The 56,554-nt window shown below is 50.7% G+C and carries 62 protein-coding genes (2 of these 62 only partly in view); 37 read left to right on the top strand and 25 right to left on the bottom strand.

The features are described 5' to 3' along the window. A protein-coding gene (gene putA / locus V3O24_RS11535; RefSeq protein ID WP_331307334.1) for a bifunctional proline dehydrogenase/L-glutamate gamma-semialdehyde dehydrogenase PutA crosses the window boundary here: on the top strand, positions 1-2,624 show its 3' portion. It extends 469 nt beyond the left edge of the window; 2,624 of the gene's 3,093 nt are visible here — the last part of the coding sequence; the start codon falls outside the window, past its left edge; its stop codon occupies positions 2,622-2,624. 14 nt (positions 2,625-2,638) lie between these two features. Here putA and V3O24_RS11530 read toward each other — a convergent pair whose 3' ends face one another. From V3O24_RS11530 to V3O24_RS11520, 3 genes are read right to left on the bottom strand one after another with little or no spacing between them, the layout of a single operon-like run. Then, positions 2,639-3,865, bottom strand: a complete 1,227-nt coding sequence (locus tag V3O24_RS11530) for a (Fe-S)-binding protein (RefSeq protein ID WP_331307333.1) — start codon at positions 3,863-3,865, stop codon at positions 2,639-2,641. 19 nt (positions 3,866-3,884) lie between these two features. Next, complete coding sequence (locus V3O24_RS11525) at positions 3,885-4,322, bottom strand: hypothetical protein (protein WP_331307332.1); 438 nt, start codon at positions 4,320-4,322, stop codon at positions 3,885-3,887. After that, on the bottom strand, positions 4,322-5,161 hold the full coding sequence (locus V3O24_RS11520) for an SIR2 family protein (protein ID WP_104425157.1): 840 nt from the start codon (positions 5,159-5,161) through the stop codon (positions 4,322-4,324). Before V3O24_RS11520 ends, V3O24_RS11525 begins: the two co-directional genes overlap by 1 nt. 548 nt (positions 5,162-5,709) lie before the next feature. On the opposite strand from V3O24_RS11520, the gene nifH reads away from it, so the two are divergent. The 10 genes from nifH (at position 5,710) to V3O24_RS11470 (ending at position 13,721) form a co-directional block, all read left to right on the top strand. After that, positions 5,710-6,591, top strand: a complete 882-nt coding sequence (nifH, locus tag V3O24_RS11515; protein WP_104425158.1) for a nitrogenase iron protein — start codon at positions 5,710-5,712, stop codon at positions 6,589-6,591. A gap of 101 nt (positions 6,592-6,692) precedes the next feature. Then, positions 6,693-8,174, top strand: coding sequence for a nitrogenase molybdenum-iron protein alpha chain (gene nifD, locus V3O24_RS11510; RefSeq protein ID WP_104425159.1), 1,482 nt, complete (start codon positions 6,693-6,695; stop codon positions 8,172-8,174). Positions 8,175-8,433: 259 nt separating this feature from the next. After that, a complete protein-coding gene (gene nifK, locus V3O24_RS11505; RefSeq protein WP_104425160.1) occupies positions 8,434-10,005 on the top strand; it encodes a nitrogenase molybdenum-iron protein subunit beta in 1,572 nt (523 codons plus the stop codon). Between the two features lie 291 nt (positions 10,006-10,296). Beyond that, complete coding sequence (gene nifT / locus V3O24_RS11500) at positions 10,297-10,521, top strand: putative nitrogen fixation protein NifT (RefSeq protein WP_104425161.1); 225 nt, start codon at positions 10,297-10,299, stop codon at positions 10,519-10,521. Between the two features lie 2 nt (positions 10,522-10,523). Next, positions 10,524-10,724, top strand: coding sequence for a 4Fe-4S dicluster domain-containing protein (locus V3O24_RS11495; protein ID WP_104425162.1), 201 nt, complete (start codon positions 10,524-10,526; stop codon positions 10,722-10,724). 4 nt (positions 10,725-10,728) lie between these two features. After that, positions 10,729-11,424 (top strand): nitrogen fixation protein NifX, encoded by a 696-nt coding sequence (gene nifX / locus V3O24_RS11490; RefSeq protein WP_104425163.1) that lies wholly within the window; start codon positions 10,729-10,731, stop codon positions 11,422-11,424. Next, positions 11,421-11,687 (top strand): DUF6129 family protein, encoded by a 267-nt coding sequence (locus V3O24_RS11485; RefSeq protein WP_331307331.1) that lies wholly within the window; start codon positions 11,421-11,423, stop codon positions 11,685-11,687. The genes nifX (V3O24_RS11490) and V3O24_RS11485 overlap by 4 nt, the downstream gene beginning before the upstream one ends. Positions 11,688-11,701: 14 nt before the next feature. Beyond that, positions 11,702-12,469, top strand: a complete 768-nt coding sequence (locus V3O24_RS11480; RefSeq protein ID WP_331307330.1) for a 4Fe4S-binding leucine-rich repeat protein — start codon at positions 11,702-11,704, stop codon at positions 12,467-12,469. A gap of 10 nt (positions 12,470-12,479) precedes the next feature. After that, positions 12,480-13,442 (top strand): hypothetical protein, encoded by a 963-nt coding sequence (locus V3O24_RS11475; protein WP_331307329.1) that lies wholly within the window; start codon positions 12,480-12,482, stop codon positions 13,440-13,442. A 60-nt stretch (positions 13,443-13,502) separates the two neighbouring features. Next, complete coding sequence (locus V3O24_RS11470; protein ID WP_104425167.1) at positions 13,503-13,721, top strand: Nif11-like leader peptide family natural product precursor; 219 nt, start codon at positions 13,503-13,505, stop codon at positions 13,719-13,721. A 370-nt stretch (positions 13,722-14,091) separates the two neighbouring features. Here V3O24_RS11470 and V3O24_RS11465 read toward each other — a convergent pair whose 3' ends face one another. From V3O24_RS11465 to V3O24_RS11420, 10 genes are all read right to left on the bottom strand, one after another. Next, the gene (locus V3O24_RS11465) at positions 14,092-14,565 is read right to left on the bottom strand and encodes a VOC family protein (RefSeq protein WP_104425168.1); all 474 of its coding nucleotides are present in this window, start codon (positions 14,563-14,565) and stop codon (positions 14,092-14,094) included. A gap of 41 nt (positions 14,566-14,606) precedes the next feature. Continuing rightward, positions 14,607-14,990 (bottom strand): YciI family protein, encoded by a 384-nt coding sequence (locus V3O24_RS11460; protein ID WP_104425169.1) that lies wholly within the window; start codon positions 14,988-14,990, stop codon positions 14,607-14,609. Positions 14,991-15,023: 33 nt separating this feature from the next. Beyond that, positions 15,024-15,551 carry an SRPBCC family protein gene (locus tag V3O24_RS11455; RefSeq protein ID WP_331307328.1) on the bottom strand — a complete coding sequence of 176 codons (528 nt, stop codon included), beginning with the start codon at positions 15,549-15,551 and terminating at the stop codon, positions 15,024-15,026. Positions 15,552-15,570: 19 nt separating this feature from the next. Further along, a complete protein-coding gene (locus V3O24_RS11450; protein WP_104425171.1) occupies positions 15,571-15,924 on the bottom strand; it encodes a YciI family protein in 354 nt (117 codons plus the stop codon). 22 nt (positions 15,925-15,946) lie between these two features. Further along, positions 15,947-16,354 carry a VOC family protein gene (locus V3O24_RS11445; protein ID WP_331307327.1) on the bottom strand — a complete coding sequence of 136 codons (408 nt, stop codon included), beginning with the start codon at positions 16,352-16,354 and terminating at the stop codon, positions 15,947-15,949. Between the two features lie 61 nt (positions 16,355-16,415). Next, positions 16,416-16,892, bottom strand: coding sequence for a VOC family protein (locus tag V3O24_RS11440; protein ID WP_104425173.1), 477 nt, complete (start codon positions 16,890-16,892; stop codon positions 16,416-16,418). Positions 16,893-17,022: 130 nt separating this feature from the next. After that, positions 17,023-17,409 carry a YciI family protein gene (locus V3O24_RS11435; RefSeq protein ID WP_331307326.1) on the bottom strand — a complete coding sequence of 129 codons (387 nt, stop codon included), beginning with the start codon at positions 17,407-17,409 and terminating at the stop codon, positions 17,023-17,025. A 138-nt stretch (positions 17,410-17,547) separates the two neighbouring features. Then, a complete protein-coding gene (locus V3O24_RS11430) occupies positions 17,548-17,901 on the bottom strand; it encodes a TfoX/Sxy family protein (RefSeq protein ID WP_104425175.1) in 354 nt (117 codons plus the stop codon). Positions 17,902-17,991: 90 nt separating this feature from the next. Beyond that, positions 17,992-18,480 carry a nuclear transport factor 2 family protein gene (locus tag V3O24_RS11425; protein ID WP_104425176.1) on the bottom strand — a complete coding sequence of 163 codons (489 nt, stop codon included), beginning with the start codon at positions 18,478-18,480 and terminating at the stop codon, positions 17,992-17,994. A gap of 127 nt (positions 18,481-18,607) precedes the next feature. Then, positions 18,608-19,522, bottom strand: coding sequence for a haloalkane dehalogenase (locus V3O24_RS11420; RefSeq protein ID WP_104425177.1), 915 nt, complete (start codon positions 19,520-19,522; stop codon positions 18,608-18,610). 185 nt (positions 19,523-19,707) lie between these two features. Between V3O24_RS11420 and V3O24_RS11415 the strand changes: the two genes are divergently transcribed. Continuing rightward, complete coding sequence (locus tag V3O24_RS11415) at positions 19,708-21,165, top strand: PLP-dependent aminotransferase family protein (RefSeq protein WP_104425178.1); 1,458 nt, start codon at positions 19,708-19,710, stop codon at positions 21,163-21,165. A gap of 46 nt (positions 21,166-21,211) precedes the next feature. Here the strand turns inward: V3O24_RS11415 and V3O24_RS11410 are convergent, their stop codons facing one another. From V3O24_RS11410 to V3O24_RS11375, 8 genes are all read right to left on the bottom strand, one after another. Then, positions 21,212-22,489 carry an RNA polymerase sigma factor gene (locus V3O24_RS11410; RefSeq protein ID WP_331307325.1) on the bottom strand — a complete coding sequence of 426 codons (1,278 nt, stop codon included), beginning with the start codon at positions 22,487-22,489 and terminating at the stop codon, positions 21,212-21,214. Between the two features lie 122 nt (positions 22,490-22,611). After that, positions 22,612-23,262: a uracil-DNA glycosylase family protein gene (locus V3O24_RS11405; protein WP_258076711.1), complete on the bottom strand. Its 651-nt coding sequence runs from the start codon at positions 23,260-23,262 to the stop codon at positions 22,612-22,614. 3 nt (positions 23,263-23,265) lie between these two features. Beyond that, positions 23,266-24,030, bottom strand: a complete 765-nt coding sequence (locus V3O24_RS11400) for an exodeoxyribonuclease III (RefSeq protein WP_104425179.1) — start codon at positions 24,028-24,030, stop codon at positions 23,266-23,268. A gap of 127 nt (positions 24,031-24,157) precedes the next feature. Then, positions 24,158-24,361 (bottom strand): hypothetical protein, encoded by a 204-nt coding sequence (locus tag V3O24_RS11395; protein ID WP_104425180.1) that lies wholly within the window; start codon positions 24,359-24,361, stop codon positions 24,158-24,160. Next, a complete protein-coding gene (locus tag V3O24_RS11390; RefSeq protein WP_104425181.1) occupies positions 24,358-24,642 on the bottom strand; it encodes a BrnT family toxin in 285 nt (94 codons plus the stop codon). The genes V3O24_RS11395 and V3O24_RS11390 overlap by 4 nt, the downstream gene beginning before the upstream one ends. Before the next feature lie 30 nt (positions 24,643-24,672). Then, entirely contained in the window at positions 24,673-26,043 is a 1,371-nt protein-coding gene (locus V3O24_RS11385; protein WP_331307324.1) for a Fic family protein, read from the bottom strand. 56 nt (positions 26,044-26,099) lie between these two features. Then, entirely contained in the window at positions 26,100-26,360 is a 261-nt protein-coding gene (locus V3O24_RS11380; RefSeq protein ID WP_331307322.1) for a type II toxin-antitoxin system RelE/ParE family toxin, read from the bottom strand. After that, positions 26,357-26,533, bottom strand: coding sequence for a hypothetical protein (locus V3O24_RS11375; RefSeq protein ID WP_331307321.1), 177 nt, complete (start codon positions 26,531-26,533; stop codon positions 26,357-26,359). The genes V3O24_RS11380 and V3O24_RS11375 overlap by 4 nt, the downstream gene beginning before the upstream one ends. Before the next feature lie 250 nt (positions 26,534-26,783). On the opposite strand from V3O24_RS11375, the gene nifE reads away from it, so the two are divergent. From nifE to V3O24_RS11265, 22 genes are all read left to right on the top strand, one after another. Then, entirely contained in the window at positions 26,784-28,313 is a 1,530-nt protein-coding gene (nifE, locus tag V3O24_RS11370; protein ID WP_258076730.1) for a nitrogenase iron-molybdenum cofactor biosynthesis protein NifE, read from the top strand. Between the two features lie 103 nt (positions 28,314-28,416). Next, entirely contained in the window at positions 28,417-29,826 is a 1,410-nt protein-coding gene (gene nifN / locus V3O24_RS11365) for a nitrogenase iron-molybdenum cofactor biosynthesis protein NifN (protein ID WP_331307320.1), read from the top strand. Beyond that, the gene (nifX, locus tag V3O24_RS11360) at positions 29,817-30,302 is read left to right on the top strand and encodes a nitrogen fixation protein NifX (protein WP_331307319.1); all 486 of its coding nucleotides are present in this window, start codon (positions 29,817-29,819) and stop codon (positions 30,300-30,302) included. Before nifN ends, nifX (V3O24_RS11360) begins: the two co-directional genes overlap by 10 nt. A 120-nt stretch (positions 30,303-30,422) precedes the next feature. Beyond that, entirely contained in the window at positions 30,423-30,896 is a 474-nt protein-coding gene (locus V3O24_RS11355; RefSeq protein WP_104425351.1) for a NifX-associated nitrogen fixation protein, read from the top strand. 11 nt (positions 30,897-30,907) lie between these two features. Next, on the top strand, positions 30,908-31,123 hold the full coding sequence (locus V3O24_RS11350; RefSeq protein ID WP_331307318.1) for a CCE_0567 family metalloprotein: 216 nt from the start codon (positions 30,908-30,910) through the stop codon (positions 31,121-31,123). Between the two features lie 14 nt (positions 31,124-31,137). Further along, complete coding sequence (gene fdxB, locus V3O24_RS11345; protein ID WP_104425349.1) at positions 31,138-31,455, top strand: ferredoxin III, nif-specific; 318 nt, start codon at positions 31,138-31,140, stop codon at positions 31,453-31,455. A gap of 410 nt (positions 31,456-31,865) precedes the next feature. Further along, a complete protein-coding gene (locus V3O24_RS11340; RefSeq protein ID WP_104425348.1) occupies positions 31,866-32,189 on the top strand; it encodes a (2Fe-2S) ferredoxin domain-containing protein in 324 nt (107 codons plus the stop codon). Beyond that, entirely contained in the window at positions 32,189-32,686 is a 498-nt protein-coding gene (locus V3O24_RS11335) for a hypothetical protein (RefSeq protein ID WP_331307317.1), read from the top strand. Before V3O24_RS11340 ends, V3O24_RS11335 begins: the two co-directional genes overlap by 1 nt. Beyond that, positions 32,686-33,060: a hypothetical protein gene (locus tag V3O24_RS11330; RefSeq protein WP_331307316.1), complete on the top strand. Its 375-nt coding sequence runs from the start codon at positions 32,686-32,688 to the stop codon at positions 33,058-33,060. The genes V3O24_RS11335 and V3O24_RS11330 overlap by 1 nt, the downstream gene beginning before the upstream one ends. A 5-nt stretch (positions 33,061-33,065) precedes the next feature. After that, the gene (locus V3O24_RS11325) at positions 33,066-34,031 is read left to right on the top strand and encodes a DUF364 domain-containing protein (protein WP_331307314.1); all 966 of its coding nucleotides are present in this window, start codon (positions 33,066-33,068) and stop codon (positions 34,029-34,031) included. A 348-nt stretch (positions 34,032-34,379) separates the two neighbouring features. Then, positions 34,380-34,949, top strand: a complete 570-nt coding sequence (locus tag V3O24_RS11320; RefSeq protein WP_331307313.1) for a hypothetical protein — start codon at positions 34,380-34,382, stop codon at positions 34,947-34,949. 510 nt (positions 34,950-35,459) lie between these two features. After that, entirely contained in the window at positions 35,460-35,768 is a 309-nt protein-coding gene (locus tag V3O24_RS11315) for a thiosulfate sulfurtransferase GlpE (protein ID WP_104425343.1), read from the top strand. After that, positions 35,765-36,217, top strand: a complete 453-nt coding sequence (locus tag V3O24_RS11310; protein ID WP_258076729.1) for an ankyrin repeat domain-containing protein — start codon at positions 35,765-35,767, stop codon at positions 36,215-36,217. The genes V3O24_RS11315 and V3O24_RS11310 overlap by 4 nt, the downstream gene beginning before the upstream one ends. Position 36,218: 1 nt before the next feature. Further along, on the top strand, positions 36,219-36,932 hold the full coding sequence (locus V3O24_RS11305; protein ID WP_104425342.1) for a dinitrogenase iron-molybdenum cofactor biosynthesis protein: 714 nt from the start codon (positions 36,219-36,221) through the stop codon (positions 36,930-36,932). 213 nt (positions 36,933-37,145) lie between these two features. Then, positions 37,146-37,571, top strand: a complete 426-nt coding sequence (locus V3O24_RS11300) for a transcriptional regulator (protein WP_104425341.1) — start codon at positions 37,146-37,148, stop codon at positions 37,569-37,571. Between the two features lie 1,158 nt (positions 37,572-38,729). Next, positions 38,730-39,545 (top strand): bifunctional DNA-formamidopyrimidine glycosylase/DNA-(apurinic or apyrimidinic site) lyase, encoded by an 816-nt coding sequence (gene mutM / locus V3O24_RS11295; protein WP_331307312.1) that lies wholly within the window; start codon positions 38,730-38,732, stop codon positions 39,543-39,545. Positions 39,546-39,885: 340 nt separating this feature from the next. Beyond that, a complete protein-coding gene (locus tag V3O24_RS11290; RefSeq protein WP_258076728.1) occupies positions 39,886-40,539 on the top strand; it encodes a GspH/FimT family pseudopilin in 654 nt (217 codons plus the stop codon). An 11-nt stretch (positions 40,540-40,550) separates the two neighbouring features. After that, complete coding sequence (gene pilV / locus V3O24_RS11285) at positions 40,551-40,997, top strand: type IV pilus modification protein PilV (protein WP_104425338.1); 447 nt, start codon at positions 40,551-40,553, stop codon at positions 40,995-40,997. Beyond that, on the top strand, positions 40,994-42,019 hold the full coding sequence (locus V3O24_RS11280; RefSeq protein ID WP_348529991.1) for a PilW family protein: 1,026 nt from the start codon (positions 40,994-40,996) through the stop codon (positions 42,017-42,019). The genes pilV and V3O24_RS11280 overlap by 4 nt, the downstream gene beginning before the upstream one ends. A gap of 39 nt (positions 42,020-42,058) precedes the next feature. Continuing rightward, positions 42,059-42,673 (top strand): PilX N-terminal domain-containing pilus assembly protein, encoded by a 615-nt coding sequence (locus V3O24_RS11275; protein WP_331307310.1) that lies wholly within the window; start codon positions 42,059-42,061, stop codon positions 42,671-42,673. A gap of 63 nt (positions 42,674-42,736) precedes the next feature. Continuing rightward, positions 42,737-47,752 carry a PilC/PilY family type IV pilus protein gene (locus tag V3O24_RS11270; RefSeq protein WP_331307309.1) on the top strand — a complete coding sequence of 1,672 codons (5,016 nt, stop codon included), beginning with the start codon at positions 42,737-42,739 and terminating at the stop codon, positions 47,750-47,752. Between the two features lie 75 nt (positions 47,753-47,827). Next, positions 47,828-48,268, top strand: coding sequence for a type IV pilin protein (locus tag V3O24_RS11265; RefSeq protein ID WP_331307308.1), 441 nt, complete (start codon positions 47,828-47,830; stop codon positions 48,266-48,268). A gap of 15 nt (positions 48,269-48,283) precedes the next feature. On the opposite strand, the gene V3O24_RS11260 is transcribed toward V3O24_RS11265, so the two are convergent. Continuing rightward, on the bottom strand, positions 48,284-51,418 hold the full coding sequence (locus tag V3O24_RS11260; protein WP_331307307.1) for a transglycosylase domain-containing protein: 3,135 nt from the start codon (positions 51,416-51,418) through the stop codon (positions 48,284-48,286). 246 nt (positions 51,419-51,664) lie between these two features. Between V3O24_RS11260 and V3O24_RS11255 the strand changes: the two genes are divergently transcribed. From V3O24_RS11255 to V3O24_RS11245, 3 genes are all read left to right on the top strand, one after another. Next, entirely contained in the window at positions 51,665-52,393 is a 729-nt protein-coding gene (locus tag V3O24_RS11255; RefSeq protein WP_331307306.1) for a hypothetical protein, read from the top strand. A 244-nt stretch (positions 52,394-52,637) separates the two neighbouring features. After that, positions 52,638-54,122, top strand: a complete 1,485-nt coding sequence (locus tag V3O24_RS11250; protein ID WP_331307305.1) for a polysaccharide biosynthesis C-terminal domain-containing protein — start codon at positions 52,638-52,640, stop codon at positions 54,120-54,122. A 394-nt stretch (positions 54,123-54,516) separates the two neighbouring features. Next, a complete protein-coding gene (locus tag V3O24_RS11245) occupies positions 54,517-54,828 on the top strand; it encodes a hypothetical protein (RefSeq protein WP_331307304.1) in 312 nt (103 codons plus the stop codon). Between the two features lie 31 nt (positions 54,829-54,859). Here V3O24_RS11245 and V3O24_RS11240 read toward each other — a convergent pair whose 3' ends face one another. From V3O24_RS11240 to gshA, 3 genes are all read right to left on the bottom strand, one after another. Then, positions 54,860-55,288, bottom strand: coding sequence for a hemerythrin domain-containing protein (locus tag V3O24_RS11240; protein WP_104424247.1), 429 nt, complete (start codon positions 55,286-55,288; stop codon positions 54,860-54,862). 91 nt (positions 55,289-55,379) lie between these two features. Next, a complete protein-coding gene (locus V3O24_RS11235; protein ID WP_331307343.1) occupies positions 55,380-56,102 on the bottom strand; it encodes a phosphoadenylyl-sulfate reductase in 723 nt (240 codons plus the stop codon). Between the two features lie 10 nt (positions 56,103-56,112). Beyond that, positions 56,113-56,554, bottom strand: the final stretch of a protein-coding gene (gshA, locus tag V3O24_RS11230) for a glutamate--cysteine ligase (protein WP_331307303.1). The gene runs 1,145 nt beyond the window's last position; the window shows 442 of its 1,587 coding nt (coding positions 1,146-1,587); its start codon lies off the right edge, out of view — the gene reads right to left on this strand; the stop codon is at positions 56,113-56,115.

Raw genomic sequence — 56,554 nt, 5'->3', positions numbered from 1 at the left:
CAATAAAGCAGGCCATGCAGCATCTGGCGATGCAGTTCGTGTTTGCGGAATCCGTACAGAATGCCATTCGCCGCAGCGGACAGGACCCCGTGTTTCGCTACTCTTTCGATAGGCTCGGGGAAGCGGCGTTGACGCAGGCCGATGCCGAACATTATCTCAAGGCGTATCGCTCGGCTATTAATGCGCTGGCTGGACATGCAATCTCTGCCGATATTCACGCCAATCCGGGCATATCGATTAAATTATCGGCGCTATGCCCCCGTTACGAACCCTTGCAGCATATCCGTGCGGTCAAGGAATTGAGCGACAGACTGCTGGCGCTGGCGCAGACAGCCCGCGAGGCCAATATTGCGATCACGGTCGATGCGGAAGAGTCCGAACGCCTGGACATGTCGCTCGATATTTTTGCCGCGGTTTTTAACCATCCCGATTTAAACGCTTGGCCGGGACTGGGTTTGGCCGTGCAGGCCTATCAAAAAAGAGCGCTGCCGGTGCTCCTCTGGCTGGCCGGATTAGCCGAATACCGACATAAGAAGATCCCGTTGCGCCTGGTCAAAGGCGCTTACTGGGACAGCGAAATAAAACGGGCTCAGGAAAACGGCCTGAGCGATTATCCGGTATTCACCCATAAGTCGGCGACCGACTTGTCTTATCTGGCCTGCGCGCAGTTTATCCTGTCCAGACCGGACGTATTTTATCCCCAGTTCGCCAGCCATAACGCGCATACCGTCGCAGCTGTCCATCAATTCGGCCTGCAACATCCGGGTTATGAATTCCAGCGTTTGCACGGCATGGGCGAGCCGCTGTACCGGGAAATTATCGAAGTTCAAAACTGGCAGATTCCGTGCCGCGTTTATGCGCCGGTCGGCGATTACCGTCAGCTACTGCCTTATCTGGTCAGGCGCTTGCTGGAAAACGGCGCCAATACGTCGTTCATCAATCAGATCAGTCATCCCGATATAAGCGTCGCCGACCTGGTTAGCGATCCGGTAGCGGCGGCAACATCGTCTACGCAATCGTCAATCGCATTGCCCCGCAATTTGTTCGGCGAACAACGGCTTAATTCTTCCGGCTTGAATTTGGCCGACCCCGAGCAGCTGGAATCGTTGCGGCAAGATCTGGATGCATTGGCGGCCAAACACTGGACCGCAATGCCGCTAATAAACGGCAGGCCGTGTTCCGGTAAGGAGCGCCTGATCGTCAATCCCTACGATAACCGATTAATTGTCGGATCTGTGATTTTCGCGGAACCGGAAGTTATTGAAGAGGCGCTAAGCGGCGCGTCCGAGGCATTTCCCGACTGGCGGCTTTGCCCTGTTGCAAAACGCGCCGGGTATTTGAAGCAGGCCGCCGATCTTCTGGAAATACATCGTCTGGAACTGGTATCTTTGTGCAGTCGGGAAGGCGGGCGCACGATTAAAGACGCGTTGGCGGAAGTCAGGGAGGCCGTCGATTTTTGCCGCTATTACGCCCAGTCCGCGTTGGACTTGTTCGGCGAACCGGTCAGGCTGCCCGGCCCTACCGGCGAGGAAAACCTGCTCTATCATTACGGCCGCGGCGTCTATGTCTGCATCAGCCCGTGGAATTTCCCGATCGCGATTTTTATCGGCCAGATAGCCGCGGCGCTTGCCGCCGGTAATACCGTTATCGCCAAACCTGCCAGCCAAACCGCATTGACCGCGATGCGCTGCATCCGGTTATTGCATCAGGCCGGCATCCCCGAACCGGCGTTGCAGTTTTTGCCGGTGAGCGGCAGCGTATTTGGACAGCACCTGCTTCCCGATCCCCGAGTTGCCGGTGTTGTGTTCACCGGCTCCACCGCGACGGCGCAGTCCATTAACCTGCAATTGGCCCGGCACCATCAGACTATTGTGCCGCTGATTGCCGAAACCGGCGGACAGAATGTGATGATTGCAGACAGCTCGGCGTTGCTTGAACAACTGGTGCAGGATGCCGTGATCTCGGCTTTCAACAGCGCCGGACAGCGTTGTTCCGCGTTGCGGGTTTTATTCGTGCAGGAGGACATTGCCGGTCAAACCATCGCGATGTTGGTCGGCGCGATGCAGGAATTAACCATCGGCAATCCCGGCGCCTATCAAGCCGACATCGGCCCGATCATCGACAATGCCGCACTATCGCCATTGTCCGCGCATCTGGAAGCCATGCGCGCACAGCTGCTTTATCAGCTGCCGCTGCCGGACGGTTTGAAACAAGGCAGTTTTTTCCCGCCCAGCCTGGTAGAACTACAGTCGTTATCGCAATTGAACCGGGAAGTATTCGGGCCAATATTGCACCTGATCCGCTACCGCGAATCGGAACTCGACCAAGTCATCAGCGCTGTCAATGCGACCGGCTACGGATTGACGCTGGGCATCCACAGCCGAATAGACGCCTTCGTCAATACCATCCGGCAGAACGTAAAAGTCGGCAATATCTATGTCAACCGGAATATGATCGGCGCGGTGGTCGGCGTACAGCCTTTCGGCGGTATGGGGCTTTCCGGCACCGGCCCGAAAGCCGGCGGCCCCGATTATTTGCGTCGTTTCGTTATCGAGCAGACCGTCACAACCAATACCGCTGCGATAGGCGGCAATGCCGGTTTGCTCGCCCAGAATTTACGCTGATTTGTTAAGCATCACTACGTGACCGGCAACTGCCGGGCCAACAGCTGTAAAGGATGCTCTACCCTGCCCTGATTGGCGCCAAGAAAAACCGCGCAACCAAAATTACCGCTGACGACAACATCCGCCGAGGCAGCGGTGATGGCTTGCTGTTTTAAAGCCCGCAGCTGTCCGGCATTGCCCGGATGAGTCAGCATGTAGCTGCCGCCCGCCCCGCAGCAGATGGGGTTATCGGGCAACGGGGCTATGCTGAGGCCGGGGATTTTTTGCAGCAGCGCATAAACGGCTTGCTGGTTTTTAAGGACGTTGCGCTGGCTGCATGGCTCGTGTACTGCGACTTTCAGCGTAGATGCGCTCAGTTGCAGATCGTCCGGCCAGTGTTTCAGCAAAAAATCGCTGATGTCGCACAGGCGCTGCCGGAACAGCTGTCCCGCTTCATCATCAGTTTGATACTCGCTTAACATCGCCCCGCAACCGGTAGCCGTGTGCAGCACGGCGTCGACGTCCAGCGCGTTGAAAACACGGATATTGTTGTCCATCAACCCGGCGGCGGACTGGCCGTTGTGCTGGTGTATCGCCCCGCAGCAGCCTTGCTTCGGCGGCACCAGCACCTCGTAGCCTATCGCGTTAAGCAGCTTGATCGCCGCCTGCAAGGTCTCGCGGTCGAAATGTTCGGCGATACAACCGGTGAACAGTGCGACCCTGCCGCGTTTCGCGCCGCCGGCAGGATAAGAAACAGCCAATGCCTGCAATGCCGGTTTAACCATCAAGGCTTCGGCATCCGCCAAATGCAGTTTCTTCAGCAAGCCGGTGCTTCGCAACGGTTTTTGCAGGCCCGATTTCAGGTATACCGCAAGCAACGGCATTAGCCGCGTCCGCCAACGCTTGCGTTCAATCAAGCCGAACGCCAGTTTCGCCAACCATCCCGGATTAATCTTTAACCCGGCCTGGGCCTGATCGAATAACTGTCCATAAGCCATCCTGCTTGGGCAAACGGTTTCGCAGGCCCGGCATTGTACGCAGTTATCCAGATGCATGCGCTCCTCGGCGCTGATCGGCAGGTTTTCAACCAGAATCTTGCTGATCGTGCGGATGCGTCGGCGTGGGGTTTCTTGATCGATCTGGAACAATCGAAAAGTCGGGCAACTGCTAATGCAGATGCCGCAACGCATGCACTCCCCGGCATCCGGTATATACGGCCCCGATGCTATTGGTTCGCAGGACTCATCAAAGCCCATGTCCATGAAGTCAAACACCTAAAACCTACATTACCTTGGTATAGGCGCGGCGCAACAGCTCCATTTCCGCAGGCGGCCTGCCGCGCAGTTCCGGCAAGGTTCTCATCCGGCAGTCCCGGCTTTGCATCAGTTTGTGCGGAGGGTCGAGCAGCATGAAGCGCGCCATGTGGACGGTGATAATGCCGCCGGGAGCGTCGATTTGTTCGCTGAATTCCGGTTCGACGCGCAGCAGGTCGTTGTCCAGTTGCAGCAGCCGGTTGATCGCGTTGACCAGCACGGCCGGATGCGTGCTGACTTTGCCAGGCTTAAACTCTTCAGGCTCCAGTGCGCTGGACAACGCAGGCAGCGACTCAGGAAAGCAGACGCTGCCGTTGCCGTGCTGGGCGAACAGAATCAAGGCGCTGATGTCGCCTTTGTAGTAAAGCAGCAGACGGTGATTGGCGAATGTGTCGGACTGGTTCATTAGACAAGCACGGTAGCCAGTAGTTCTTCAACATCCACATCCAGGATTTCCAGACCTATTTTTTTACAATAGCGTATTTCTTTATCGGTCGGGTTCTTGTTTAAGACCCATCCTTTTTTCTCTGCCGCACCATAAACGATGTCGCTCATCACCATGCGTTCCGAGTCCCTGTTCAGCGGCACGCCTATAAACAGGTATTGTTTGCCCTTGCGGTACTCTTTAAGGAAATCGGGGATCGCAAAGCCTCCCATTAACTCGGTGATGTAATCGACATAATCGGCATCGGAAGCGATATAGTTGGCTTCCGGCCTAGGCGTACCCATCGGTTTAAATAAAATGGGAAATCTATGATCGACCTGTTCCTGGGGTATTTCGAAATAATCGCTGCCGTCGAAGTGATAGATTTTAAAGCGGAACTGGCTGGCGCTGATTCTTGCGACCCCGACAATCAGCGTATGCTCTTCATCGGAATAGGTATCCTGCAATTGGGTATCCCTGTTTATGTCGATGACATACGCAGGCCGCCATTCCGCCAGCCAATCATGTACGGCTGCACGCGTATATTCGGTCTCGCCATAAAGCTTGGTCAGAAACTGGCCCAGAAAATTCCTGCCTCTTTTTAGCTCCTGATTCATCGCCGCCCTGGGAAACTCATACATCAGTTTGGGCGCCATCGGATTGCCGTTATTCATAGCCAAAATCAGGCTGTTGCTGTCGGCAGGCATCGGTGCTCCGGTTTGCTTATTGGTTGCATCGAAAAGCGCGCCCGGCCCCAAGTAAGGTACGACTTTGTTATCGTACAACCCATCCAGTATTTCAGAAAAATCAGTAGAAGACATTGCAAACTCCATTATTAAGTACATGTATCCTTGTACTTAAGCAATATTTAATCCAGTTTTTAACGGTTTCTTACAAACAATATAAGTAATTGATTTAAATAAACTTAAAAGACATATTCATTAAAGAAGCACTGCTGGTATTTTGTAGTGTTTGTAACAACCCTCTATCAATTAACCCCCCTCTACAAGCACAAAATCTTCATTACACTTGCCTATCTATAGAATAGCCGCTGCAACTTTAAACGACATCGGCCCGCGCTCTGTCACTGCCGAGTCCAACGCAGGAACCTCCTAAACTGCAATGATAAAACTTCGTGTCCTTCGTGCCTTCGTGGTAAACGAATATTTTCGAACAACGTCGAATAACCGCACTGTTACTAAGCCTACAGAACATAACAAAATGTTTGAAACACAACGCTGACCACGCTAACAAACAATAAAAATAACCAATATAATTCAATAGGATAAGCTATATTTTGGCTTATGGCACACCCCTTGCTTAATCCCTAATGTCATCAACAACAACGTCCTAATAAGAGGAGAAGATCATGGCATTACGTCAATGTGCAATATACGGTAAAGGTGGAATTGGTAAGTCCACTACAACTCAAAACCTGGTTTCTGCGTTGGCAGAATTAGGCAACAAAGTGATGATCGTCGGTTGCGATCCAAAAGCCGACTCTACCCGTTTAATCCTTCATGCAAAAGCCCAAACCACCATTATGAGCTTGGCTGCCGAAGCTGGCAGCGTTGAAGATTTGGAACTCGAAGATGTATTGAAAGTCGGATACGGCGGCATCAAATGCGTCGAATCAGGCGGTCCAGAGCCCGGCGTCGGTTGCGCGGGTCGCGGTGTAATTACAGCGATTAACTTCCTTGAAGAAGAAGGTGCTTATGACGATGAACTTGACTTCGTTTTTTATGATGTACTTGGGGATGTTGTGTGTGGTGGTTTTGCCATGCCAATCCGTGAAAACAAGGCGCAAGAAATTTACATCGTCTGCTCGGGCGAAATGATGGCGATGTATGCCGCCAATAACATTGCCAAGGGTATTGTGAAATACGCCAACTCAGGCAGTGTGCGTTTGGCCGGTTTGATTTGTAACTCACGCGAAACTGCGCGTGAAGATGAATTGATCTCGGCACTGGCTGCAAAAATCGGCACCACAATGATTCACTTTGTACCGCGCGACAACGTTGTACAACGCGCTGAAATTCGTCGTATGACCGTTATCGAATACGAACCACAAGCCAAACAAGCCGACGAATACCGTCAATTGGCTATGAAAATTCGCGATAACAAGAACTTCATCATCCCTACGCCCATCACGATGGATGAGCTGGAAGAATTGATGATGGAATTCGGCATTATCGACCAGGAAGACGAATCGATTATCGGTGTAACTGCGGCCGCTGAAGCAACCGCTTAATAAATGACCAACGTAGAGACGCGATAAATCGCGTCTCTACGGATTCCCATCCTAAAACCTGTCTGTTGGGGGATTACCCACGGCACAAGTAGGAGATACTCATGGCTGCTCTAACAAAAGAAGAGACCGAAGCGCTTATTCAAGAAGTGCTGGAAGTCTATCCCGAACAAGCAAGGAAAGATCGTGCCAAGCATTTGGCGGTTAACGATCAGTCTTTGGAAAAATCGAATAAATGTATTACTTCAAACCGTAAATCCCAGCCCGGCGTAATGACCATTCGCGGTTGCGCTTACGCGGGCTCCAAGGGCGTGGTTTGGGGTCCGATTAAAGATATGATTCATATCTCGCACGGCCCGGTCGGTTGCGGACAGTACTCGCGCGCCGGTCGCCGCAACTATTATGTCGGCACTACCGGCATCAATACCTTCGGCACGATGAACTTTACTTCCGACTTTCAGGAGAAAGACATTGTTTTCGGCGGCGATAAAAAGCTGGCCAAAATCATGACTGAAATCGAAGAATTGTTTCCATTAAACAAAGGCATCAGTATTCAATCGGAATGCCCGATCGGTTTGATTGGGGACGATATTGAAGCGGTCGCCAAAAAAGCCAACAAGGAAATCAACAAACCTGTGGTGCCGGTTCGTTGCGAAGGTTTTCGCGGCGTTTCCCAATCGCTGGGCCATCACATTGCTAACGATGCGATTCGCGACTGGGTATTGGAAAACCGTGACGGCGACGAAAGCTTTGCCACAACACCTTATGATGTCGCGGTGATCGGCGATTACAACATCGGCGGCGATGCCTGGGCTTCGCGTACTTTGCTCGAAGAAATGGGCTTGCGTGTCGTTGCTCAATGGTCCGGCGACGGTACCATTGCGGAAATGGAAAAAACGCCCAAGGTGAAACTGAATTTGATCCATTGCTACCGCTCGATGAACTACATTGCGCGGCACATGGAAGAAAAATACAAAATCCCCTGGATCGAGTACAACTTCTTCGGCCCCACCAAAATTGCCGAATCGTTACGCAAGATTGCCGCGTTATTCGATGAAACAATTCAAGCGGGCGCTGAAAAAGTTATCGCCAAATATCAGGCTGAGTACGATGCGGTTATCGCCAAATACAAACCGCGTCTGCAAGGCAAGCGCGTGATGTTGTATGTCGGCGGCTTGCGTCCGCGTCATGTGATCGGCGCGTATGAGGATTTGGGCATGGAAGTGGTCGGTACCGGTTATGAATTCGGTCACAACGACGACTACGACCGCACGATCAAAGAAATGGGCAATGCGACGTTGATTTATGACGACGTGACCGGCTATGAATTTGAAGAGTTCGTCAAGAAAGTCCAGCCTGACCTGATCGGTTCCGGCATCAAGGAAAAGTACATTTTCCAAAAAATGGGCATTCCGTTCCGGCAAATGCATTCCTGGGATTATTCCGGCCCTTATCACGGTTATGACGGCTTTGCCATCTTCGCCCGCGATATGGACATGACACTGAATAATCCTTGCTGGAAACAGGTGAAAGCACCTTGGAAAACAGCTGAGAGTTCAGACGTAGCAGTCGCTGCAAGCGCTTAATTTTGTGTAGGGGACAAAAAAGCTCTCTCCAGAAGGAGAGGGTTGGGTGACGACTGCAAGGATGCAGGAGGCAGAGCAACGCAGGAACACTTGCCAAGGGGAAATTAAATAAGGAAAAAACTATTTATATCCCCTCATCCCAACCTTCTCCCTGAGGGAGAAGGGGCTTTTACTCTTAGTAATTATGTAAATGCCCACCCAAATACAATATTTTTCCTTCAACCGTCGTCCACAGATTAGTGGCGCGTAGGAGATTATCATGAGTCAAGAAGTCGAAAACATACAACCGAGCTATCCTTTATTCCGCAACGATGAATACAAGGAAAGCCTGGCAAACAAACGTGAAGCTTATGAGGAGCGTCACCCCCAGGAAAAAATTGACGAAGTATTTCAGTGGACCACCACTAAGGAATACCAGGAACTCAATTTTAACCGTGAAGCGTTAACCGTAAACCCGGCTAAAGCCTGCCAACCCTTAGGCGCCGTGCTTTGTGCGCTGGGTTTCGAAAAAACCATGCCTTATGTACATGGCTCGCAAGGCTGCGTCGCTTATTTCCGTACCTATTTCAACCGTCATTTCAAAGAACCTGTTGCCTGCGTTTCAGACTCGATGACCGAAGATGCGGCGGTATTTGGTGGTCAGAAAAACATGATGGCGGGCCTTGAAAACGCCAAAGCCTTGTATAAGCCTGACATCATTGCCGTATCGACAACCTGTATGGCCGAGGTTATCGGTGACGACTTAAACGCCTTCATCAATAACGCCAAAAAAGCCGGACATATCGAACAGGAGTTTCCAACGCCTTTCGCCCATACGCCAAGCTTTGTCGGTAGCCACACCACCGGCTGGGACAATATGTTCGAAGGCATGTTGCGTTATTTCACCCTGAATCACATGGCCGACAAGAAAGTCGGTTCAAACGGCAAGATCAACCTGGTTCCGGGCTTTGAAACCTATCTGGGCAACTTCCGCGTCATGCACCGCATGATGAAGGAAATGGGTGTTGATTACACATTACTGAGCGATCCTTCCGAAGTTTTGGATACGCCTGCCGACGGCACTTTCCGCATGTATGCAGGCGGCACTACCCAGGCTGAAGTTAAAGACGCGCCCAATGCGATAGATACTCTGTTGCTGCAACCCTGGCAGTTGGAGAAAACCAAAAAGTTTGTCGATACGATCTGGCATCAACCCGCTACAGCCATCAATATCCCGATGGGCCTGGAATGGACCGATGCATTCCTGATGAAAATCTCCGAACTGACCGGCAAACCGATCCCTGCTTCGTTGGAACTGGAACGCGGCCGTTTGGTTGATATGATGACCGACTCGCACGCATGGCTGCACGGCAAGAAGTTCTCCTTATACGGCGATGCGGATTTCGTGATGGGCATGACCAAGTTCCTGCTCGAAGTAGGTGCAGAACCGACTGACGTGTTGTGCAACCATGCCAACAAGCGTTGGAAAAAAGCCATGGACAAAATGCTCAAAGATTCGCCTTACGGACAAAAAACCGAAGTTCATATCGGCAGGGATTTGTGGCATTTCCGTTCATTGGTCTTCACCAACAAACCGGACTTCATGATCGGCAACTCTTACGGCAAGTTCATCCAGCGCGATACTTTCTATAAGGGCGAAGAGTTTGAAGTGCCGTTGATACGCATCGGTTTCCCGATCTTTGACAGGCATCACCTGCACAGAATGACGACTATGGGTTATGAAGGCGCTATTTATATGCTGACAACCCTGGTTAATGCGGTGCTGGAGCAACTGGATAAAGAAACCAAAGGTATGGGTACAACTGACTATAACTACGATTTAATTCGTTAAGTTAGAAAAGACCTCACCACGAAGGCACGAAGGACACGAAGGTTTTACTTTTAGTTCTTCGTGAACTTCGTGTTTTCGTGGTGGTGCATCAATGTATATAAATTTCCCACGTAGCGCGTGGTAACGAGAAAGAAATATTTCGAGCAGGGCAACCGCTGGAAACGCACAAAGACCTACTTTGGTTCCTTCGTGTCCTTCGTGCCTTCGTGGTGAATCAATATCCTTAAATTGATGTGTATGAGGGCGACCATAATCGCCCGCCCCCTTAAATGCGTGTAACCGGAGAACTCAATGCCTAGTGTCATGTTGAAAAAAAATGCAGAAGACAAATTGGTCTTCTACGTTCCCAAGAAAGATTTGGAAGAAGTGGCCGAATCCATTGAATTCGACAGCCCCGATAAATGGGGTGGCGAAGTCCTGCTCAGCGACGGTTCAAGATATTATTTCGAACCGATGGACGAACAGCCGGATTTCCCCATTACCTTGCGCGCAAAACGTTTAGATTCAGGAGAATAATCATGGCCTTATATATTGTTGAAGCGGATTGTATTTCATGCGGCGACTGCGAACCCGTGTGTCCGACCAACTCGATCACCGAGGGTAAAATTGTCTTTAAAATCGATGCAAAAACCTGCACCGAGTGCGAAGGTGATTTTGACGTACCGCAGTGCGTCAAGGTTTGCCCGGTCGATAATTGCATTTTGCCTTTAGAGGCGTAAACAGATGAACAGCCAGGCTATCTCACGAGAACTGGCTTTACGTATCGGGCTGGCGGCTCGCGCTCTGCCCGATACCGACGCCAAACGCCTGCTTTCAGTGTTGACTGATTGCATCGGCCTTCCCCTCACCGAACAAAAGATTGCCGGCATTGATCTTAATGCTCTCAAGAGCGCAAAAGCGGGAGAGTTTGCCGATGTCGACGAGCCTTTATTGACCCATGCCTTAAGCATTCTTAAATCCGGTCTTAATGCTCCCGAACGACAAGCCTATACCGACGGCGATATGCCCGGCTCCGTTCGTATCGCCTGTGCCAGTAATGACGGCATTAACGTTGACGGCCATTTCGGTTCTTGCAGTCAATTCCTGATCTATCAGGTTTCAGCCGATGAAGCCCGGTTAATCGACATCCGCAACCCTGATATACCGGATGGTTTGGAAGTGGATGATAAAAACGCCTTCAGGGCTGAACTGATTCAGGATTGCCAAGTACTTTATATTGCCTCGGTAGGAGGCCCTGCGGCGGCAAAGATCGTCAAACTGGGTATCCATCCGATGAAGCTGCCCGGCATTGAAACCATTGCCGACATCATCAAGCAACTGCAAACCGTTATTGCCGGCACACCGCCGCCCTGGCTGGCTAAAGTCATGGGTGTTGAAGCCAGTGACCGGTTTCATTTTGAAAGGGAAGCGACAGGATGATTACTACCGAGCAAGTCAACGCGATCGCGGCGAAAATCGAAACAATGGGTGTCGATGAAGCCACGGTTTCGGCGCTAAGACAGCAATATCAGCCGATCCATTTCACCTACTGCATGGATGACGATTTGCCCAATAATACGCCGGTCATCGAGCATAAAGACTTCAATCTTTACTTAATCGACGGCCGGGAACACTGTCTGTGCCTGACCAATGATTATGAGGTTGCAACGGGCATTGTCGTTGCAGAAATCATCCCTGACTGAACGGAATTGATTGCATGTCCGATCATGAAAACCCTGTCAGCGTTCCTATTGCCGATTGCAGCCTGTGTCCATTTCGCGGCAAAACCCTGCTGATGGGCCGCTGCATGCCCGGCGATACCTGCGTATTCGTAGAAAGCGGGCGGCAGATCGACCGCTTTTTTCGCGTTAACCCAGGCTTTGCCGAGCACTATCTGCACGACAGGTTTTGGGAAAGACGCGCCATTGCGGCCCGCTACGCGCCGCAAAAGGCGCTGACTGAGATGATCGATGATGAAGATGAAGTGGTCAGGCGCGCAGTCGCTTATCGCATCCCTCAGTCCCAGCTGCACCTGTTAATCGACGACGCCGACAGGGAGGTGCGCATGACCGTAGCGGACCGCCTTGCACCCGAAGACCTGGAAAAGATGGCCGGCGATAAAGACTATATCGTCAGGCTGACGATAGCCAAAAGGCTGCCGGAAGGACGCCTGTTCCGGTTTATTCGCGACGAGGACCTGCAAGTGCGCAAGATTGTTGCCGAGCGTTTGCCCGAAGTCAGCTTAGGTCTGATGGCCCATGACAATGCGCCGGAAGTCAGACGCATTGTTGCCGAACGCATGAACCCGGATGACGCCGTTATCATGCTGAACGATTCCGACTGGGTCGTGCGTTATACCGCGGCCCAGCGCGTTGCGCCCGACGCATTAGTCAGTCTGCTTGACGATCCCGAGCCGGATGTCAGGGCGGCGGCTCAGGATCGATTAACCAGCATTGCCCATGCGACACATGGGAACGAGAAATAGGAAACAGCGTATGACTGATCAACCTTTTCAACTCGACGGGCAACAGCTTGCCAAAATCTGTAAGCACACCCTGCCCGACCCGGACGATGAATTATTATTATCAAAGCTCCAATCACTGAATCCCGGCTATCCGATCCGATTAGCCAAAACAGGCGAAGAATGGTACCGGCTGGGCGGCATTGTCGATATGGACGGCAACCGTATCGCCAATAATTTAGTCGAATGGACCGAGCGGACCTATATCGAATGCGGCAAGAACCTGCAAACCCTGATTGAGCATGCACGGGAACACAAGCTGATCGCCACGCGGCAAACCGGCAACACCCTGCATTTTGTCGTTCAAACCGGCAGTAAAGCGGAACAGTTCGTCCAGATCGACATCGATAAAACCCATGAGTCCTCGGACCGGTTGCTGGTCGGCGAACACAATCCGCCGGAAGATTTAGAAGAATTTATTGATCCACTGGAGCCGGAATGCGTAGAAACATTCTGCATTGGAACGTCGCGTTATTCTTATCGACGTAAAACTGACGTGCCGGTTTTCATGGACGAAATCAATAAATACCACATCACAGAGCATCCGGTGCAACGATTCATGGATAACTGGAACCGGAGCAGCGCCCAGCAAAAAGCCGCGCTTTCCAACGACTGGATTGTCCGGCCGTTCAGGCATACCGGGCGCTTCGGCGAACAAATAATCAACGTTGAACTGATCAACACCCAACAAAAAAACCTGCCGCAACTGGAAGACATTAGCGGCAAAAAAGGCACCCCGCTGCATAACCTGCTGACCCGTTTCGATCGTCAGGCCGGTTATCCGTTTGCCTGGTTCTTTTATATGGTTAAAGGCAAGCTGGTTTCCCCGCACAGCGGCGTAGCGGTTTTTAAGGATGTCAGCGGGGATTTTTCTTACTTGCCCGAACGCGATGTCGCAGTCCTTAAAGACTGGATTGATACGCCTTACAGCGTATAGCGAACACTGGATTTTTCATCAACTGCATTGCAGTCATTTTCAACAAAAGGAGTAAACACAATGTCAATTGCACAAATTAAAGCTTTCTCTGAACAGGCTAAATCCGATCCTGAATTAAAGGAAAAGCTGTTAGCGGTACAAAAAATCAGAGAACTGATTGCATTAGGCAAAGAATACAATTTCGAGCTGGATGAAGTGGAACTCTATCCACCCAACGAACCGCAATTCGTCGAAGAGCAACTTTCTGAAAAAATGGCTAAGGCTTTATTGAGGGTTTGAGTCTTTGTAGGTTGGCGGTGAGGTACGAACCCCAACATTTGCTATTCCGAATTGTTGAGCTTCCTTTCGTCAGCACCAACGCGCTGGAGTGCAGGCTTCGCCTGCAAGCGCAAGCAAAGCTTGCACTCCCGCTGCTTGCGTATAAAGATACGTAGAGCGTGGAAACGAACAATCGTTCAGTTGGAGCGAAGAAAACCAGCCGGCGGTACAAATTCAATCCCGTATGCCGCGCCGAGTACCGGAGCTCTCGGCGGGAATAGCCCGTAAGGAGTGCGGCAGGGATGCCGCACGTTGCCGAAGGTGCAGGAGCCTCTTTCTTCAACCCCCCCGTCGAAAGCTAGGAACGCAGAGTAGCGTATGCCTTCCTGTTTTATCGTTGCTCATAAGCCTGCTTTAGCTTTTCGATGTCGATTTTCTTCATTTGCAGCATGGCCTGCATTACCCTTCCCGATTTGATTGGATCAGGGTCGCTCAATAATTCAATGAGGACGTTGGGAACAATCTGCCAGGACACGCCAAATTTGTCGTCCAGCCAAGCGCATTGGTTTTCTTTCCCGCCTTCGGAAAGCTTCTCCCAATATTCGTCCACCTCTGCTTGCGTTTCGCAGTGTACGACAAACGAAATGGCGGGCGAGAACCTGTACACCGGGCCACCATTAAGCGCCGTGAATACTTGCCCATCAAGTTCGAAACTCGCCGTCATCACCGAGCCCTTCGGTCCCGGCCCGGCATCGCCATAACGATTGACGCTCAAGACCTTCGAGTTCTTAAAAATAGAAACATAAAAATTCATCGCCTCTTCGGCTTGGTTATCGAACCACAGGAACGGGGTGATTTTTTGCATAAGGGTTTACTCCTGAATTTAATTTAAATAAGCAACTAGAACTAGATCTTCGGTTCACTCATCTCGAAGTAGTGGATAGGGCGGATTTCAATGCCCCAGCCAAACTGCTCACCCCCACTCACTTGCGTGGTCGGATGCAGGGAAGCCACCCGGATCGCTTCCTCCATGTCCTGTGCTTCTATGAGGAATGCGCTGCCTATCATCTCCCTGGTTTCAATAAAAGGGCCGTCGGTGATCCTCACTTTCCCGTCCACGCGCCGCAAACATTTGGTCTCCAAGGTGAGACCGGCATCAACGATCACTTGGCCGCTCCTGTAGAGTTCCTCCAGGTGGGGCTGACATTCGCGCATGACAGCATCGGTTTCGGCCTTGGGACGGGCATCCATTTTCTCTGGATCGAAGTAACCCAAACATAAGTATTTCACAGCTTCCTCACGGTTTGTTCCGGCTCGGAACCGTCACTGCTTTTCGGCAACAGCCTTCAACCCGGCCAGGCTTTCCTCGAACTTCCCGCCGATCATCTTGTCCATGCTGCACACAAGTCCCATCAATTTCGAGAGGTAGGGGCTAGGGCCGAAAATCGCCTGCGTGACCCGTGTCGATCCGCCGTCGGCTTGCAGCGTGAACTCCAAAGTGTTCTGGGCTGCGAAAGGTTTGATGAAATCCATCTTGATCATAATCCTGGACGGCGCTGACTCGATAATCGCCATGCGCCCCTGACCGATCTCCTTGTTGCCCTCCCATTCATACACTGCGCCCGGGCCGCTGGCCGCGCCGCTGTATGCTCTCTTCATATCGGGGTCTACTTTTTCCCAGGCCGACCAGGTCTGCATGATGTGCAGATCGTTGATCAGCGGAAAAATCGTTTCCGGCGACGCCTCGACGCTGATCGAGCGCTGGACACGGAAAGTATCGGGTTTGGTCGCTGCATAAATCAGCACTGCAACAAGTAACACGGCCAATACGATGAATAGGGTCTTGATCATTGGTTTCTCCTGTAAAGTATTAAATCGGCAAGCCGGCAATCTCGATCACCGGCCGGACTTCGACGGTACCTTTGCGCGCCATCGGAATCCGCTCGGCTATGGCTATCGCCTCGTCAAGATCCTTGGCGTCGACAAGAAAGTAGCCGCCCAGTTGTTCGCGGGTTTCCGCGAACGGGCCGTCGGTCACAAAGCGTTTACCCTCGCGCACCCGGACGCTGGTCGCCATTGCGGCGGGTTGCAACGGGCTGGCGGCCAGAAACTGGCCGTTAGCTTTGAGCTGATGCGCAAGCTGGGTGGACTCGACGTAACATTCTTCACGCTCGGCCTCGTCCAGCACATGTTCCTCATGGTAAATCAATAACATATATTTCATGGGTATCTCTGAGATTGCATTGTTAATCCTGGCATGTTGCGCCCGGCTCCATGTAGACCAATTCCCAGATATGACCATCCAGGTCCTGAAACCCATGCCCATACATGAAGCCATGGTCTTGCGGCTCGTTATAAGTGGTTCCACCGGCGGCGACGGCCTTGCGCACCATTTCATCGACTTCTTTACGGCTCTCGGAAGACAGGCACACCAGCACTTCCGTGCTTTTCGTGGCATCGCAAATTGCTTTGGGCGTGAAAGTCTTGAACTTGTCCTCGGTCAACAGCATGACGAAAATGTCATCGCTGACAATCATGCAAGCGGCAGTCTCGTCGGTAAATTGCGGATTGAATACATAGCCGAGTTTGATAAAAAACGCCACAGACTGGTTGAGGTTTTTTACCGGCAGATTTACGAAAATTTGAGCAGCCATATTGGCTCCTGTTAAAAATTGATTGAAAGATGAAATATCGGCAAGTGGGACGCCAGTAGCCTCAAACCCGATGCGCTGCAAAGAAAGCCTCCATTCTGCCTTGCAGTTCATTCGGCTCGACATCTTCGACATGCGTGGCAATCAGCCAGTGATGGCCGAATGGATCGGTCACCGCACCCATGCGATCGCCCCAGAATTGGTTGGCGGGTTGCATGGTTTCCGTAGCACCCGCCTTGATCGCAGCGTCAAAGACAGCGTCGGTATCGGTGACATAAAGATGCAGTTTGACCGGCGTTCCGCCCAGTGTTTTAGGCGAAACATCGGTGCACTGCGGATTTTCGTCCGAGAGCATGAAGATTGAATCGCCGATTTTGAATTCGGCGTGGGCTATTTTTCCGCCGGGGGCATTAAGACGGAACAGCTCGGTAGCGCCGAAGGCTTTTTGGTAGAAGTCAAGCGCATCGGCCGCACCCTGGACGACCAGGTAGGCGGTTAACGTGTGGCAACCGTCGGGTATGGGTTTGATTTTCGTGGTCATGATTATTCTCCTGTTTTAGGGTTGAGTGATTAAAAAATATTGCCCCGCACCGTTAGTCGAATGGCAGATGCCGTAATCGACATTCCCGCCAATTTTTTTTACCAAGACTCTCGCTGCCAATATTTTCGCGCTAACACGAGGCATCGGCAAATCCGAGCGCCTGCAGCGTTTGTTCATCCTCCGCAACCGGCCTCACTTCGACGCAGCCGTGCTTAGCCCCAGGGATTCGCGAAGCCACTTGTATTGCCTCGTTCAGGTCCCGGGCCTCGATCAGGTAGTAGCCGCCGAACTGTTCCTTGGTTTCCGCGAAAGGGCCGTCGGTCATCGAGACCTTGCCGTTTCGCACCCGCAGCGTAATCGCGGCACTGGAGGGCAGCAGCCGGTTACAGCCGAGGTAGTGGCCGCTATCCCTGATGGCGTGGGTAAATTCCGAGTATTCTTCGAAGTGCTTCTTTGCAACGGCTTCTGTCATCTGCTCCATTACGGTTTCGGCACAAATCAGGCATAGGTATTTCATGGTCAACTCCTCCAGTTAGTAAAAAACTGTTCGCATCGGATAGTCGTTCGGGAATGGGCGATTTCGACATGCCCGGCACCGGGCGAGCTAAAATTCTATCCGGAAGGTGCCGAAAGCGGTTCTCTGGAATGAATTACCTCATACATATTTACCCGGTTTTTTCTTCTTCGCGCTTTGTGTACGACATGCAGCTTCATATGAACGACGCGCCCAAATTGCGGCCTGTTCGCGGTCTTCCATGATCTCAGCTGGCGCCAGGTAGTAGGACATCTTCATGACCTTATCACCCTTCTTGTACTCAAACTTGCCAAACCCATTCTTCTCAAAGTGGTTGGCGTTCTCAGCATCCGCCTTCAGGTAGAGCGTGTCGCCGGACACAAGGCCGAACATCAATCCATTGTGATAGATACCATACCCGCCGAACATCTTTCGGGCGGTGATAGGCCCGAAGAAATCGAAAACTTCATGGAGATATTCAACAAACTCAGTCATATGTGGCAGGGCCTCCGGGTATAAATGCTGACAAGTTCAGCGGAATTACCAATCCGAGGAATAGTGTTCATCGATATTCAATTCTAGCGCTCAAAAATATGCGGCCTGCCGGTTTGTGCAGATCCAGTAATTGATGGGTTCGGCGCGCCTATGGCGACGCCAACATGTTCTCCCATCGGCTATTTTTGCGGTTTCAGCAAATTGGTAAGTATCCGTATAGTGTTGGAATTTCGCCACTTTGCCTGCTGCGATGGTCCAAATATGGGCGAACTGAGCCAGAAAGGGTTTTCCAGTCGATTTGCGGCTGCCGATGTACGCTCCTAGTGCGACGACTTTATCGCCGGCATCGAGCAGTTCGTCCAGTCTCATTTCGAGGCCGGGGAACTCATTGCCGATAAGCATGAATACCCCTTCGCGCACCTCGTCCAGACCGTGGTAAGGGCTACCCTTTGCCGCTGGCGAGTTTTCTGCAGCCTGCCATTCAATTTCAGGAGCAAACGAAGCGAACACCGTTTGAACGTCTCCCATTGCGAATGCAGCATAAATCTTCCCGACCATAATTATGTTTTCTTGCGACATTTTAACTCCTTTGTTGAAATGCTGGCTGCATCCGCCTGCGATGGATGAGTCGGCGGACACTGTTTGTACAAGTTGCCCCTTATCAAGTGTTCTTGGTTTGGAGTGGTCAGTCTTTAGACATTTAACGCTACAGTTTAGTTGGGTGGCAAATATTTTCACTGCTAGCAAGCCCAAGCACGAACTTTTGTAGCGCCGTACCGATTTCGACTGGCGAATCTTCCTGAATATAATGAATCCCCTTGACGGAAACTTCCTGCTGGTTCGGCCAGGTACGGCAAAACTCAAGAGCGCGGTCGGTCAGCAATGCGCCCGGTTCGGCGGAGACAAGCAATTTTGGGATCGAACTCTTGGACAGCCACTGACCATAGCTCTCGACGATTTCGGCGACATCAGCAGGCGCTCCGTCAATCGGCAATTCTCGCGGCCAGATCAGCGTCGGCAGCCGCGCCGCAGGCGATTTGAACGGCGCGCGATAGGCTTCCATTTCCTGGTCGGATAGCGTTCGAAGAATACTCTTCGGCAGCACGGTTTCCACGAAAAAGTTGTCAGCCAGCACCATTTTATCGCCCTTTTCGGAACGAAATGCGCGAAACAGGGTGTCGCGGCCAGGGGGAAAATCCTCCCATTTTCTGGGTTGAACCAGAGCCTCCATGTAAGCGATGGCTCGAATTTGCCCCGGATGACGGTATGCCCAGTAAAAGCCCAAAGCCGAGCCCCAGTCGTGCAGTACCAATACGACATTTTCCGTCAGACCCAAAGCCGCAAACCAGGCATCGAGATAGCGCGCATGATCCGTGAACCGATAGGCCTCATTGGGCGACGCGCCAGATTGGCCCATCCCCACTAAATCCGGCGCAAGGCAGCGGCCGTGCCTGGCGAGAAACGGAATGATATTACGCCAGAGATAAGAGGATGTGGGATTACCGTGCAGGAAAACGATAGGCTCGCCGACGCCGACATCGACGTAGCTGATCTCGGTATCGAGTACCGGTATGCGTTTGCGTGGATGATTGTCTGTACTGGAAAATTGCGATTCGGACATTTCAAAGCTCCTTTGTGTGTTTTCTGAATAAATCGTTTAATTCGGGTTGCCATTTACCGCAACAGTCAGCGCTGACCCGCAATCCTATTCCACATCCGTCCTAACCTCATCCCAAATGCCCCAGCATATGCTGGAAGAATACGGAAGATAGTGATACATTAAAAGATCCACAATTCTTAAAAACCATGGAACCACTTTTCGATTTGGCAATCACCCTGCCGCCGCAAGGAACTGGCGATCTGCTTCGTAGCCTGCATCGTCAACTGAGAGAAGCCATCCTCGACGGCCGCTTGCAGGCGGAGTTACGCCTACCCTCGACGCGCACGTTGGCGGCGACGTTGGGAATATCGCGCAATACCGTATTGGCAGCCTACGACCTATTATTGAGCGAGGGTTACCTGCTGGTTCGCCCGGGCTCTGGAACCTATGTGGCAAACATTTCCTCGCTGCAATCACGGTTAAGGTCGCCCGTTAATGACGCATTGCCCGATACGCGTCTGAACGAATTCTGGCGCGATCCGCGGCCGCTTTTTTCTACGAGCAGGCTTGATTCGTGCCGTTACGATTTGAGGGAGGGGCTTCCCGACAAGACAGCATTCCCGTTCCATGTCTGGCGGCGATTATCGGCCAGAGCCTTGCGGTCGCTGTCGAAAGCGCCCGCCTCTTATGCAGAGCCGGAAGGACGGGAAGCGTTACGTGCGGCGATCACCAAGCATATTTCCTACTCCCGGGCGGTTTCCTGTCTGGCGGAGAATGTGGTGGTGACGGCCGGAGCGCAACAGGCCGTCGACTTACTGGCCCGGATACTGGTAACACCGGGCCAAACGCTATTCGCCGTCGAGGAGCCCGGCTATCCGCCGGTACGGGCAGCGTTTGCCGCGGCCCGCGCCAGAATTGTTTCCATCCCGGTTGATAGCGAGGGGATGATGGTCGAACGCTTGCCGGACGATACCCGGGTGATCTACGTCACGCCTTCGCACCAGAGTCCGCTTGGCGTTACGCTATCGGCGAGGCGCCGGGCCGCCTTGCTGGACTTTGCCCAGAGCCGTGGCGCTGTGGTGATTGAGGATGACTATGATGGCGAATTCCGCTTCAACGGTCGGCCTCTCGATGCCTTGCAAACCCTGGATCGTAACGAATCGGTGTTTTATGTCGGTACTTTTTCCAAAAGCCTGTTTCCCGCTTTGCGTCTCGGCTTTGTGGTCGCGCCGCCTTGGGCGCGCCGCGCGCTGATTGCGGCCAAAACTTACACCGACTGGCATTGCGCGGTGCTCACGCAAGATACCCTGACAGCTTTTATCGAGGAAGGACATCTGGCCCGCCACGTCCGCAAGATGCACAAAATCTATGCCGAGCGCCGCACGATCCTGCTACAGGCCTTGTCCCGACATTGCGGCGACAGATTACGTCCGATAGGCGCCGATGTTGGCCTACACCTTGCTGCGGAACTGGCACTCCCGCTGCAGGCAAACGATCTGGTTGCACGCGCGGCCGTTGATGGTGTCCGGTTACATTCTCTGGATCGTTATGCTAACGAGAATCCAGCACCAAACGGCTTAATGCTGGGGTATGGCATGATCCGGGCAGCCCAGATTGATGCGGCCATTTGCCAGTTGGCTCAAACGATGAATGGTATCGGATGAGGGGTAGAATTTCCGCGATTCACCGCCCATAACGGCAATCCCTATCTCAATCCCGCAGTTCGCGCAGTCTGCGCTCGAGAAAGCGCCGCTCCGGCTCCTGGCGAGCCAAGACGAGAGCCTGTTCGTAAGCGGCCCGGGCTTCCGTCGTTTTCCCCAGACGCCGGCACAGATCCGCCCGCACCGCGTGCGCCAAGTGGTAATCCGCGAGATTGCCGCGCCCGAGAATCGCGTCGACGAGATCAAGCCCGGCGGCTGGCCCGTCCCGCATCGCCACCGCCACGGCTCGGTTCAGTTCGATCACCGGCGACGAATCGGCTCGCATCAGTATCTCGTAGAGGGCGGCGATTTGCGCCCAGTCCGTGACGGCGGCATCCATCGCATTGGCATGCACAGCCGCGATTGCGGCTTGCAAGGTGTAGAGGCCGAACCGCTGCGACAACAACGCCCGTTCCACCAGCGCCGACCCTTCCGCGATCTGTTCCCTGTTCCACAGTGCGCGATCCTGGTCATCCAGCAGGATCAGCTCACCGCTCGGAGAACTGCGTGCAGCGCGGCGGGATTCCTGGAGCAGCATCAGCGCCAGCAAACCCTGCGCTTCGGGCTCCGGCAGCAGTTCGACCAGCAGCCTTCCCAAGCGGATAGCCTCTTCCGACAGGTCGTGCCGGGTCAACAACGGACCGGATGAGGCGGAGTATCCTTCGTTGAACACCAGATAAATTACCCGCAGTACCGCTTCCAGCCGGTCCGGCAACTCGGCGTGCCCAGGTACCTGATAGGGAATGCGCGCGTCGCGTATCTTCGCCTTGGCTCGCACGATACGCTGGGCCAGCGTCGCAGCGGGCGTGAGGAATGCACGCGCAATCTCTTCCGTCGCGAGGCCGCACACCTCGCGCAACGTCAGCGCCACCTGCGCGTCAGGCGGCAGGGCCGGGTGGCAGCAGGTGAAAATCAGCCGCAGGCTGTCATCCTCGAGGCATTCATCATCCCAGGCTTCTGCATCTTCGCTTGAAGGATCGGCCAGTGCATCTGCGTCTTCCAGAACATCAAACCGGGCGCGTCGGCGGATGCCGTCGACTGCCTTGAAGCGGCCGGTCGATACCAGCCAGGCCTTGGGATTGGCCGGCACGCCGTCACGAGGCCATTGCTCCAGCGCAATCCTGAAAGCCTCGTGCAGCGCTTCCTCGGCGATATCAAAATCGCCAAGCAGGCGGATCAGCGTGGCAAAGATGTGGCGCGAGTCGAAGCTGTAGAGAGCATTCAGCGTCTCGCGCACGGCATTCTCGCTCAGTGGAGACGATTTCGGTTGCTGCTGATTGGTCTTCACGTCCGTTCTCCAAGATAAGCGGGTAAGGTCATATTCAATTCATGATAGCGCATGCCGGCCGCAAGTCGAGCGATAGCCCGTTCCCGCCAATATCCGGTTGCGGGCGGCGAAGACGCCGGCTTCTACGGACGGCTGCTCGACAATCCGGCGGCGTTTGCGGAGATTTGGCAAATGTGTTGCCAGGACGGATGCTGTTGCAGGATAGTCAATGCCGATTCAAGCAGAGCGAGGCCCGCTTCGGTCCGGTGCCAAGTCGACGCACCGGACGGATGCGGCAACGGGATCGCTTCTGTACGGTGGCCGTGGAAAGTGACGGGATGAAGCTTACCGATCACATCGTTTAGCTTTTTGACCGGCATCAATTGGCTGATCGCCAGTTTGCCGACCGGCAGGATCAGCTCGGGCTTAAGCAAATCGACTTCCGCTTGCAGCCAGCCCGCGCAGTTACCGATCTCGGCCGGACTCGGCACACGATCTCCGCCCTTGGGGTTCTTGCCCGGAAAGCAGCGGCACACGGCGGCCATGTAGACGCGCTGCCGGAAAGTCTCCTCATCAAGCCCGATGCGCTCAAACCATTTGAACATCGTTTTACCGGCCGTCCAGGCAAACGGTTTACCGAAACCGCCTTCTTTGTCGCCGGGAGCTTGGCCGATCAGTAAAATCTTCGATAGTACAGGGCTCCCGCTGACGACCGGGCCGATCATCTCGGGGCATTTTTTGCAATCCGACAATGCGGCGCGGTGGGCGCGCATCAGTTGTTCGCGTATAGGCATCGCTTAAAGATCAATCTCGATGCCGACCGGGCAATGATCCGATCCGTGAATCTCAGGAAGAATAAATGCCTGCTTAACTTTGCCGACCAGTGCTTCACTGGTCAACACATAATCGATCCGCCAGCCGACGTTTCTTGCCCTGGCGCCGGCGCGGAAACTCCACCAACTGTACGCGACGGTGTCGGGATGGAAATGCCGGAAAGTATCGACCAGTCCGGCGTCGAGAAACCGGCTGAAACCGTCGATTTCGACCTGGGTGTAACCGGCCGATTTATTGTAATTCGGCTTAGGGCGCGCAATATCGATTTCCCGGTGCGCGACATTAAAATCGCCGCAAGCGATTAGCGGCTTCTTGCTTTGCAGCTGTTGACAATAGGCCAGGAATTCGAGGTCCCAAGTTTGCCGGTAATCCAGCCGGGCCAAGGCATCGCCCGAATTCGGCACATACACATTCAACAGAAAAAAATTCTCGAATTCGGCGACGATCACGCGGCCTTCCCGGTCATGTTCGACAATGCCTATGTCGCTGATAACTTGCAGCGGCTCTTTCCGGGATAAGATCGTCACGCCGGAATAACCCTTGCGTTCGGCGCAGTTGGAATAAATCCGGTAGCCGTCGATACCCTCAAGCGCCTTGTCGATCTGGTCGGCCTGGGCCTTGGTTTCCTGCAATAGAATGCAGTCGGCATCGAGCAGCGCCAGCGTTTCGGCAAAGCCCTTGCTTTGCACAGCGCGAACGCCGTTGACATTCCAGGAAATGATTTTCATGCGGTGGTTCCTTCAGATGGGTTAGAAGTTGAGGCTTTAATAGTGAATCTGGGAGTTGTGACTTAGAAAGTTTAAGTCACTGAGCTGGATAACAAGTGCAATTCCATTACACCATTCCCGACTATTTTTACGAAGCCACTCGTTTGGCGATTTCAATGTCTTTACGCAATAAATCATTGACTAATAATTGTAAACTTCCCTGTGTAGTCAGGCATTTTTCATTAAGGTACTGAACAACATCCTTATCTAAATAAATAGGTAATTGAATGTCCTCAACAGGCACATAAAATTTACCTTGCTCGGCATTAGAAAAATCATATTCGTCTTTCATTTTGTAAGCCTCTTCATATAAGTAGCTGTCTCGGTAGACGTTGCTTTTCTGGCGGAAATTATTCTAATAACGTCATCATATCGAAAGGTATGAACAACTAACAGCATTTGTTCATTCAAACTTTTGCCCAATAACAGCCAACGGTCTTCCGTTTCCGAATGTTCATCGTCCGGTATGCTTAAAGCAAAAGGATCGGCAAACACATAAGCGGCATCGGCAAAATCAATGCCGTGCTTACGAATATTCAGCTGGTTTTTGTTTTCATCCCATGTGAATTTCATTGCTGACCTGAGTTTGATTTAAAAGTCATGCTATTTATTGAGGGCATTTTGGTAAATTTTCTCAACATCGGCCAATGCTTGACCGAGATCGGGCGGCGCAACAAAAACAAATAAATTTCCGTACTTACGTTTGCTGAGGATCTTGAATTGATCTGACAGCTTTAATAAATCCGTTCGTGCCGTTTGATAAGTGATTTTATGTGCTGCCTGATGTTCTTTTATATTGTAAATGGCATTGGGGTGATCCAGCGCATGGCGCAGGATAGCTAACTGACGATGATTTAATTGCCCTTGCAAAACTGAACCATCCAGCCGTTTTTCAATGGAGTGCAGTTCCTCCGCCTTTTTTGCAAGATGTTCATGCAACGCATTGATCGCCTTCTTGATCACTTCCAACTGATGAATAATGAAATAGGTCAGGTCGTTGTCATCGGTTTCGGTATACAAATAAGCCCTACCGTATTGCGCTGGGGCTTGTTTAATGATTCGGGAAATGGAAATAAACTCCATCAGCCAATATTGCTGATTCGCCATCGACCAATAGAATAGCGCCCGCGCCGTCCGGCCGTTGCCGTCGACAAACGGATGATCGTAACCGATCATAAAGTGCAGGATAATCGCCCTGATTACCGGGTGGATAAATTCTTTACCGTCCAAATCATTAGCAAATTGGCATAGGCGTTCGACTCTTTCCGGCAGTTCCAATGCTTCCGGCGGAGTATGCAACGAAACTGATCCAGAGACATCGACCACATGAATATCGTCGCCTGCATCCCGGTATTGTCCTGCTTTGTTAGCATCGTCCAGCGTTGCTTCCGTAAGAATTCGATGCAAATGCAAAATCATCGCCGGCGTCAATTTCTCTTCTTTATACTCTCGAATAAATTGCATGGCCTGATAGTTATTAAAGATCATCTGTTCACTGTGATCTTTTGGCTTTCTACCCTGCCTGAGCATTTCTTTCGCCACATTTCGGGTTGTTGATGCGCCTTCCAGCTGACTGGAATTGATGGCTTCCTCAATCAGAGAACCGACCAGATAAGTGTCTCGGGTATGTGGGTTAACCGGTCTATCCATTCCGATATGACCGGATGCATTTTGGTCGATCCAGTGTAAATCCCTATGAATACTATCGATCATGCAAAACTGGAATTGTTCTCCTGATTTGCTGGTGAAAGGCAATTTTTTATAGAGACTTTTTCGGGCAAATTTTAATGCCAGCCAATAGTATTCCGAGGTCCAGCCTTCGGGTGGCTTTAAATGCCGTAATTTGTCCCAGTGCAAATAACGGCCTTCCGTATCGGTTGTCCCAAAACTTGAGTTAAAAAAACCGATGAATTTATCGTCGCAGGCTTGTTCAAGAAGTGTTTCGTAACAAGGCGGGGAAAGCGGCAATTTCATAATGGACGCCATAATTACTAATTAATGAAAAATTAGTATAGCATCTCTTCCACATCTTATTGATAGATGTCTTTACGGTGGCCTATTTTGATAACCTGAATTATCAGACACTGGTCGGTTATTGAATACACTACGCGGTAATCGTTTATTCGAATTCGATATGAGTATGCTGATCCGGTCAGCTTTTTACATCCATCCGGTCTTGGGTTGTCGGCTAGCGCCTTTATGCGTTCCGCCACTTTCTCGGCTATCGGCCGCGGCAGTTGCGCCAATTCTTTTTTGGCGGTCTGTTTAAACTCAATGCGGTAACGTGTCATAGATTAAGTTCTTTTAAAACGTCCTCAAGCGGAATAGTGCCTTCATCTTTACGCTCCGCAATGGTTGCCAAGTCTTCAAGGTCCTCTAACAGCTCCAGATAGTCTGCCATTGGCAGAATCACCGACAACTTTTGTCCGTTTGCATCTGTTATGTATTGTGGTTGTGCGCTCATAGTCTTGGCTCCTGTTTTCAGTTGCCCCAGATTATACCGCTTTGGACGTAGATGAACATTAGCCTTGTTTCCACAACATTGGCCTATACACATCAGCATTGCTCCAATGAACCCGCGTGTAATATCCATGCCCCCATTTTGTAAGCTTTCCTACAAACACAAATCAAATAACTATAATAATTTCAATACCATACAAAATGGCACAACGCTTGCTTTAGCTTAATCAAACAAAGCTATTGTGGTCAAACCGATGAAATCAACTAAAGACATTGCCGCGCTGCTGGACGAACCTGCCTGTGAGCATAACAAGAAGGAAAAGTCCGGTTGCGCTAAGCCCAAACCCGGCGCTTCGGCGGGCGGTTGCGCTTTTGACGGGGCGCAGATTGCGCTGCTGCCTATTGCCGATGTCGCGCATATCGTCCACGGACCTATCGCTTGTGCGGGCAGTTCCTGGGACAACCGGGGTACGCGCTCTTCCGGGGCGGATTTGTACCGCATCGGCATGACGACCGACCTGACCGAGCAGGACATTGTGATGGGGCGCTCGGAAAAACGGCTGTTCCATGCGATCAAGCAAGCGATAGATACTTACTCACCGCCCGCGGTGTTTATTTACAACACCTGCGTCCCGGCCTTGGTCGGCGATGATATTAATGCGGTATGCAAGTCCGCCGAGGAGCGCTGGGGCGTTCCGGTCGTGCCGATCGATTCAGCCGGGTTTTACGGCACCAAGAATCTGGGCAACCGCATTGCCGGCGATGCAATGGTTAATCATGTGATCGGCACTCGCGATCCCGATCCCTTGCCGTTAACCGTCCAGCGCGCGGAAATAAAAATTCATGACGTAAACCTGATCGGCGAATACAACATTGCCGGTGAATTCTGGCATGTGTTGCCGCTGTTCGATGAACTGGGCTTGCGCATACTGTGCACTTTGTCCGGCGATGCGCGCTTCCGCGAAGTGCAAACCATGCACAAGGCCGAAGTCAATATGATGGTTTGCTCCAAAGCGATGGTCAATGTCGCCCGCAAATTACAGCAAAAGTACGGTACGCCTTGGTTTGAAGGCAGCTATTACGGCATAACCGACACCAGCCAATCGTTACGGGATTTCGCAAGAGTGCTTAACGACCCTGATTTAACGGAACGCACCGAGGCTCTGATTCTGCGTGAGGAAACCCGGATCAGAACGGAACTGGAGCCGTGGAAAGTGCGCCTGAAAGGCAAACGGGTGTTGTTGTTTACCGGCGGCGTAAAAAGCTGGTCGGTGATTTCCGCGTTGCAGGATTTGGGCATGGTGGTAGTTGCGACCGGCACCAAGAAATCCACCGAAGAGGACAAGGCCAGAATCCGCGAGCTGATGGGCGAAGACACGGTGATGATCGACGACGGCAGCCCCAGGGCGTTGCTGAAAATCGTCCATGATTACAAAGCCGACATCCTGATCGCCGGCGGCCGCAACATGTACACCGCGTTAAAAGCCAAGGTTCCGTTTCTGGATATTAACCAGGAACGCGAATTCGGTTATGAAGGCTACCAAGGCATGCTGGAACTGGTCCGCCAGCTGGCGTTGACGATTGAAAGCCCGGTATGGGAGGCGGTTAGAGCGCCTGCGCCGTGGAAAGTCAAAACCTCCTCTTTGGTAAATAGGGAAAATGAGATAGTGAATACTGCTGACTTAAGCAGTGCAAAGCCCTCTCCAGAGGGAGAGGGTTGGGTGACGACTGCAAGGATGCAGGAGGTAGAGCAACGCAGGGAGCAGTTGCCGAGGGGAATTTAAATGATAAAAAAAGCTTTTTTTATCCCCCTCATCCCAGCCTTCTCCCTGAGGGAGAAGGAGCCCCTTGAATCAACAGTATTGAATGTGATGGAAGAGGTGAACAATGGCTGACATCCTGAAAAGAAACAAGGCGCTATCGGTCAATCCGCTGAAAGCCAGCCAGCCGATAGGCGGCTCTTTGGCGACGCTGGGCTTTAACCGCGCGATGCCGATGCTGCACGGCTCGCAAGGCTGCACCGCATTCGCCAAGGTGTTTTTCGTGCGCCACTTCCGCGAACCGATTCCATTGCAAAGCACGGCGATGGATCAAGGCAGCTCGGTGATGGGCGCGGACGAAAATGTTGTTGAAGGCATTAAAACTATAGCCGAAAAATCCCGCCCTGCGCTGATTACCATTTTGACGACCGGTCTCGCGGAAACGCAAGGCGCCGATGTACACCGGAATGTCAGGGAGTTCAGGGAAGCCAACCCGGAATTTGCCGATGTTGCGGTCGTCGCGGTCAATACCCCCGATTTTACCGGCAGCGTCGAGACCGGTTTTGCAGCGACCCTTACCGAAATCATTCGTGCGTTGGTGCCGGATGCCAAAGAAGCCGGAACTTATCCGGGTAAACGCAAGCGTCAGGTCAATGTATTGGTCAATTACATGCTGACCCCCGGCGACCTCGAAGCGCTTCGGGATATTTTCGAACAGTTCCAGCTCAGGCCTGTTTTCGTACCCGATATTTCCGATTCGCTGGACGGCTGTTTGACGGATGAGGATTTCAGTCCGGTGACTATCGGTGGCACCTTGGTATCAGAAATGGCGACGCTCGGCGATGCATTGGCGACGGTTGTTATCGGCCCGTCTTTAGCCAAGGCGGCGGAGCTATTGGAACAAAAAACCGGCGTGCCGACCTATGCTCTCGACCATCTTTACGGCTTAAAAGCCAATGATGCGCTGATGTCCGCATTGGCTGAAATCAGCGGCAACGATGTGCCCGAGCACATCGAGCGGCAGCGCTCGCAATTACAGGATGCAATGCTGGACACGCATTTCATGCTCGGCCAATTGCGTATCGCGATTGCCGCCGATGCGGATTTATTGAATGCGTTTGTCGATCAGGTTCAGGAAATGGGCGCGGAGGTCGTTGCCGCCGTCACCTCCTGCAACGTGCCGTTGTTGTCGCGCATTCCTGTCGCCAGCATCAAAATCGGCGACCTTGAAGATATGGAACTGATCGGCAAGGCCAACAAGGTGCAACTGGTGATCGGCAATTCCCATGCAGTGGATACCGCAGAGCGGTTGGGTACGCCGATTTTAAGGGCCGGATTCCCGCTGTACGACATTATCGGCGGCTACCAGAAAACCTGGATCGGTTATCGCGGCTCGCGGCAAACGCTGTTCGATTTGGCTAACCTGGTCATCAATTATTCGCATGAAGAAATTCCGGTCTACCGCTCGGTGTACGCCCAAAAACCCGCCGGCGAATTAACCGGGCTTAATTCAAGTAAAGCGCTGTCATGTCATTAACAAGACGCATGCATATAGTGCAAGGCACTGATGAGAGGAAGTTTATGGAAACCGCATTAAAAATAGCGTTTGCGACCACCGATATGGAAACGGTCAACCAACATTTCGGCTCGGCCAAGTCCTTCGCGATTTATGCGGTGGATATGGACGACGCGCAATTGCTGGAAGCCGCCCAGTTTGGCGAACTCCAGCAGGACGGCAACGAAGACAAACTGTCGGTCAAGATTGAATTGCTGAACGGCTGCGCGGCGGTCTATTGCCAAGCCGTCGGCGGCTCGGCCATTAACCAGCTGATCGCCAAAAACATACAGCCGGTCAAAGTGCATGAAGGCGGCAAGATTAAAGACCTGATCGTTGACCTGCAAAATGAGATGAAGGCCGGGCCGTCCAATTGGCTGGCGAAAGCGATTAATCAACATAAGAGTCCCGATCCTGAGCGCTTTAATCAAATGGAAGATGAAGGCTGGGATGAGTGATATTCGCTCGTTCCCAAGCTCGTGCTTGGGAACGCAGTCCGCGAAGCTCGAGCTTCCAAAACCGGATTCCCAAGCAGGAGCTTGGGAACCAGAAAAATTACCACTTAACGGAGAAAAAACATGGCCGCAGCCGCATTAGTCGTACAAGAAGACGACCCTAACCTGAGTTCCGACATCGTCAAAGACATGATCAAGCAATTACGCGCGATTGATACTTACGATACCTATGAAGGTTGGTCGGAAGCCAAAATCATCGACCCTGTCGTGTTGACCAAAGAACGCAAGAAAGACATTCCTGTCATCGGCGATCCCGATGAAATCACCATTGCCCGCCTAAAAGCCTATTACAACTCGCTGGCGACGCTGATCGAGAAAAAATCCGGCCTGATGGCCGCTCCGATGGTTCATATCAGCCACGAAGGTTTCGGCCGCGCGTTAATCATGGTCGGCAAACTGATCGTGGTCGATAAAATCCTGCGCGACACCCACCGTTTCGGCTTCTCAAGCCTGGAAGACCTGCGTGAAAAAAGCGACCAAATAATCGAAAAAGCATTGGGCTTGATCGAAAAATACAATGCGGCCGCAACTGATTGAGGAATGCCTACATGACTGAAGAAGAATTAAGAAAACTGGAAAAAGAAGTCAAAAAAACCAAACGCTTGGCTAATGAACAAGCCATGGTATTGCATGACCTGATTGAAGACAGCCTGCCTGAAGGATACGGTGAATTGTTGGGTATCGCACAAGCCACTTATGTTGCCTGCAAAGCCTGGGATGAAGCCAACCAGAAACTGACTGCCGCGCAATCTGAAGCGGCCTGAGCAGGAGAATAGCCATGTCTGAATTTGTAACCGGCGTTACCTTTGGCGGCGCGGAATGGACGCCCGCTTATGTAACCGACATCAACCAAAAGACCTGCATAGGCTGCGGACGTTGCTTTAAAGTCTGCCCGCGCGATGTGTTCGATCTGGTGGAAAAAGCCGAAGCCCTTGATCCCGACGACTTCGATGACGATTACGGCGATTTTGAAGATGATGACGACAATAGCATGGTCATGAGCCTAAAAAACAGGCTCGATTGCATCGGCTGCGAAGCGTGCTCCAAAGTATGCCCGAAAAGCTGTTTTACCCACGAACATAAACAAGCGGCGTAACAAAAAAGACACGAAGAATAATTATTCACCACGAAGACACGAAGGACACGAAGATTTTTCTCGTTTCCACGCGCTGGCGTGGGAACGCCGTGCAGGACATACTGCGTCCCGTATACGCAAGTCTCTGATGGCTCACGGCGTAGCGCGCCTTGACTGCATTCCCACCTAGGATGTAGGCCGGAATAAGACCACCCGGCGTCAGCAAGGGTGGGCGTTTCCGGCAATCGGAGCGCCGGAAACGCCAGTCCTGCGCTTAACGCGCGGACAGGCTTATTCCGGCCTACGTCGAGATGTGTATAACGGCGAGCGCTCCGCGTGGAAACAACAGAAGATACGAAATCTTATTTTCTTCGTGACCTTCGTGTCTTCGTGGTGAATTTTTCTACAATTTACAATTAAGGAACAAAACCATGCCTAGACCCGAAAAACACGTATTCGTATGCACCCAAAACCGTCCGCAGGGACATCCGCGCGGTTCCTGCGCCAGCAGCGGTTGCGCGGACATCATGGATGCGTTCATGAATGAAATACAAGCCCGCAACCTGTTTGAAAAAATCGCCCTGACCAACACCGGCTGCATGGGGCCTTGCATGATGGGACCCAGCGTCCTGGTTTATCCTGATGCAGTGATGTACGGCAGGCTGAAAAAGGACGACGTCAAGACCATCATCGAGCAGCATCTGCTCGGCGGCGAGCCGGTGGCTGAGCTGATGGTTCCCGCCGAGATCTGGTAATGGCTTCGCTTGCGTTTGTAGAAGAGCGGGTAATGTTCAGCCCGAATATGCCCGCCGAAGTCAATCACCTGCTGCAAGCGGCCGTCGCTGCAAGCTCGACCGACCAAAGCGGCGCTGAGGCCTTATTTTTACAAGCGCATGCGCTGGATAGCCGCTGTTTGCAAACCTATTTTGCGCTGTATAAGTTTTATTTCTTCCAAAAACGCCTTGTCGACGCCGAACGGGTTGTTATCGCGGGCCTGGAGGAATCGGCAAGACAAGGCGGCTTTCCCAGCGATTATCGCCGTTTGGCCCGGAACCGGCAGAAATGGAACTTGTATGCCAGCGAGAGTTCCCTATTTTATTTGTACACCTTGAAAGCGTTAGCGTTTATCAAACTGCGGCTTGGCTTCACCATCGACGCACAACTCATTTTGTCGCACCTGCAACAACTGGACCCGGAAGATCTTTCCGGCGCGTCAGTGATTATGGATTTAGCGGCGGGAGTTACCGAATAATGGATTTATCCGAGCATATCGCAATAAACCGTCAACTGGCTGAATGCATCTGTCAGCGGCTGATTGACGAAATCGACGAACTGGGTTTTAGCTCAGCGGAAATCCAGCATTATCCGCGTTACGATGACGCCGTTTTCGTACTGGTCAAGGACCCTTATACCGGCGGGCATAACTTGACCGCTTACTGGTACGATGACGCTAAAAAACAACGTATCGGCAGGCTCCAGTTTAATAGCGACGGCACTTTTTACGCTGAATACGATGTAGTCAAACCGCATCCTAGCAAGCCCAAACGTTTCGTCGAGGGCGTTACCGCCTGGGGCAAAGCCGAACAGATTAAATCCGAGCCCAAGTTATTGGAAATGGCTGAGTAGCCGACATGGAAAATCCGGCGCGAATTTATGAACTGTTACTGGATTATGCCGGCAGCGATACGGCAGTCACAGACTTAAACATCGGCCTAGTCTGGACGGTTTGCAAAGCACAGCACACAGGCCTGGCGATGAGTCCCGGCATACCGACCCGCACCCTGCCGTGGCCCGGCACCTTAGCCGGTAAGACATTATCGGAATTAGCCGGATGGATTACCGATTGGGAGCCTTACAAGGCGACGGTTGCGATGGCCGCGATTAATTGCAGCCTGAACCGCTATGAACCGCCTTCGGGAATCACCCTGCTGCCTGCTCCAGACAACGCCAATCTGGCGGTTTTCGAGCATTTCCTGCCCAGGCTGCAAGGCAAGAAAGTCGTCGTAGTCGGACGTTATCCGGGCATCGAGCGCTATGCCGAGCAAATCGATCTCAGCATCATCGAACGGCAGCCTACTTCTTCCGACTATCCCGATCCGGCCTGCGAATTTTTATTGCCGGGCGCCGATTGGGTGTTTTTAACGGCCAGTTCCATCACCAATAAAACCTTCCCGCGCCTGGCCGATCTTGCTGGGCACGCCACCACCGTATTGATGGGACCGACCGTCCCGTGGCTGCCCGAACTACACGACTTCGCTATCGATTATCTGGCGGGCGTTGAAGTTATCGATCCTATAAAACTCTACCAAACGGCGGCGGAAGGCGGCGGCGTGCGTATTTTTGACGAAGCCGTGCGTTACCGGATCGTCGATCTGACGCCCGGCAACAGCATGACGTGGTTAAAGAACCAAATAGCGCAGGACTATAGCGACAGGCAGCAACTGAACCTGGCTATGGAGCAATGGTACGGCGCCGGTAACAAAGGCCGCTTTCCTGAATTTAACCGGCTCAATCAGGTAACGACCAAGCTTTCGCGTATGGACAGCAGTTACAAGCGGCTATGGGATGCCGGCAACTCGCTCTCCGAATCGAGTTAATGCAAGCCGAAAATATTTTTTACCACGAAGACACGAAGAACATGAAGGTTCTACAATCGCAACCGAATTTTCCGGTTTCCCCACGCTGCGTGAGAACGAAGTAAATCCGGCGATTCGGAACCAGCTCACCCGCGCTCCCCTTACTGAAATGTAGGGTTTACGACAATTACTCACAAAATCAATCAGCGTTGTTGAGTTAAACATCTATATCCACGACAAGAAAACCGCAAAAACATTCCTATCTTACTGTTTTAAAAGAAACATATAACAACACTCCAACATGGCATAAACCCTGCTTTATTGAGGTTAATACTTATCTTTACACCTTACCTTTCTGGAGAAAAAACAATGCTATTAGAAACCTACCATGCTAAAGGGTTATTAACCGTCACGTTGGTCAACGGTCAAACCGGCACTGCGGGCGTTTATGCTTATCGCGGCGACCTGGTCATAAAAGAAGGCGCTCTGCGCGAAGGCTCGGCAACCGACCGCAAACCGCCCGAAGCCTTGCTGATCCATTCCGCCCTGATCGTTGAAAACGACACAATCAAATTCATCAACGGCCTGCTGCCTACGCTCGATTTGCTGCCCGTTTTTGTTGAAAAATACAAAGCCGATATTGCGGCAGACTGCACCGCTTTAATCTATGTGGAAAATATCGGTAAAGGCATGCAGGTTGAACTGGAAGGCGTGGCTTATAAATTGCTTCCTTTCAAAGAAGGATTGGTTTGGAATGAGCTGCTTGAAGAACTGTATATCGAAAAAAGTGAGCTGAAGAATCAATCCGCCGAGGATAAAGTCGCCATCGCTTATGCGGCCGCCAAATCGTACAACCCGAAAACGCCGGTCGTTTCATTTGCCGAAGCGGAAGAAAACACTATAGAAGTGATTAAAGAAGCTGCGGTCGGTGCAATCTAAGGTTTTGGCGGCACCCCAAAATGGCGCCGCCGACTTTTTTGCCGCATTTACCATTTGCCGAGGAATATCCGCAGAAAATGCACTAAGTTAGGACACTCAAAACATGCCGATGCAGATTTTTGGTGCAAACTCCACATAGCCGGACGTCAAAAAACAATAAGCATCTGTAACATAAGGATATTAATTGTTGGCACTATTTATGCTGAATATTTTATATGTAGATCATTTCATTATCGCTCCTCCTGGGTTTAATACCTTTGGCGCCCTATTTTCTCGACTAGGGCGCTTTTTTTTGCCTGATAAATTCGTGCCAATACCGGAAAACAAGGGTTAATCACGATTGTGGCAAATGATTTGCTTATTAATACAGTGTATCGCCCAGACTGCGTCAGAGAGGGCTTGCTAAATGACCGATAAGCATACACGAAGCAACAATAGCTGTTTTATTGTCAGCTTTACTACAACCTTTACGTCCTTTTGAGGAATGACCTTTCCGTCATTAACACCGCCATGAAATACAAAACAATCTCCGTTGCCGATTCTAAAAACCTGATTAAAGAATCCAAACCGATGATCCTGGACTGTAGAGATTTGAAAGATTATAGAGCCGGGCATTTGGAAGACGCGCTACACGTTCATGAAGGCCTGAAAGACTCATTAATTAAGCGCGGCGATAAGCAGCGCAGCTTGTTGATCTATTGTTATTACGGCCACGCCAGCGAGCATCTTGCCCAATTTTTCAGCGATTTCGGCTTCATCGATGTTTACAGCCTGGAAGGCGGTTATTCCGGTTGGAAAGACCAACATCGGGAAGCATGATGAAACCTGAAATACGGGATTGGTTACAAAACCACTATTTTTCTGTAGCCCAACCGGCGTTAAAGAACAGCGACGGCATTTACCCGTTGATTTTGGCAAGCCAGAAAGGCCGCAGCGATGTAGTCAATTTTCTGATCGAACAGAATGCAGCGCTGGATGTAACCGATCAATACGGCAATAACGCATTGTGGGCCGCTTGTTATGCCGAAAGCAGCGCCTGTATCGATGCATTGATTCATGCAGGCATCGATATTAACCATCAAAACTCCGCCTCCGGCGCCACCGCCTTGCTTTTTGCCGCATCCAGCGGCAGAGAAAAAGTTGTTGCGCAACTATTGGCGGCTGGCGCCGATCCAAATCTTAAATCGCATGATGATTTCACTGCGCTGGACTTAGCCTCCACCAGAAAAATACTCAAACTTATCCAAGCTCTTAAACCAGGAGATTAAAATGGAAGCATTGCCCCGTGAACTGGCCTTACGCATTGCCTTAGCATCGCGCATCCTGCCCGGTATCGATATACCGAGGCTGCTGGAAATATTGCATGACCGAGTCGGCTCCCCGCTGGACGATGAAAAGCTAAAATCCATCACCGTCACCAATCTTAAAACCGGCTTAGGCAGCCTGGATGGAGAGGAAGACGGCGAGGACATCGGCATCGGTCTTGCCAACATCAAGCTGGCGGTGCGTTATCTGTGGGGAGACGAGGCCGAAGATGAAGACTTGCCGGAAATAATGCCTTACAAAGAAGGCGACATGCCCGATTCCATCCGCGTCGCGATCGGTTCGAACAGCGGCGCATTGATTAACGGACATTTCGGTTCCTGTATCCGTTTCCTGGTTTACCAATTATCGCAGCATGATTACCGGCTGGTTGATATACGCTCAACCATAGAAGCCGACAGCGCTGAGGATAGAAACCTGTTTCGCGCCAACCTGATTAAAGACTGTCATGTGATGTTCGTGCAATCGATCGGAGGTCCGGCTGCCGCCAAAGTGATACGCGCCGATATTTACCCGATCAAGGTTCCCGACGTCACCGAAGCGGTGGACCAGTTAAAGGAATTCCAGAAAGTATTCGATGCGCCGCCGCCGTGGTTCGCCAAAGCCCTAGGGCGTTCGGCCGAAGAGCGAGTCAGGTTTACTCATGATGAGGTCTGTTAAGACACACCGGTACAATAAAATCCAGAAAATCAGTGAGCATTCGAAATCCCGTTCGCCCTGTCGAATGGGGTGAGCGGGAACAGGCTCCACACGTACCAACTGATTTTTTTAGAATAAAGCAAGTTGTAGGGGCAAATAGCCCCCACCCGCTTTACTCCCATCCCTCCAAATCCATCATGGAGGGCCGATATGTAATTCGCTTAGGCCCTTAAAATGATAGATTGGACTGTAGATCGGGAGGCGCAACTTGCCTATTCCTATGAACGTTTCGCGCAAGCCAAGGTCTTTGTGTTTCGCAAATGGTGCGAGCAGGCCGCCGAACGAGGCGTACTCGCACCCACCGATCTGTCCGGCTCGTGCAAATATGGCAGCTTGTTCATGAACCGGGTTTTCGGCGGGGCTATCTGCGGCCACTATGAACATCAATACAATATCATCGACGGACGGATAGTCGATCTCAGTCACGACGCCATCGATGTCGGCAGAATCACAAATCCCTACCTTCATGAGCCCGATTTCTTCAGCATCCCGGAAAAGCAGGCCTCGCTGAATGGCTGCCTGCCGCGCGTCGAACGCTGGGTCGCCCAATTTATGGAAGAGATCAAAGGGTTTGAAGTTCCGGCTTCAGCCGGAAGTTAACGCACTTAGCCTTCATCTTAGGATGAGGTTAAAAATAACGTCCCGAAATCACTGCCTTCTATCGTCAAGCTGTTCGTGCTGACCCTTCGACTACGCTCAGGACTAAAGGCCTTGTCGAAACATGATCGGATTGACGACAGACCGAAACTTTTGTTAGCCGCTCGGGCATCAGAGAGTTGCCGAGGCTTCGTAAAACTCACGGTCTTGGTCATTGGCGTAAAGGCTTTGCTACAGACGCTCGGCTCGTGAAGCCGAAACTCACGGGTATGAGGCTACAGGCATCGGGAAACGCGAATTTAAAATTAAACGTTATACTGACATACGACCATGAATAAACACGAATTTGCTATATGCGTTGATAACCACGGTTATGAAGTCTCGCTGGAATGGACCCTGAAATCAATATTGAGAATGACGCACTTAAGATTGATAGTAAAAATTCGCGGCATTCAGCCAGGAAACCGGAATAATTCGAATGATTTCACAGCCCGTTGCATGTCTCCATATTGCTAAAGCGGCAGCCATAAAAAAAGGCCTTCGATAAAGCGAAGGCCTTTTTTATTATGCGTTCGACCGGCTCACTGTAAGAGCGAGCTGCAAAGCACATTAATATCCGTAATTCTCATCGTTCGAACCCGTATCAAAATCATACTCATGTTCAATATCCGTGATTTGTGATTTTCTACGCTTCAAAAAAATTCGACTACCCTCGGATGATTCCAGAATCATTTCAACAGAGCCGCCCAAGACAAAATTATACGAGAGTATTTTAAAATCATTCGGCATACCCTGTACCTTCACATGATTACCTATAATCAATACGTTGCTCATACTGTTCTTCTTTTACCCACACGGGACGCTAGTAATAAAATGAATGTCGAAAAAATCAACTTAGTCTCTACCGGCAAAAACGTAAAACTAAGTACAGATTAATTATAAGCTATTTTTAATCGCCGACACGATAAAATAACGAATATTCTTGCTACAAAATAATTAGTTATGTGATCGACTTAAACTATTTTATAAAAACCGGACCTCAGCGCCGCACCCATTCATGATCTTCATCCACATGACATGGGATGGAACCGCCTGAAATCCACAACCGCATCCATGTTAAAATTCACAAACCCAAATACATCCCCTCTCAAAAACTAACCCATGCCTGAATTACCCGAAGTTGAAACCACCTGCCGAGGCATAGCCCCGCATATTGAAGGACAAATCATTAAGCAGGTCATCGTCCGCCAGCCCAAACTACGCTGGCCGGTGCCTGAGACGCTCAATCAAGACTTAACGGGGCTCTGTATTCAATCGGTTTCCAGGAGAGCGAAGTATCTGTTGTTTTCCACCGCTTCCGGCACGGTGCTTCTGCATTTAGGCATGTCCGGCAATTTACGGATTATGTCTTTAGATCAAGCAGCAGGCAAACACGACCATGTCGATTTTGTTTTTACTGACGGAACGGTGCTTCGTCTTAATGATCCTCGCCGGTTTGGCGCGGTGTTATGGACAACAAAACCCGCAGCAGAACATCAATTACTCAAAGATTTAGGCCCGGAACCGCTGCTATCCGATTTTAACGGCGAACTGCTTTACTCGTTGTCCAAAAACCGAAAGACAGCGGTAAAGTCATTCATCATGGATAGCCACATCGTTGTCGGAGTGGGGAACATTTATGCCAATGAGGCCTTGTTTATGGCTGGCATACTGCCTACGCGCCAAGCCGGCAAAGTGTCTTTGACGCGCTATCAAAAGCTGGCGGAGTGCATTCGAGTCGTTTTACAGCAAGCCATTTTACAAGGCGGTACAACGCTGAGGGATTTTGTCAATGAAACCGGAAAACCCGGTTATTTTCAACAGCGGCTTAGGGTTTACGGTCGCGCCGGACTACCGTGTGTCAGCTGCAATCAGCCGCTAACAGAAATCAGGATAGCCAATCGATCAACGGTGTTTTGTCCTAATTGCCAGAGATAAGCATCTTAAACCGGACGATCTAGGCGTGCTGTGTGCTGTTTTTGCACCATCTAAAGCCTCTGCTTTGCTACTCTATACCCCGCATAATTTTCGTGATTCTTGGACATTAGGCTGATCAATACAATTTACAGTAATGTGTGACGATTAACAGACCTATAAAAAATGGATAGTACAATCAAATTGCTTACAACTAAATCAATCAGGTGGATACGATGAAATCAAAAAGAAAAACATTGTCTCTAGCGTTCAGCACCTTGCTGACAACAGGAGTGGTAAGTTATCCGGTGCCTGATTATACTAATCTTCAACTCAATTCTAACAGTAAACCACTATCTTATTAATGACCCTGAGCAAAGATAAACAGCCAACGGGATACTGCAAAATTATGCGCAACCAGTCAGAATACAACACAGGATTTACGCTGCTTGAGCTGATGATTACCATCGCCATCGTGGGGATACTGGTAGGAGTTGCCATCCCCAGCTTTACCTCCATCATCACCAGCAACCGATTGACGGCCTATGCCAATGAATTGGTGACGACATTAAATTTGGCCCGTAATGAGGCGGTAAAACGAGGCATCTCGGTAACAGTACGAAAAGTTGACGACAATTCGTTTACCAACAAAGGTGCCGGGGCAAACTGGGAAGACGGGTGGGACATTTTTACAGATGCCGACAGCGATGGCAATTTCGAAACGGGAGATGTTCTTATCAGAACCTACGATCCTTTAAAGTTCTCCTATACTTTACGGGGCAATAATTTTTCAAACTTCATTCGCTTTGCCTCATCCGGACAAAGTAATACTAACGGCAGTTTTGTCATTTGCGATAACAGCGACGGCAATAATGTTCCAGAAGCAAATACATCCAAACTTATCATTGTTAATTCAGTCGGACGAGGACGTATGGGTTTAGATAGCAATAATGACGGAATCCCCAACACTGATACTACGGCCACTGCGGCATCCAATATTACGTCTTGTATTCCTTAATGTGCTGAAACGTGAAAACAAACACCGGATTTACTCTAATTGAAGTTCTGATAGCCATGCTGGTGCTGGCGGTCGGCTTGCTCGGCTTGGCTGGCTTGCAGGCCACAAGCCTTAAAAATAGCCAGAGCGCCTACAATCGCAGCCAAGCCACACAATTGGCCTACGACCTCTCGGACAGAATGCGGGCCAATATCATTGGAAAGGCTAACTACACTACCGTTCTCCCGAGCTCGGCCACAGCAAAACCAAATTGCCTGACTACAACCGGGTGCAGCCCGGCTGACATGGCGGAAAACGATCTCTTTGAATGGAACAGCGCTGTGCGTAACAGCTTACCCAGCGGTATTGGCACCATAGCGGTTACAAGCAATACGTTTACCATTACGATCACTTGGGATGAAGACAGGGATGGCGATGACAGCAATAATCACAACTTTCAAACTCGCTTTCAATTATGAGAAATAGCCCCTATCAAACCGGAATAACCTTGATAGAAATCATGATTGCCTTATTGATTGGCGCGTTTTTAGTAGGTGGTGTGTTACAGATTTTTATCGGTAGTAAGCAAACCTACAGAATGCAGGAAGGTTTATCCCGATTGCAGGAAAATGGCCGATTTGCGCTGGATTTTTTAACCAATGATATTCGCATGGCTGGCTTCATGGGATGCACCAGTCAAGCCACGCTTACTAATACGCTGAATACGCCAACGAGTTTTTTATATAATTTCGGTAAGGCTATTGAGGGATTTGAATCAACCGACGCATCGGCATGGACACCTACGATAGACGCCGCGATCACTTCCCCACTCGGTGGCTCCGACGTCATCACCATTCGCCGAGCGGATGATCAAAGTTTTACAGTGACCACGCATGCGACCAGTACCGCCGACCTTACATTAGACGCAACCGCTACTACCGCAAATTTGAGAACCGCAGGTTTTTTAACGTCCGCAGGCGCAAACAATTGCACTATTGCTGTAGTCTCCGATTGCTCAGCAACCGCAGTATTCCAGGTCAGCGCAATAACCGGAAGTATTCTTTCTCATAACACCGGCAGCGGCTGCACACCCGATAATTTGACGAATGATTTGGGTAAAACCTATGTTAACGGTCAAGTCTACCCAATCAACACCGTTAGTTATTATATAAGAACGGGCTCCGGCGGCCAGCCCTCGCTTTATCGGCGCATTGGCTCAAATGCAGCAGAGGAATTAGTGGAAGGCATAGAACAGATGCAGATTTTATACGGAGAGGATACCGATCCAACGCCAGATGGGGCGCCCAATTATTATGTTTCGGCAAACAATGTGATTGATATGACCAAGATAGTCAGTATTCGTATCAGCCTGTTGGCAGTAACTCTTGACGACAACCTCGCCGCAGAACCTTTAACGTATACCTATAATGGCGCGACAACTACAGCAACGGATAACAAAATCAGACGGGTTTTTAATACAACCATTGCCGTGCGCAACTAGCTGTCATAAAAAACAGAGGCCTTCATGAATAACAAGCCAATGACCGCAACCAAGCTCCCCAGCAGCCATTCGATTTTGCACGGCACGGCAACGGCTCCTACTTTGGATTCCCCACTTACTGCATCCACTTACGCGCCCAAGGGTGTGCAACCGAAAGCCTCTTCTCAATCCGGCGTTGTACTGATAATCAGTTTAATTATGCTGCTGCTATTGACTCTGATAGGCACCACCGGCATGCAATCAACCTCGTTGGAAGAAAAAATGGCCGGTAACATCCGTGACAAAAATTTAGCTTTTCAGGCTGCTGAATCCGCGCTTAAAGCAGCGGAATCCAGTCTAATTTCGCCAGCCGTATTACCAACATTTACCGATGCAGGTACTGGTGGTTTTTATAAGGACACTTCCACCATTCCAACCGACTCCGCAATTTTGGCTGACAGTTTTTGGACAACCAATCCAGTTGCTAGGTCTTCGGTCAGTACATTAGGCAACGGTATCACCACCCCGGTTTATATCATTCAACAATTACCGGCCGCCTGTTTTGGCACCTGTCCTCCCGATCCGACTACAACACCTTATAAAATTACCGTTAGAGCAACCGGCGGAACCACCAACGCAGTGGTTATTTTGCAATCAATCTATTCGCCCTCTTAGATCAGGTCACACAGGCTTTAAGGCCTATCAATCCTACCGAAACCTTCTCATCGGAGATTTGAAATGAACACCGTTAAACATCACCGTTACCTTATCTCCAAAAGCTTGCTGTCCCGGTTAATGCTGAGTTTAATGATTGGACTTTCGGCCAATATCAGCCATGCAACTATTTCGCAAACACCGCTATTTCTAACCCTGAGCGTAACGCCTATCGTTATGTTGAATGTCTCCAAAGATCATCAATTGTATTTTAAGGCCTTTGATGATTTTTCCGACTTGGATAAAGATGGCACCCCTGAAACAACTTACAAACACGGCATTGATTATTATGGCTACTTCGACAGCTACAAATGTTATAGCTATAACACCACTAACAACCGGTTCGAACCCAGTTCGACAACATCCACTAAATACTGTACAGGTCTGTGGAGCGGCAATTTTTTAAATTGGGCCAGTATGACCCGTATAGACACCATCCGTAAGATTCTTTATGGTGGCTTGCGTTCTACCGACATCGGTTCCACTACTACCACTACCAGCACCACAACACCTGCTGTTTCTACATCCACTGTCTCAGGAACTACCACAACAAGCCACCCTGCCCCTACTAAAAGTGGCGCCAGTCCCTATACCTATACCACTACTGCCACAAAGACTCTTACTTCCAGCACGGGCTGTCCATCAACCCCTGCGACAGTGACCTCCACCTTACCCAGCTCCAGCTCTGGCAAGGCCGTATACACTTACACTTTCGACTACAGCACATCCTCCTCAACCTCAAGTACGAATTCGACAACATCAACCGCTGGGTCAACCACATCAACTGTCAACACAGCTACAACTAGCAACATTACAAACACCTCTACAACTACTTTTACTAATGTTGGCAGCAGCAATCGCCTGCGCACCACATCAATTTCTTATGCTCCAACAGGTAGCTGCACCACCACGGATGGCGTTTCCAGTCAAAACTTTATTATAACCATGTTCGTCACAAGCAGCGAAGCTACGGTCGCCGATATGACCGTAACAACTGTAACTTCCACCACCCCATCCACAACCACAACCATATCCACAACCACGACCACCGCTACAACCTCACCCAGTACCCCTCTTACCGTGTTAGAGCGTAGTTATTTACCCAACGATGCCCACAGTTTCGCTAAATTCTACAATGGCTCCGACTTAACCCAACTTACGCCTTTCACATCCACAGACGTTGCAAGTGGCCTTACTCTTTGCAATACGACAGTATCAAGTACGGTCTTGTCCCAAAGTGTTACAGATGCCCCGCTCATTCGAGTCGCTAAAGGCAACTATTCCCTTTGGGCCGCTAACGAACGCTGGCAATGCCTCTGGTCAGAAGAGCAGTCTGCCTCAAACAGCAATTCATCTACTGATTCAGGCATTAGTGCGGCAAGCAGCAACCCGGACAAAGCCACTAAAGGCCTGGGTTCTAAAGATTATATTGCCAAGGTAGAAGTCTGCGAGAGCAGCCTTATCGGAACAGAAAATTGCAAAACATATCCCGACGGCGCAATAAAGCCGATCGGTTTACTCCAAACCTACGGCGATGACGACAAATTACGCTTTGGCATGGTGACAGGTTCTTTCGGCAAAAATAAATCCGGCGGCGTATTGCGTAAAAACGTGTCTTCCATTGGCGACGAAATAGATGTCACTACCAGTGGAACCTTCAAATCGGCTCCATCAACAGGCGGAATCATTGATACCCTAAACAAATTGAGAATTCATGGATACCGTCACGATGACGGCACCTATTTCGGCACTACAGGCAGTAATAACTGTACTTGGGGCCTAAACACTTTTACCGATGGCAATTGCAGCAATTGGGGTAACCCCCAATCTGAGATATTTCTGGAGTCCCTGCGTTATCTGACTAATCACAGCGCCTTAAATGCATACCTCCCGGCCAGTCCTAATACTGACTCATCCTATATTCCAGGCTTGACAGTCGCCACTCCAATTAACCCTATTAGTGATACCCAATGGTGTGCAAAGCTGAATGTCATCCAGTTTAATGCCAGCACCAGCTCATATGACGGCGACCAGCTCAGCAATGTTGCCGATATTACCGCCACCGCCATGAAGGACTTAACTGACCCGGTAGGTGTAGGTGAAAACATTCCAGGCAACAGCTACTTTGTTGGCGAAAATGGCACTATCAACAACCAATTATGTACAGAAAAAATCGTAGACAACCTCAGTAATGTGAGAGGCACCTGCCCTGATGCGCCTCGCCTTTCCGGTTCGTACCATATTGCCGGGCTAGCTCAATTTGCCCATAACAACGACATTCAACTCACCTTGGAAGGTGACCAACTAGTGACGACCTATGGAGTTGCGTTATCTCCTGCAATTCCCAAGATTATAGTTCCGGTACCCGATAGCGCCACCAAAACAGTAACCATATTGCCCGCCTGTCAAAATTCAACTGTGGGTGGTAACTGTGCCATTGTTGACTTCAAAATTGTTCATCAAGACTGTTCCCTGCTTTCACCCGCCCCTTCCGCATCGAACTGCGGCAAGGTTTATGTTAATTGGGAGGACAGCGAACAAGGCGGAGACTTTGACCAGGATCAATGGGGCGTTATAACCTACAGTGTGAATTCAACTCAGATTAAAATTACAACTGACGTTATTGCACAATCGACCCCTTATAAAATGGGATTTGGTTATGTTCTAAGCGGCACAACCAAAGACGGCTTTCACGCACACTCCGGCATTAATAGCTACACATATACTGACCCGCAAGGAACAGCCGCCTGCTCCAATTGTGCAACTGCAAATGCGGCTAGTAGTGAGACCTATACAATTGGCACCAGTTCTGCTCTTAGCTTACAACAACCTCTTTATTACGCCGCCAAATGGGGAGGTTTTACCGACAGCAACAGCAACAGCAAGCCCGATCTACAGGACGAATGGGACAGTAATGGGGATGGAATCCCGGATCGCTACTTTTATGCCACTGATCCACGCGAATTGGCCACTTCTTTAAGTGCTGCTTTCGCTAATGTAGTTGCCACCAGTTCATCTTCTTCCGCTGTGGCAGCCAATTCCACTCGCTTAGATACGGGTACTCTAGTCTACCAAGCTAAATTTAACTCTGGAGAATGGAGCGGCCAATTGGTGGCGTATAGTGTCAATACTAGTACCGGGGCGTTAACAACCGTGTGGGAAGCCTCTACATTGCTTCCAGCCTACGGCAGCCGCAATATCTATACTTATGACCCCTCAGCGGCGGCAGGACTGCACGGCGTTCCTTTTGAGTGGGCTAATCTAACGGCTACGCCGGTAGGCGCATCACAGCAGGATTACCTGAATGAGTTGGCAGGAATTAGCGACGGCAATGCGGAGTTGCGTGTTAACTGGTTACGGGGTGACGATGCCAAGGAGCAAAAAAATGCTGGAGGTATTTTTAGGAATAGAACCAACTTCCTGGGCGACATCATTAATTCCGACCCCGTGTATGTGGGTATTCAAGATTATGGCTACAGTACATTGCCCGGTGCAGAGGGTGCTAGTTATAGCACTTTTCGGTCTTCCAGTGCATATACGACCAGGCGACCTATGCTTTATGTGGGAGCTAATGACGGGATGTTCCATGGTTTTGATGCCAAAAGCACGGGAACAGGCGGACAGGAAATATTCGCTTACATTCCCAATGCATTATTTCCTGAATTGAGCAAATTGACTTCTCCAAACTATGCCCACCAATATTATGTAGACGGTATGTCTGGCGTCAGCGACGTGTATTATGATTCGGCATGGCACACTTTATTGGCTGGCACCACGGGAGCGGGTGCCCGTGCGGTGTTTGCACTGGATGTAACCAATCCTGATGGCTTTAGTTCCAGCAGCGCATTATGGGAGTTCACCAACGCCAATGATGCCGATTTGGGCTATACCTTGGCGCAGCCCTCAGTGGTCAGAATGCAAGATGGTCATTGGGCTGTGATTGTTGCTAATGGCTATAGCAGTGATAACGGTCACGCCGTGTTGTTTGTCCTAGATGCTAAAACCGGTGCAGTGTTACAAAAAATCGATACCGGCGTTGGAACCATGACTAACCAAAATGGTCTTTCATCACCGCTTGCCGTTGATACTAACGATGACCATAGCGTCGATACTGTTTATGCCGGAGATTTATACGGCAATTTATGGAAGTTTGATGTTTCCGGTAGCGCCGGTAGCTGGCCTGTTCCCGGCAGTCCATTTTTTGTCGCTTGCACAACATCCGGAACAACCTGCAGTACAGCTAATCGTCAACCCATCACCGGTAAGCCTAACGTGGGTCTAGTAGGAGAGTTAGGTTCCGATCAAAATGGTGTGGGACGAATGATTTATTTCGGTACCGGCAAGTATTTTGAAACAGGCGACAACATTATTGGTGATACGCCTCAAGTGCAAACCTTTTACGGATTATGGGACAAAGGCTCGGCAATAATTGACCGGAGCTTGTTGCAAGAGCAAACTATCGATTTTGATAGCATAGCAACAACAGTAGGAGGCGTACCAAGCACCAAGCCAATTCGTGTTGTATCAAAAAACCCCGTATGTTATGCAGCCACTAGTACCGGTTGCACGGCAAGCAGCTCACTAAAGACCGGTTGGGCATTAAATTTACTTAAGCCTGTAAATATTGCCCTTGGTGAGTTGGTTGACAGCTACCCTCTCGTTCGCCGAGGCTTAGTGGTGTTTTCTACCAAGATTCCCAACTCTGATCCATGCGCTTCCGGTGGTAAATCACGTTTAATGGAAGTCGGGGCGCTCAGTGGTGGAGAATTTAGTGGGCCGCCTTTTGATGTTAACGGAGATGGTCAGGTTAATAATGATGATTTTGTGCTGATCAATGGTGTTAAATACGCAGTATCGGGCATTGATCTGGGGATCGGCATTACTAAAACACCGGCGGTAGTTGAGGGTTCTTCCGTTGATTTCAAATACCTCAGCGGATCATCCGGACAGATGGGTATTGTTAATGATGCAGGAAGCAGCGGCGCTACTAGCGGTGGCGGTGGCGGTGGAATTCGGCGGTCTTGGCGGCAATTGAAGTAATTACATAAGGTGGATAATACTATTTTACCCACCTCTTTTCTGGATAACGTACCTAAATAACACTGAAAAAATATTATGAAACAAACACAACAAGGCTTTACCCTGATTGAGCTGATGGTTACCGTGGCAATCATTGGTATTTTAGCCAGCATCGCCTACCCCAGCTATCAAGACAGTGTGATGAAATCACGGCGAGCGGATGCAAAAGGTATTCTGTTGGGCTTGGCTAATGCCATGGAACGGCGCTTCACAGAAACAAACAGCTATGTCGGTGCTGCGGGCACAACGGCCACACCGGCGGACACGGGAACGCCCCGAATTTACACTATCCCGGCTGAGACCGCCCGGTATTACACGGTAACCATTAGCGCGGCGACTGCCAGCAGTTACAGCTTAAGCGCCGCACCTGCTGGAGTCCAGTCATCTGATAAATGCGGCACATTAACGTTGACTGACACCGGTGTCAAAGGCGTTACCGGAGCTGCAACCGGCATCACAGCAGCCGATTGTTGGTAAACGTTAAGCCACAAACTAAGGCGAAGGGGATACCATAGCCGGGGCTTGATCCTTGCCTGTTGTAGCCGTAACCAACAGTCCGGCAGCTGCCTCGCCATCCGGGGTTTTATTCAACATAGGCGCCAGCGTAGGTTCCAGGAATCTGATGATTTGTACCGGCAAGGAACTGGTAAAGTGGTAACGCTCGGCATCAGGCCCCGCGACATAGGCGGTAATGACGCCGAAAAAACGGTCGCCAAGAAAGAATGTAAAAGTGGCGGCGCGGCTGATAAATATCGAGTCAATCAAGCGCCCGCCTGCACCCCATATCTCCCGGCGATGGTCTCCGGTCCCGGTTTTTCCGCCCACCGACAACGGCTTACCGTCGGCGCTTTTGTAAACGCCACGAAGCCGCCCCGCCGTCCCAGCCTCGACCACACCGATAAGCGCGCCGCGTGCCACTTTGGCTATCTCGGGTACAAGCACCTGCTGGCCTTCCTCTGGCAGCTTGTCCAGCACCGTCTCGTAAGGCGTTGCCTGCGCGTAATGGAGGCTGTCAAAGCGGACCGTCGGCAATCTTACGCCGTCATTGCGTAAAATGCCCATCAGTTCGGCCAATGCCGCAGGGCGGTCGCCCGACGCGCCGATGGAGGTCGCGTAAGACGGCGTTAATGACCCGAACGGATAACCCAAACGGTCCCACGCGGTATGAATCTGCTTGAAAGCCTCATCTTCCAGCAAGCTCATGATACGCCGCTGCTGGGCGCTTATTCTGCCGCTTTTAAACAGCCACCGGTAGACATCCTGCCGCTGTTCGGTGCTGGCGGCTATAACTTCGGCACGTGTGGCATCGGGATGTTGCACCAGATAGCTAACCAGCCACAATTCGAGAGGATGAATTTTGGTGATATAGCCTTGATCCTGTAAATCGAAATTCGCCGGCGAATATTTCTGATGCAGCAGTTCAATATCCTTTGCATCCAGATGGGTAGCCGTCAAATGGGCGTTCAAATAGCTGCGCAGCGCTTTGGTGTCGGCATTGGGATAAACGGCTTGGTAAAGCATGGCCAGACGCGACGGCTTGGCATACACCCTCTGTGTCAACATCTCCATGATTTCGTCGGTCGGCTTGCCGTGGTATTTGTCGTAAAAACGCCTCAAATAAACCAGGCCTTCCTTATCCGCAAAACGTTCGAGGTATTCCTGGCGGCGTGGGTCATCAGGAATTTCCAGCCACCGCGCTATGCCTTCCGGTTTATAAAGATGGTGATAGACCAACTCGCGCATTAAGCGGACGAACACCAGATTGACCGAATCGCGCAATGCATCCCGCACCGACATAATTTTTTGATTCTCATCCGGGGTGAAATTATTGAAATGATGGACGCCGCCCCCGGTGTAAAAATCTTCGTAGGGGCTGGCGGAATAACGCTTATCCAGAGCCTGATTCAACAAGTCCTCCAGCGTTATTTTCGGATTCACCCGCAACTGCCCGATAACCCAGGCCGATATGTAATCGCGCGGATGCAGTTCAACCCGGCCCAGCTCCTTCGTCGGCAGGTCTTTATATTGCTGATAGACCTCGGTAACGAGTTCCAGATAATGCACCATCGTCCGCAATTTGGCGGTTGAGCCCAGGTCAAGCCGTATGCCTTCGTTAATATCGAGCGGCTGGTCATAATTATCGGTCTGAATGCGCAGCAGATTGCCTTTTTCGCCGCGCTCAAACAACATCAGGCTGTAGACTATCGGCGCAAGATCGATATCTTCATTCAGCATCCTAAAGCCCAAAATACCGGCGGCGCGGGCTTTATCGGGTTCGTTCAGCTGGCGCAACGCCTGAGTGACGGCCTGTTGGGTACTGTAATCAAGCGTGGTTTTAACGGTTAAATCCAGGCGATCCAGCTCATAGTTGGACTTTACTCCCAGCGTCCTTGCCAGACGGGTACGCAACACATTCTGGGTCTTTTGTTCGGCCATGAATTTGGCCGGCAGCTGATCGGACTTCAAAAGACGAACCGTAGATTCCTGCAAGGCCGCATCCCGTAACGATGCCGAAATAACGCCCTGTTCCGCCAACACGCGCAAATAACTGTCGGTCAGGTTTTGCAGCACGCCATAACCGGAACCCAGCAGATAGGATGGACGTCTTTGCGACAATAGGATGCTAAGCACCTGCCGGTAGGCTTGCGCCTGTTGCCGGGTAACCCGTTCGCTTGAATTGATCGCTTTCGGTCGCATCGGTTCCCTACCGATTGCGACACTTCCGCCATCCATGGCAGTCGGACTAAGCAGTTGGTTTACCGTGTTAAAATCGGCCCCGAACCAAGCCGACAAGCCGTCGCCCAGTCCGTGTACCTCGCCCAGTTTCGCTGTCGCGGCAAGCGGCATCGAGTTTAAATAGGCCAGCGCAATTTGCCGCCTTGTTTCACGCGTATCCGGCCCCTGCAGATAGGCGCGCAGCGATGCGCTGCTCATTTGGCGGAGTTTTTCCACCATCGACTCGGTATAGCCGTCCGGCGAATGGCGGTATTTTTCCAACTGCGTAGCCAGGGTGCTGCCGCCCGGCACATTAATATCCGCGCCCAGCTTCCGCGCCATCATTTGCACGGCGGCAAAGCCTAGACGATCCCACTCCACTGCCGGATTAACCGTCGGGTGGCTTTCGTTAAGCAACTCCCGGTTTTCGATAAACAGCAAGGTATTCAGCACCAGCGGCGGGATGGCGTTAAAATCGGGGTAACCGTGGCTGGGATAGATCGCGCTGAATATCGTTTGCCCGGCCTGGTCGACAATACGAAGCCCGGCCCGGGTTTTCTCCTGATAAATCGGAAACAGGCCGTAATCATCGACCAGCCGGCTCATCATCGGCGAAATGGATGCCTGCGTGGTAACGCCATAGCCCAGCTTTTCCAGGCGTGCGATTTCGTCCGACAACAGCGTATAGCCCAAGCGCTGATCATAAGGGCCGTGATCGGGATAACGTATCGCCGAACTATGCCCCGGCTTGAGTTCCGAGCTTAATTGCTTGCTGATTGCCGAGAGGTAGCGGGCCTGATATTTGGAGGTCTGCACCTCTTTTTTTACCAGCGTGTAAACAGTTATTCCGATTACCGCGCATCCGGCCAAAATATAAAGCAGCAGCAGCCGTGAAAGCGCTCGTTTATGCATTTTCAACGGAACCGCTCAAGCTTTCTGCCTTCAGTATTAACATCAAAATAATCGCATCTCTTCATACGGCAAGGACTAAGCCCGCTCTTTTAATCAATATTATATGCGGCTAATTATAACCACTCGCGGGCAACAATGATAATGGAAAGGACGTTTGCCGTTAAGGCAAAACCGGTATTAGATTTTTACATGAGCTAATTGCAACGTTACAATCAACACTGCCTATAGCCACCATTCAACAACACCATGCCCGAATCTTATACCCGGTTCCGCGACATTTCCGTCAGTGAAAGAATTTTAAATACCGTATTCCTGTTAACCGTAGGACTCGGCTACCTAGTCGCCCTGACCAATCTGTATTACACCCATCAAGGGCATGACGGCGTCGCCGGCCTGTCCATTGCCGATGTAACCATTAACTATCACGGCTCAAATGACCAGACGCGATTGGGCTCCGCCATTAACGGCATCATGGAGCCGAACCTGACATATAAAAACGATAAGGAAGTCATCTTAAAATGGATACAAGACGGCGCCGATGAACCTGATTATGTGCTAAAAATCGCCGCGATATTAAACCGCGACTGCATTAAATGCCATACGCCCGCGATCAATCCTTCGCTGCCCGATTTGACTAATTACGAGGGCGTATCCGAAGTGGCTCATTCCGGCGGCGCGTCGTATCCGCGTTTAATCCGGGTTTCCCATATCCATTTATTCGGCATTGCGTTTATTTTGTATTTCATCGGCAGGATTTTCCTGCTTTGCGACATCAATGTGATCGTGAAGCGAGTGGCGGTAGTGATCCCTTTTGCCGCGATGTTATTGGATGTCCTGTCGTGGTTTATTACCAAATCCATTCCGTCATTCGCCTACGTGGTCGTGGCCAGCGGCGCGTTAATGGGGATTTCGATGGGACTGCAAATACTGCTCAGCGTTTATCAGATGTGGTTTTATGCCAGGGATAAAAGCTGAATCTGGAAAAGCTATCTGACGCACGAAGCGTTTGAAGCCTTACGCGTTTATCTTCGCATTCTCGGCGACTGCTCCAGCATTGTTCTACCCTGGAGTACAGGCAGAGCTTGCACTCCGGCGTGGAAAATACAGAGTCATTCCCGCCATCTGTGATTGATTAAAGGCTGACTGATGCGCCCGCCGAAGATACCTTATCAGGGTATAAACGCCGCGCCACCACGCTGTTCATGTATAATTTCGCATTATGAGCATTATAAAAAAACTCGCCTCCCAAACTGCGATTTACGGCATCAGCAGCATTTTCGGCCGCTTCCTGAACTATCTGTTGGTGCCGCTGTATACCTACTACTTCACGGCGGCGGAATACGGCGTAGTTTCGGAATTTTACGCCTACGCCGGATTTTTTTCCGTGCTGCTGCTGTTCGGCTTTGAAACCGGCTATTTCCGGTTTCGGGACAAGGAACACGCGGGCCGCGATGTCGCCTATTCAACGGCGTTGATGTTCGTAGTTCTGGTCAACCTGGGCTTTTTTGCCCTGATACTGTTGGTCAATACCCGGCTTTCAGCTGCGCTGAATTACGCCAACCACCCGGAATACGTGCTGTGCTTTAGCCTGATTTTAATCCTGGACGCTATCGCCGCGATCCCGTTTGCCCGGCTGCGGGCGGAAAACAGGGCATTCCGTTTCGCCGGCGTCAAGATCATCGAGATAGGTGCCACCGTACTGATCAGCCTGTTTTTCATCATCTATTGCCCCAAGGTCTACGCAAAGAATCCCGACTCATGGGTAACACTGGTCTACAACCCGTCCATCGGCATCGGCTATATTTTTATCGCCAATTTAATGGCCAGCGGCTTCAAGTTTTTGTTGCTTGCGCCCCAGCTGTCCGGCCTTGCCTGGGGTTTCGACCGTGCATTATTCGGCCGCATGGTTCGCTATTCGTTGCCGATGGTAGCGATCGGTTTCGCCGGGATTATCAACGAAATGCTGGACCGCGCCTTGTTAAAATACCTGCTGCCTTACGATGTCCAGACCAACATGAAGATGTTGGGGATTTACAGCGCCTGCTACAAATTGTCTATTTTGATGTCGCTGTTCATACAGGCCTTCCGTTATGCCGCCGAGCCGTTTTTCTTCGCTTATGCGGGCAAAAGCGATGCCCGCCAGGTTTATGCCGTGGTGCTTAAGTTTTTTGTCATTTTCTGCGTATTCATCTTCCTGCTGGTGACTTTATTTATCGATTTCTTTAAATATTTTGTCGGCGACGAGTTCCGTGCCGGCCTTGAAGTCGTGCCGATTCTGCTGTTGGCTAATCTTTGCCTGGGCATTTATATTAACCTGTCCATCTGGTATAAGTTAACCGACCGCACCTTGCTGGGCGCTTTGGTGTCTTTGACCGGAGCGGCGCTGACCATCGCACTCAATGTCTGGTGGATACCGCTGTTCGGTTATGTCGGTTCGGCTTGGGCGACCTTGGCCTGTTACGGCAGCATGGCTGTCGTCTCGTACCTGCTGGGGCAAAAATATTATCCGGTGAATTACGATGTCAAACGCGTGATCGCTTATATCGGACTGGGCATCGGTTTGTATTATGCTCACGGGCAATTATTGCCGACTATCGCTTGGCAACCGTGGCTACTGGCGAGTGCATTGATGTTGCTTTATGTGCTGATTACCGCACTATTTGAGGGCCGTCAGGCAAATGTTGGGCTACGGGATAATCATTAGCCCAACCCACACTGCATGCAACGCCTCGCGCGCCATCGGCAACATAATTCGGATGCACAACGATTAAATTTTGCCGCTCATTACCAATCGGCAGCATTACGGGTTAGTTTAAATAACTAACGACTAGAAAATTCAGTTTTTATCTCAATAGGTATCATAACCTATAGACGGAGTCCTCTAAAAAGCAAACAATGCCCTTGCATTTAATTCTGATTGCCCCAGGCCGTATAAGCGAAAAAGATTGCCGGAGCTCCGAAGAAAATAGTCCATCTGAATACACTTTATTGTTTATAAACCTAAGCTTTATGGGCAAATATTTAGTTCAACGTGCTTTTAACTTTTCAGCTGATACGCTTTAGCACAGTAAAAGAACAAATCAGCGGAGGTCATGAACATGAATATGTTTTATTTTCGACACCCATCGCGCAGGTCATTGATCACCCGGCGCATAACTGACAGACGCGAGATCCCCTACCCATTCGGCTCACAGGAGTGGTTGGAAAACGTAAAAAAACATTATCTGGTCTGGCCGCAATCCAATCGCCGGAAGGCGGGTACATCCACTAATGACAGGCGCGCCGCTGAACGGCGGCGGCAACCGTTTTCCGAGCAACGCCATTCTGAAGAAAAATGTTCCATGCCGTTGCTTACGCCGGAAGAAAGAAAGCTGATTGAAGATTTATATCTGAATGACAATGGGAGCTAGATGATTTGTACGGAATGAAATTGATTGCAGGTTATGCCGCATTATCCATAAACCCTTTCATTTTCATGTCCGATTTTACAATGTGATCGACAAACCAGTTCCGCATTAGACCATTGACTTTTACGCTGGTTTCTTTAGCCTCTTCCGTCGTAGTGTCCGCATTTTCGACAAAACGATAGATGATGTTTTTAATGACATCCAATTCCGCCATCAAACGCTGATGCCCGTCTTTATTTTCCTCATAAAAAGGGAACATAAACCTGCGTTGCAGCTTTTCTTCATTAACAAAATGATCTTTAGCAGACTCATGCAACTGATCGATGAAAAACTTCAATGAGTCTTTTTCATCGGGATGACGTAGCGCCGCTTCCAGCGCATTAATCAGCGATATGATTAATTTGTGCTCTATATCAATATAGATATTTCCTACACTTAAGCGGGAATCCCATCTTATTGGCATAATTACCTCTAAATGTGTTGGTCGTTGGATACTAATAAAGCAGCAACACGATTTGTAACGGGCAACATTGACGCCCTATCCCTGCCTGCATTTACTCTTTCAAGTTCCCCGCATGCAATCCGCATTCTTTTTTCGCTCCCGACTCCCACCACCAGCGCCCGGCTCTTTCATGCTGGTTGGGCAGCACGGCACGGGTGCAAGGCTCGCAGCCTATACTGATAAAGCCTTTTTCGTGCAATTCGTTATAAGGCACCTGATAGGCTTCAATATGATCCCAGACTTGCGCCGAACTCCAGTTCAGCAAAGGATTGAATTTAACCAGTTGATGCCCGGCAGTGGAAAATGCGGCGTCTATCTCCGCTTCAGGAACCGCTTGCCGGGTATCCAGGCTTTGGTCTTTGCGTTGGCCGGTAATCCAGGCGTCTAAATGAGCCAGCTTGCGTTTTAACGGTTCAACCTTGCGGATGCCGCAACATTCCTGGTGTCCATCCTGATAAAAACTGAACAGGCCTTTGTTTTTGACGAAGCGATCCAGCACTTCCCTGTCCGGCGTCAATAATTCAATATCGACCCCGTAATGTTTTCTGACTTTTTCGATAAATCGGTAGGTTTCAGGATGCAAACGTCCGGTATCCAAAGAGAATACCTGTATATCTTTTCTGATCGCCAAAGCCATATCGATCAGCACCACGTCTTCCGCGCCGCTGAAAGAGATCGCGATATTATCGAACAGCTCCAGCGCTTTCTTCAGTATCACGCGCGGATTTTTACGATCCAGCTCGGTTTGTAGTTGCTCTATATCGAATGTAGTCATCATAGTTAAATCACGCTTGCAAAAAATACTGATTCAAAAAATCGTCAAAAGGAATCTGCTTTTTGTTCTCGATTTCCTGCTGTTTGATATGAGACAGCTCCGCCATTTCATTAAACTGTCGTGTCTTGCCGCTGTCCAGTTTGTTGTTCTTGAAATACCGCCCGTGCTCGGCAGAAGTATTTAATGCGAAACGGGCGAACGGCTGACGTAGCTGTTTCATCTGCTCCAGCATTCGTGCCGATGGTGTTAAATCAGGATTCCGAACCAACAGTTGTTGTTTTTCCAACGTTGCGCTGTAGGGCTTTTCCGTATTACCCTGGTCAAGAATCGCACACACCGATTGCATGGATTCGAGAATCTCAGTCGCCCAATCCCGTAAAAGAATACCCTGCCCGTTTTTATTAAGTTCCAGCCCCGGTTTTCTGCCCGAATTGGCGACAGCCAACTGGTTA

Source organism: Methylobacter sp. Wu8 (genome assembly GCF_036440755.1).
GTDB lineage: Bacteria > Pseudomonadota > Gammaproteobacteria > Methylococcales > Methylomonadaceae > Methylobacter_A > Methylobacter_A tundripaludum_A.
The sequence above is the reverse complement of the archived record's forward strand: the minus strand, read 5'-3'. Positions and strand labels throughout refer to the sequence as shown.

Coding starts and splice junctions, on each gene's coding strand:
- V3O24_RS11265 (WP_331307308.1), top strand. CDS start 47,828: ATGAAACAAACACAACAAGGCTTTACCCTGATTGAGCTGATGGTTACC.
- nifX (WP_104425163.1), top strand. CDS start 10,729: ATGAACAGCCAGGCTATCTCACGAGAACTGGCTTTACGTATCGGGCTG.
- V3O24_RS11495 (WP_104425162.1), top strand. CDS start 10,524: ATGGCCTTATATATTGTTGAAGCGGATTGTATTTCATGCGGCGACTGC.
- nifN (WP_331307320.1), top strand. CDS start 28,417: ATGGCTGACATCCTGAAAAGAAACAAGGCGCTATCGGTCAATCCGCTG.
- V3O24_RS11315 (WP_104425343.1), top strand. CDS start 35,460: ATGAAATACAAAACAATCTCCGTTGCCGATTCTAAAAACCTGATTAAA.
- V3O24_RS11270 (WP_331307309.1), top strand. CDS start 42,737: ATGAACACCGTTAAACATCACCGTTACCTTATCTCCAAAAGCTTGCTG.
- V3O24_RS11435 (WP_331307326.1), bottom strand. CDS start 17,409: ATGAAATACCTATGCCTGATTTGTGCCGAAACCGTAATGGAGCAGATG.
- V3O24_RS11455 (WP_331307328.1), bottom strand. CDS start 15,551: ATGATCAAGACCCTATTCATCGTATTGGCCGTGTTACTTGTTGCAGTG.
- V3O24_RS11525 (WP_331307332.1), bottom strand. CDS start 4,322: ATGAACCAGTCCGACACATTCGCCAATCACCGTCTGCTGCTTTACTAC.
- V3O24_RS11385 (WP_331307324.1), bottom strand. CDS start 26,043: ATGAAATTGCCGCTTTCCCCGCCTTGTTACGAAACACTTCTTGAACAA.
- V3O24_RS11235 (WP_331307343.1), bottom strand. CDS start 56,102: ATGACTACATTCGATATAGAGCAACTACAAACCGAGCTGGATCGTAAA.
- fdxB (WP_104425349.1), top strand. CDS start 31,138: ATGTCTGAATTTGTAACCGGCGTTACCTTTGGCGGCGCGGAATGGACG.
- V3O24_RS11300 (WP_104425341.1), top strand. CDS start 37,146: ATGATAGATTGGACTGTAGATCGGGAGGCGCAACTTGCCTATTCCTAT.
- V3O24_RS11395 (WP_104425180.1), bottom strand. CDS start 24,361: ATGAAAGACGAATATGATTTTTCTAATGCCGAGCAAGGTAAATTTTAT.
- V3O24_RS11355 (WP_104425351.1), top strand. CDS start 30,423: ATGGCCGCAGCCGCATTAGTCGTACAAGAAGACGACCCTAACCTGAGT.
- V3O24_RS11440 (WP_104425173.1), bottom strand. CDS start 16,892: ATGACCACGAAAATCAAACCCATACCCGACGGTTGCCACACGTTAACC.
- V3O24_RS11240 (WP_104424247.1), bottom strand. CDS start 55,288: ATGCCAATAAGATGGGATTCCCGCTTAAGTGTAGGAAATATCTATATT.
- V3O24_RS11335 (WP_331307317.1), top strand. CDS start 32,189: ATGGCTTCGCTTGCGTTTGTAGAAGAGCGGGTAATGTTCAGCCCGAAT.
- mutM (WP_331307312.1), top strand. CDS start 38,730: ATGCCTGAATTACCCGAAGTTGAAACCACCTGCCGAGGCATAGCCCCG.
- V3O24_RS11405 (WP_258076711.1), bottom strand. CDS start 23,262: ATGCCTATACGCGAACAACTGATGCGCGCCCACCGCGCCGCATTGTCG.
- nifH (WP_104425158.1), top strand. CDS start 5,710: ATGGCATTACGTCAATGTGCAATATACGGTAAAGGTGGAATTGGTAAG.
- V3O24_RS11320 (WP_331307313.1), top strand. CDS start 34,380: ATGCTATTAGAAACCTACCATGCTAAAGGGTTATTAACCGTCACGTTG.
- V3O24_RS11250 (WP_331307305.1), top strand. CDS start 52,638: ATGAGCATTATAAAAAAACTCGCCTCCCAAACTGCGATTTACGGCATC.
- V3O24_RS11465 (WP_104425168.1), bottom strand. CDS start 14,565: ATGCAAAAAATCACCCCGTTCCTGTGGTTCGATAACCAAGCCGAAGAG.
- V3O24_RS11380 (WP_331307322.1), bottom strand. CDS start 26,360: ATGACACGTTACCGCATTGAGTTTAAACAGACCGCCAAAAAAGAATTG.
- nifX (WP_331307319.1), top strand. CDS start 29,817: ATGTCATTAACAAGACGCATGCATATAGTGCAAGGCACTGATGAGAGG.
- V3O24_RS11330 (WP_331307316.1), top strand. CDS start 32,686: ATGGATTTATCCGAGCATATCGCAATAAACCGTCAACTGGCTGAATGC.
- V3O24_RS11325 (WP_331307314.1), top strand. CDS start 33,066: ATGGAAAATCCGGCGCGAATTTATGAACTGTTACTGGATTATGCCGGC.
- V3O24_RS11255 (WP_331307306.1), top strand. CDS start 51,665: ATGCCCGAATCTTATACCCGGTTCCGCGACATTTCCGTCAGTGAAAGA.
- V3O24_RS11485 (WP_331307331.1), top strand. CDS start 11,421: ATGATTACTACCGAGCAAGTCAACGCGATCGCGGCGAAAATCGAAACA.
- V3O24_RS11305 (WP_104425342.1), top strand. CDS start 36,219: ATGGAAGCATTGCCCCGTGAACTGGCCTTACGCATTGCCTTAGCATCG.
- V3O24_RS11530 (WP_331307333.1), bottom strand. CDS start 3,865: ATGGACATGGGCTTTGATGAGTCCTGCGAACCAATAGCATCGGGGCCG.
- V3O24_RS11350 (WP_331307318.1), top strand. CDS start 30,908: ATGACTGAAGAAGAATTAAGAAAACTGGAAAAAGAAGTCAAAAAAACC.
- V3O24_RS11415 (WP_104425178.1), top strand. CDS start 19,708: ATGGAACCACTTTTCGATTTGGCAATCACCCTGCCGCCGCAAGGAACT.
- nifK (WP_104425160.1), top strand. CDS start 8,434: ATGAGTCAAGAAGTCGAAAACATACAACCGAGCTATCCTTTATTCCGC.
- V3O24_RS11245 (WP_331307304.1), top strand. CDS start 54,517: ATGAATATGTTTTATTTTCGACACCCATCGCGCAGGTCATTGATCACC.
- V3O24_RS11475 (WP_331307329.1), top strand. CDS start 12,480: ATGACTGATCAACCTTTTCAACTCGACGGGCAACAGCTTGCCAAAATC.
- nifD (WP_104425159.1), top strand. CDS start 6,693: ATGGCTGCTCTAACAAAAGAAGAGACCGAAGCGCTTATTCAAGAAGTG.
- V3O24_RS11280 (WP_348529991.1), top strand. CDS start 40,994: ATGAGAAATAGCCCCTATCAAACCGGAATAACCTTGATAGAAATCATG.
- V3O24_RS11390 (WP_104425181.1), bottom strand. CDS start 24,642: ATGAAATTCACATGGGATGAAAACAAAAACCAGCTGAATATTCGTAAG.
- V3O24_RS11420 (WP_104425177.1), bottom strand. CDS start 19,522: ATGTCCGAATCGCAATTTTCCAGTACAGACAATCATCCACGCAAACGC.
- V3O24_RS11340 (WP_104425348.1), top strand. CDS start 31,866: ATGCCTAGACCCGAAAAACACGTATTCGTATGCACCCAAAACCGTCCG.
- nifT (WP_104425161.1), top strand. CDS start 10,297: ATGCCTAGTGTCATGTTGAAAAAAAATGCAGAAGACAAATTGGTCTTC.
- V3O24_RS11400 (WP_104425179.1), bottom strand. CDS start 24,030: ATGAAAATCATTTCCTGGAATGTCAACGGCGTTCGCGCTGTGCAAAGC.
- V3O24_RS11470 (WP_104425167.1), top strand. CDS start 13,503: ATGTCAATTGCACAAATTAAAGCTTTCTCTGAACAGGCTAAATCCGAT.
- nifE (WP_258076730.1), top strand. CDS start 26,784: ATGAAATCAACTAAAGACATTGCCGCGCTGCTGGACGAACCTGCCTGT.
- V3O24_RS11425 (WP_104425176.1), bottom strand. CDS start 18,480: ATGTCGCAAGAAAACATAATTATGGTCGGGAAGATTTATGCTGCATTC.
- V3O24_RS11520 (WP_104425157.1), bottom strand. CDS start 5,161: ATGTCTTCTACTGATTTTTCTGAAATACTGGATGGGTTGTACGATAAC.
- V3O24_RS11430 (WP_104425175.1), bottom strand. CDS start 17,901: ATGACTGAGTTTGTTGAATATCTCCATGAAGTTTTCGATTTCTTCGGG.
- V3O24_RS11275 (WP_331307310.1), top strand. CDS start 42,059: ATGACCGCAACCAAGCTCCCCAGCAGCCATTCGATTTTGCACGGCACG.
- V3O24_RS11310 (WP_258076729.1), top strand. CDS start 35,765: ATGATGAAACCTGAAATACGGGATTGGTTACAAAACCACTATTTTTCT.
- V3O24_RS11375 (WP_331307321.1), bottom strand. CDS start 26,533: ATGAGCGCACAACCACAATACATAACAGATGCAAACGGACAAAAGTTG.
- V3O24_RS11260 (WP_331307307.1), bottom strand. CDS start 51,418: ATGCATAAACGAGCGCTTTCACGGCTGCTGCTGCTTTATATTTTGGCC.
- V3O24_RS11445 (WP_331307327.1), bottom strand. CDS start 16,354: ATGGCTGCTCAAATTTTCGTAAATCTGCCGGTAAAAAACCTCAACCAG.
- V3O24_RS11290 (WP_258076728.1), top strand. CDS start 39,886: ATGACCCTGAGCAAAGATAAACAGCCAACGGGATACTGCAAAATTATG.
- V3O24_RS11450 (WP_104425171.1), bottom strand. CDS start 15,924: ATGAAATATATGTTATTGATTTACCATGAGGAACATGTGCTGGACGAG.
- V3O24_RS11480 (WP_331307330.1), top strand. CDS start 11,702: ATGTCCGATCATGAAAACCCTGTCAGCGTTCCTATTGCCGATTGCAGC.